This window comes from Methylobacter luteus IMV-B-3098 (assembly GCF_000427625.1).
In the GTDB taxonomy this organism is placed as follows: domain Bacteria; phylum Pseudomonadota; class Gammaproteobacteria; order Methylococcales; family Methylomonadaceae; genus Methylobacter; species Methylobacter luteus.
This window is the reverse complement of record NZ_KE386569.1, coordinates 4,104,983-4,162,653: the sequence shown is the minus strand read 5'-3', so window position 1 is coordinate 4,162,653 and position 57,671 is coordinate 4,104,983. Positions and strand designations below refer to the sequence as shown.

Genomic DNA, 57,671 nt, shown 5'->3' with positions numbered 1-57,671 from the left:
AATCGCTTTATCGAGCTGATGCCAAAACTGTTGGCGCCGCTCACCGCCTTTATGGCCAGTCGCCGAGGCGCTTCGGCAGGTATTGCCTTTATTGATTCAACACCGCTGGGCGTGTGCGAGAATATCCGTATTCCCCGGCACAAAACCTTCACCCAGGAAGCCGGGCGCGGCAAATCGTCGACCGGCTGGNTTTATGGCTTCAAATTGCATCTGATCGTCAATGACCAGGGCGAGATTCTGTCATTTTGCATCACACCGGGCAATGTCGATGATCGCAAACCAGTCCCCGATCTGGTGAAATCATTGACGGGAAAGCTGTTTGGCGACCGGGGCTATATTTCCAGGAAGTTAACTGACTTATTGGCCCATCAGAATGTCACGCTGATTACTACGCTGAAGAAAAACATGAAGCCGCAAGTGATGGATGTGTTTGACAAATGTTTGCTGCGCAAGCGTAGCATCATTGAAACGATCAATGATCAACTCAAGAATATTGGCGATCTTGAACACTCGCGGCATCGTTCTTTGAGCAACTATTTGTCCAATATCATCGCTTGTCTGGTGGCCTATACCTATCAGGAGAAAAAGCCGGCTCTCAATTTGCGCGATGTCGATTGGTTGCCTTTTATTTCGAATGCTTAAACCGAACTGAGGTTAGTTAGATTTTTATGGACACAGGCAGATCCGGATGGGTCATTCTGTTGAATCAACATAGCTTCGCGGGTTAGAACCTGTTTTTCGCTGCCGCCTTATGCGACCTTGGTCAGCAAGGGTTTGAATATGGGGTCTCGCGGTGTGTCGCCAGCGGCTGAACAAACTGCGTTCTTGTGTGGTGGAACCACTACTTGCGATAACGAGATTTTTTAATTTTATGGCTGCGGCTCTCGTTATGTTTTACGGCATGCAGTGATATCGATTGGAAGAGTAGAGCCAGGATAAGCTCATATAAACGACTGGAATGCTGAAAACCTGATTTATTCAACAACGCCCGGTAATCGGATTTCAAAAATTCCGGGAGTTTCTGTTTACTCCCTGGTCAGAAAGATTTTTGAGTATGTCTTTTAACGAAACAAGGTTCAACGTGATTCTGAATAAGACGTCATTGTTTTGTAACAACCCGTAACAATTATAGGTCCGTCGCATGATATTGGTCTGGTTTAAGGTATTGTTCCTTGATTCCGGGCGTTGATCCACCAGAATATGCAGCTTTTCATTATTTCTAATCGAGCTTAAATAGTGCCGATCCACTGAAATCTCATGAGACGTATAAACCATAGGATTGAGTTTAAAGTCATGATTTTCTAATTGCGCTTTTTCCAGCAAGGCACCGGAGCTCAGGCTGCAAGGAAATATCTCCGGGTACTGCGCAATATGCCTTAACTCATCGAAATAATCGGATTGCTCGGCGAACGACCCGGACAGAAAGTTTTTAACCGCCCCGTTGTTCAGATATTTCCGTTTAAGAAAATAATCAGTGCCGGGAACGATGGTGCAATCCGGAACTTCATTAAGATCGGGCAGACTGTCAAGTTTGGTGTCAGCTAAAAATAGCGGCGCCTGGGTTTCTTTTTTAAAGCCCAGCAGCACGGTTTTGTCGTCCGATTTCATAGCAATGCGATTACCGAGCGTCAGGCTGGGGATAGTGTTAATCAGTGTTTTTTTAATATCCAGATAGACTGGTACCCGAGGGCGGACGGCGTTAACAAAAGTGATTTGATAGTTACTGAAACGCAAATTGTTCTCGGCAATCACTTTGTTTTCATGATGCATTTTTCGATAAAGGCCCATTTGATATTCGATGAGGGTATTGAGTTGAAAACCCAACACGATAGGGCCTTTGAACGGGTTATGCACAATTTGTAGCCATTTGTACTTGTCATGAAACAAATTGAAGTCATCAGAAGCGTTACGCGCTACTTCTATATGCAGCTGATTGAAAATAAACGGTTGATTATTCATTATTTTCTCATGCTATCTTGTAAAGTTTTTCGTTTGCTCGTGAAATTGACAGCGCCTTGCGCACTATCCCCTTCGCATCGGGACGACAGGTTTCTCCTTACCAAAGCCTGAATCAAGGTCACGCCACCTTCATGCCGAACACCAGTTGGGCAGTCAGCAGGCATCCCCAATCTTCGTCGGGGGCAGAAATCAGGCCCCCGGTTTTGATGCCGAGGGAGTATGTTTCGATGCGTCATCAGCGGTTCACTCACACTCGTCTTCTTGATTCACACCTGACGGAGTTTGACTCTGTCTTTTCCAACAACGCTCGCCACGGCAGCATTTGACTGCCGCAGCTTGCGGTGGTTGGCCGCCTTGGCTTTGAACTGCAGTGAGTGACTTCTTCTTTTCTTGCTCATGGTTTTTTTCCTCATACGTTGAAATCACCATAGAGCCGTTTTATCACTTACTACCGTCTGATTTTTGGGTCCATTTCTATTCGTGTACTCAGCCTTATCATTAATCTGCATCGCTGGAATAGTCACTGTGCCCGTAGCGGGATCATAAGCAGTGAAAGTCTAGGAAACAGGCGGTTTCTCAGCAGCAAGAACGCTGAATGTTCCATCCGGATTGGCCTTCAATTTAACATTTACAAACTCAACTCTACCCTTAACCAGCACCTCTGGAATAGTCGCCATGCCGGTAACGGGATCATAGGTGGCGCTAGCCGCCGCAACGGGAGCCTGAGGCGCTTCAGAAGAAAGAACACTCAGTGTTCCTCCGGGATTAAACCCCAATTTGACATTGGAAAACTCAACCTTATCACCAACCTGCACTGCCGGAATAATTGCTGTGCCCGTAGCAGGATCATAAGTAGCGGAAACAGAAGGTGCTTCAAATGTTCCGCTGGGATTTAACTTCTGTTTGTGCAGGGCCTGTCCACGGATTTGCATCTTCTCCCGCTTTGCATCCACTTTGTCATTTTTAGGAGATGTTTCTTTAGGAGATGTTTCGCCGGAGGATATCGGTTCCGACAATGCGTCGGCGAAAGGTACTACATCTTGCTGGCAGCTAGCTTCAGGGCTGGCAACTTTGGAGGTGAGCAGATAGCGAGACACAGCCTGGTCCACGCAGGTCGAGAGAAGCAGTGACGTATGTCCCCAACCTTCGAGGGTCAGAAGGGCTGAATTGGGCAGGAGGCTGTGTGTTTGCAGGGCTCCTTCATACGGTGTTAAGGGGTCGAAACGGTTTGCAACAAGGAGTATCGGCTTTGAGGTCTTTTGAGTAAACGGGCCGAGATAGCGATCTGGATCGTTACCCTGCCAAACTGCACAAGGGCTGGATTGCCAGGCCCCGATGCGCCCAAATACCCCAACATTTATATCGGCCGCTTCTCCCGCCAAGGACCAGGCCGCGTGATTATCAGGATTATTGGTATCGGTACACATGGACGCGAATTGCTGTGCGGTGCGTGTCAGATCACCGGGACTAGTTACGCCACCCATGGCGGTAGCTAAAGCGACAAATGCCGTTCCCGCCCTCTCGGCTGCGTCTTCCGAACCGTCAATGATAGCGGCGTGAATTTCATTCAAGACAATAGCAAGCAGTGGCCATCCCGATGAATTCGCCATTACGCTGAAAACCGTTGCAATGAACTGGTCATAGGTAAGGTCAAAAGGACCGATGGTCGGATCGAACAGATGCACAGGAACCGCTCGCAGATGATCGACCATGAAATCAAACTTGCTGGCCGCATCATTGCCGAAGGGACACTGATCTAAACTCGCTTGATCGCAAAGTCGGAAAAATTCATTCAGCGTCGCCTGCGACCCTTCATCTATGTGGAATCTCGTGGTAACTGGTAGCGTAGATCCCTCGTCGCCGACACCGGTCGTGTAGGCTATGGGATCAACAATGCCATCCAGAACCATGGCCCGGATCTTGTTAGGGAATAGGTTCGCATAAGTGACGCCGAGAAAGCTCCCATGGCTGTAGCCCACATAATTTAGTTTGCTATCGCCAACTGCCTGACGGAGGAAATCGAGATCTCGCGCAACATTAGCGGTTGACATATGATTAAGCACACTGCCCCCGTTATATTTGCATGCCATGGCCAGATTTCTATCGAATTTTTCCTTCGAGGCGTCTTCGTCAGGATTACGGGGGAAAAAGAACTGCGGCACGATAATTGGACCCACGTTAACTGGACCATCAAAGCACAGGAGAGGACTGCTGCGAGATGTCCCTCTAGGATCGAAGCCGATGACGTCGAAGTATGTGCGGATTTCTGTCGGAAGAAATTGGCCAATGCCGAGCACGAAGTCGACTCCCGAATTACCAGGCCCTCCGGGGTTGAAGAAAAGCGATCCAATTTTTCTTCCAGGCTTTTTTCTTTCATGTATGGTTGCTGGCAATTTAATCAGGGCGAGGTTTAGTTTTTCCCCGTCAGGCGCATTATAGTCGAGAGGTACATCGGCAGACCCACAAAAAAATGGGAGGCCGGATTCTCGAAAACACGCTTGCCAGTCAATAATTGGCGGCTTCTTGTTTGCGATTTGGTTTGCCATAACCATTCCTGGAACAAGTAACAACACAGTAGACCACCGATGAATATATTTAAGAATCATTATCACACCTCTTTTATTAAGGTTTTTATAGGTTCTGTTGCGTTAATTTTTGATGGGCACAGATGGACTATCGGCTGGCGGAATTAAACCGGATACTGCGTCGGTGAAATCATCAGCTCAATCTCGACTGTAGTCTCAATCAAGCTAACCTAAAATATCCATAGAAGCAATCTGAAAAAACACTCAAATCTGAAAAATTAATTAAGAACACATATAAAGTCTCTTGTTATTTCAGACACTTAAATTAAGATTGCGCAAGTTCAGGCTGTTCTTCATAAAACAGCCTGAACCCGAGGTTTTACAGCGTTCTTCAGTGAATAATGGGGAAATGCTGATGATGCAGTGAAGTTGCCTGGTATTCTCAAAACAAACTAGTTTTTAAACTATGCGGCTAACGAAATTTGTAATTCGCCCTGTTACTAGAGCAATTATCGGTCAAATAAAAACGTGTTATGAACTAACCTCGTGTGAGGCAACATGAGTCAGATCCCACCATGCCCAAGTCTTCTTCAGAAGACTTGGGCAGACGTGTAGCCGAGGTCGTTGAAGCAGGCAACACCGTGCGGGCCGTGGCTTTACAATACAGTGTCAGCCCGGACTTTATCTGCCGTTCGAACCCACCCGCTTGAGCGGGTGGGTGTTAAGTCCTTATACAGCCTGGTCAATTCACCCAGTTCTCCAGTTTTAAGCCCTCAACCCGCTCAAATTCAGAGGTATTATTGGTGAGTAACGTCATATTTAAGGACAAAGCAATGGCTGCAATTTGAATATCATAAGCCCCTATAGAGTTGCCTTGTTTCTGGAGCGTTGCACGAATATACGCGGCTTTTTTCGCCGCCTCTAAACTAAAATCCACGACGGTTAACGGGGAGATGAAATTTTCCAGTGCTTTTAAATTACGTTTATGGGAGTTATTTTTTTCAATGCCATAATACAACTCAAAGACAGTAATGGTAGGAATATGCAATTGCTGGATTTGAATTTCTTGAAAGCGTTTCAAAACTTCCGGTGGATGTTTCTTGATTAAATAGATACAAATATTTGTATCCAGCAAGTAGGCTTTCACTCAAACCCGCTCCAATCGCGTTCCTGAGTTTCGGGCTGTTCGCGTCCGTTCGGCATAAAGTCATCTGAGAATTGGTTGATCGCTGCAAACCATTCGTCCCAAGAGGCTTCTATAGGCTCTAAAATGATTTTATTACCTTGTTTGGAAATTTTGACTTCTTTACCTTTTATTCTAAATTCTTTAGGCAGGCGCACGGCTTGTGAGCGGCCGTTTTGAAATAGTTTTGCAGTATGCATGATGTTGCCTCCTGTTAAATGATATATTCCATAAGTATATATCTTTTGTACTTGTGATGTCACTAAGTTGATCTGAATACACGGCAAACCCCGTCGTTCAGGACGGGGAAGGATAGCGCGGCCACGCTAAGTGGCCGCCCGCAAGATTTAAAACCTGTGAAATAATGGATTCATGAAACGTCTCCAAGCCTAACGGCGACCAACAGCTCGCTATGTGCCGCTTTGCCGGCGCCTACTTTGAAAAGTGACAAATCGCTCAGCCTGCGGTTGGATAAGAGTTAAATAAACAAGGCCATTATGTTCAAATCGAGCTGAAGGTTTTCCTGATCCTAAGAGCTTGTTCAATATCTCCGTAGCAACAGCGCCAGGAAGGCCAGATTAACGAACTGTAAGCTGGTATTGAGCAAGCGCTCAGTGTTCTTCCATAATCTTCGGCACTTCTCCAGCCAGGCAAACGAACGCTCTACTACCCAGCGTTGCGGAATGACAGCGAAGGTATGAAGCTCATGGCGTTTGGCCACCTGCACCGAAGCGCCAAGCAGACTCTGAACAGCTTCGGCGAAGGGTTGGCCACTATAGCCGCCATCGACCAGCAGCGAAGTGACCTCAGTTAAGTCTTTCCAGTTCTGTTCAATGGTTTTTAGCGCCCCTTGGCGATCACTGACGTCCGCCGTGGTGATGGCAATTGCATGGGGTAACCCTTGCGTGTCGACAAAAATATGTCGCTTGATACCTGAAACCTTTTTGCCGGCATCATAACCTTTGCTGCGTGCGCAGTCGGTGTTTTTGACACTCTGTGCATCAACGATGCAGAAACTCGTCCTGGCGTTGCGCCCCTGTCTGGTACGGGCCTCGCCAACCTGATTTTTTTAATGCCTGCTCCAGCAGGCTGGTTCCACCTTCAGGTTTCTCGCTCCATAACGAAAAATAATGATGGACCGTGCGCCATTTCGGAAAGTCGCTCGGCAGCATGCGCCACTGGCAGCCGCTCTTCAGCAAGTACAGAATGGCACAGAACACTTCATACAAGTCCACTGTACGAGGTCGGGTTTTCTTGCGAGCATTTTCTAGCAGAGCTCTGATCGGTTCAAATTGTTCGCGACTGATGTCGCTGGGGTACACTTTTCTCATGCCCTCATTATCTATCATACTCAGCAGATATTGAACAGGCTCTAAGCGGCCGATACCGTTATTTTGGTTCTATCAGAGGTTTAGGATTGATTGGTGGTATTGATTTAATTGGCCAAGTTAAACGAGAGGTCTCGGCTACCATTGGATGAGGATAGGCATAAGGCTTATAGTTCGGTTTGGCAAATAAATAAAAGTCTCGGTCCTTCTGGACGTTGGAACTGTTGCTAACAACCTGCATTGATGCATCATTGCCCCATACGTAGGCGGGATCGAGCGACTGATTCCTGCCTCGGCCAATTTGATAGAGTGCCGGATAGCCTGAGTCTTCCTCGACGAGTTCAATAGTGCCTGCGCCCTGATTTTGAGCACCTGCTTTATGGTTGTTGAAAATGACGCCGCTGCCGGCCCGGATGGACATGTAACTCGACTGATTACCATTTTCTATTACATTGAAAGTGTTTTCATAAATCTCCCACCATCTCGCGCCTACCATGCCTGGAGTGCCATGCTGGTCGACTTGAGCCATATTCAGCGTATTATGTCGAAACACGGTTCTGGCGCTGTAGTAACTTTGGACCGCGGAAGTACCCCAGAAATAAGCCGGATTACCGCTTGCGCCTGTATTGTTGAAGGTATTGTCTTCGATGAAAACCATGTTAGGACCGCCTGGCGTTACATCATCTTTCCATCCGCTGTCATCCCAGGTGCCATAGTTATGGATCATTTCGGATGCTCCGCCGCCAGTAAATACATTGTGATCGATTAATACCGGCGCGTTGCCTTCAACTTCAACCAGGATTGATGAGTCGCCTCCGGATATTTTGGAGTGATCCAGTCGTGCTGTAGCACTTGAAGGTGTGCCATGAAAATAAACGGATTTAGGTGATGTAAAGTTAAAGTTGGTAATCCGTGTCGAGGTTCTGTCATTCTGGGTCACATCCACGGCTCCAGTAATCGTCGATCCTTTACCATCAAGGGTAATGCCTTTTGAGCCTGGAATGGTTACCTTGGAACTCCAAGTAGTCGCCGAACAAGATGGGAGTGAAACCGTATCGCCGGATGCTGCCGAGTCTATGGCAGATTGTACAGCTGACTGGGAACAGTTCGAGGAATTGGTACTTGCAGACGCTGAATAGTTTGCTATCCCAATCTGGGAACAACTCGAGGCATTTATTCCCAATAATAAGAATGCAAGGCGGCGGATTTTAAGATTTAATAGGTTCATAAATTTTTCCTTGCTTTGTAGTGGTCAAGTTTTTTCGGACACAGAAACAGGCCGTTCATCCGCCATTTTACGTTCATGGCATAACTGTTGGGCGACAGGTAGGGCGCATTAGCGATAGCGTAATGCGCCGAATGAAAGCTAACATGCGGCGGAATACGCTATCGCTATTCCGCCCTACGAGCTGGCACAGAGGGGAACAGAACCTTATTTTGCGCTCAGTGTAATAAAGCCGTCCCATTCCTGTGGCGGGTTGTTCCGATAAATCAGTGCCAAGTCCAAATAAAAGCTGGTCGGGCCATCGTGTCCATGAATATTTAGCAGTGCTTGAAAACTGACTACAGCATCTTCCCACAGGCCTTGCCGAAATGCCTTTAATCCCGAGGCGAATTGCTCGTATTTGGCATAATTAGCCATATTGCTCTCTGCCTCCTTGCCAACAATTTCCACAAGCTCTATGGGTTCATTTCGTCCAACCAAACGAAAACTACCTACTGGCCTATAAATTACATTGCTCAAGCCGATTACAACTGCTGCGGAAGCTAAAATATGCGTTCCTAAAAATTTGTTTACACCTTGAATGCGTGAAGCGGTATTTACCGTATCGCCAATAGCACGATAGTGACTACCTTCCCCTGCATCTAACCTTCCAAGTGTCATGTCACCTTCGTGTAAACCGATACGTGTGGGAAGCTGGCATGTACTTGATGTTGCATTAAACTGCTCAACCGCCAGTTCCATCTCCAGCGCAGCCAAGCAGGCTGACAGTCGCTGAGCGACAGGTAAATCGATCCATACCGCTATCATTGAATCACCGGCCACATCCGGGATGATCCCATCATGAGAACTCACCGTATGGCCCAGCACTTGGTAATACGTACTTAATAATTCCCACATTTCATGGGCAGTATGACGCGCGGCAACAGCCGTATAGCCTTCAATGTCTGTGGCAAGACAAACTCCGCTGACATCCCGTTGATATGTTAATTCTTCTGCTCCTTTTTTTGAATGCCATTGCCCCGGTGATGCTGAAACAAAGGGCAGCCATTGTGGAAACACGCGGCGGACAAAAGCTAGAATTCGCTTTCTTTCATTTAACAGATCCCGGCGCGACCATAATGAAGCAACAAACCAAGCCAGGGGCAACTGGAGCAATAACGGAACAGCCACAGGCAACCACATGCCACTTCGACTGAAGCACCATACAGCCATGCCTGCATAGATGCCGCCAGCCAACAAGCTCGCTACCATGCCAGGAAGCCCGGCAAACTCAGTCAGCAACCAACCAATCATTAATCCAAACGCCATCAACGATAACCCTGGCGGCAGCGGCGATGCAATACTACGGCCTTCGAGTAAATTGGCAAATTGCGTAGCCATAATTTCTACTCCCGCCATCTTGCCGCTGCGCGTGTCGCTGAAGGGCGTTTGAAAGTAGTCGATGTGACCGGGTGAAAACTTGCGATTGGCCTTCCCGACAAATACTACCTTGCCTGATAAGTTGGTAACTTTCCCTTCATAAACGTCGCTGTACGATTCCATGCGCAAGGTCTGCGCCGGGCCGTAGAAATCAAGGTAGCGTTTGTCTTCCAGGCAAATCACCTCATCAATAAGGCGCTCCAGACCGGATTTTGCCGGCAAGCTTATCGAAGATTTTTCTACGGCAGACAGGCATTGCCTACGCCGTTCTGTTAGCCAGACAGAAAAAGGAGGCTCGGGATGGATCTTATCTTGCAACGCTCCTGTGCGCTGAAGATAATGCATCCACGTCAGTATCGGTAAAGTCGGTGTTTCAGCAAGCGCATCAAGAAATGTCCAGCCTTCCCGAATGATGGGATCTTCCGCGTCGTTAGCCAGATAGAACGGTGCCCGATCCAATGCAGACTCGGCCAGTACCGGCGTAGGGCCGATCACGCGCATGGCAATCAATTGTTCGGAAAGCGGCTGTTGTTGCACGCCATCCTTTTGTACGAATGGCTTCTTATTACTTTCCGAACACTCCTCCCGCCCGTAAAAATCCTCAACCCCGCGCCGTAATTCTTGTACACATTCCGTCACCAGCACGTTGCCTGCTGCTCGCATGGTCGATGCCAGGTCCAGGTCATGATCGGGATGGGAAGCAATAAACTGGAGATCAAACACGATCAGCGCCGCACCCTGGCGCTGCAATTCGCGTATCAGCCGGGCATGAAAGCTGCGCCAGCGGGTTAAATCCTGACCTACCCCTAAAGCGGCTTCGGAAGTTTCATCCATGGCGACGACGACAATTTCATCAGGCGGCGTGCGCTGGCCCCGGATTCGGAATAAAGCATCCAGGCCCAGTGCTGTTTCCAGGCCGGTCAGATAATCAATGGCGCTTCCGGACAATAAGGTGATTAGGGCAATCGTGATTATCCGCAGGGAATGGCGCATTGTGCATAGGCCTTTTAGTTTAATTCACGGTTAATGCGGATTGAGAGCAATCGATTTGCTGATTAATAAAACATTTAACCCGGTTTTGACGGGTTAAATGCCGATATTATTTAAGTTAAGACCAGTGGTTGGAAATTACCGATTTTCAACCACATGGGGGCAAACCCGGTATGTTAGTAGTGCCAACTCTGGGTACGGATTTACAGCAAGAACCATCAGGTATGGGAACGTTATATACTTTATAAGAACCCATAATAGCATTATCCAATTTCACTGGAGTATTCGGATTCGCGGCAGCACACGCGCTATTTGCCATTCCTTCCCAGATTAGTTTTGTATTATTGTTTGCACAAAAACAGGCAAATCCAAGCTGACTGCCATCTAAAGTAGATGTGCCAAGAATCTGATATATGACATCTGAAGCGGTTGTTATTGTACGGTATTGCACGTTATAACCTGACACCGTACCTGCATTAACCCATCCGTTATATATCAATGCCATTGGCTCATTCTTCGGCTTAATCTGGAGTAATTTATCTTTTGGAACTACTGAATAAGGTGGAACATTGAGTTTTTCAACAGAGCGTATTCTATGTGCATCAGCGATCTCTTGACCAGGGACAACCTTGTCAATAACCGCCGCGCCTGTAAGAAAACCAACACCTATAAGACTTAAAACTATTGTTTTATTTTTTTGGATATAATTGATATTTCCAATATTTTTAGACATTCCCCCCCCTTGTTATCGATTAAAAATTAAGAACTATACGACCAAAAATCGCCCTTTGTGGAATAAACTCACTAGCATTGAAAAATATATTGCTATTTTCGAATCGACTCATGTCCTCAAACCGGTATTTTTTATTTAACAAATTTTTCCCTTCAAGGCTCACAATACCCAGCCGTTTTGGCAATCGATAGCCAATTGCCGCATCAAGCAGAAAAAAGCTACTTGACTCTTTGTTATCACCCTCTAGGTCATCTAAGCACGCTTGGTCTTGGCTTGCACACGTTCCTGTTTCCTGGTTTACATAAGTTCCAGTGAGTTTGCTGAAAAACCCGGAAGGATCGAAATATCTGAATTCTAAGGGCACACTATGAGTAAAAAACTTCCTATCAAAAGGGGCGAGTTTGTCGGGATATTTGTTGTACAGATACCGATAGCGCGTGGAGATTGAAAATCGATCCAACGGAGCCCAGTTCAGATAAATTACTGCTGAATCCTTTTTCGAAGCTAAAGTGCCTACTGATGCATTAAAAGCATCTCTTTGAAAAAGCTCTACTCCCGCAAATACTGTAGGCTGTATAACAAAATCCAGCGCTCCTCCATAAAATGAAAAAGAATAATCTGCAAAATCGTCAAAAAATTGATTAAACCCGGCTATCTGGGTCGGTTCAATGGATTGCACCGCTGCTAATGGTCTTTTCTTGCCCCTGAAGTAGGCCAATCTGAGTTTAGCTTTATCGCTGATGTCCCACATCAGACCGGCTTTCGGATATATCCGCAGCTTATCTTTTTGATTTTTTGCATGGGAAAAATCATTTGATAATCCAAGTGTTCCGGTTATTCGATGAGGCAATTTCAAATTAAGATAGGCATACTCGTTATGTCCATTACGACCGTTATTAGCCCCATCTTCCTCCGAACTTTGAGTCTGTTTTTTTTCTTTTATTGAATAGAAACTAACCCCGGTTATGACGTTATAGAACTGACCATGGCGCAGATACTGCCCTTCAATAAAATCGCTACTATTGCTAATATCCTTCACACGTTGCCCCGAAAGCTCAGGAGAAGCCCCAAATGAATCTTCATGAGTAAAAGAATCTTCATGAACATATGAAGCCAGCAAATGATCATCAGTAAATAATCTTAAATTAAGACCCGCCCGGTAAATATTTTCTCTCAGTCTATCCCGTTCCAGATATGAGTTTCCTTTCGTAATAAGATCCTGCCTAAAATCCCCCTGTTCGGTTTCCCTGTACACATATTCAAACTGGGCATTCAAGCGGTCATTAATGGCTGCCTGAAAAAAAGCATCGTAAATATCATGCCGCTGATCGGTATTATGCCGTTCTTCTTCCGATAAGTGAGGTTCAGGCGCTCTGGTAAACCCATCCGTTTGATAATGGTACTGCCCCAGGCTATAAGAAAACTTGTCAAGCAGCCCGCTCAACGTGACTTCATCGCTATAAGTGTCCATGTTGCCCACCACCCCGGACACAATCAGCTGAGGGCGATTGCGTTCGAAATTGCGGGTAAAGTCCTGGAACGATGAATTGGCCATGTCGGAAGCGCTCAGCAGGCCTCTTTGCGATACCGACAAATGCGGCTGCACCGGATTGATATTGATCGGCTGCAGCAGTTTGGCCTGCAGCAGTTCGCTGAGTTGCGCGGTTTCCCGGCTGGATTGATTGACGTAGGTATCCGACAGGAAACGATGGGCGGAATAATTGGTAGGATCGGTTTGCAGCGAACTGATCGCCTCGACCACGCCCCGTTGCTCGAAGCCAAGATTATCGTAAATACGCGCCAGACTGGCCCCGCGTGCGGCCCGGTCGGAATCCAGCAACTCCCTGGAGCGATACACCGCGCGGTTGTCATTCAAGGCCATCGCCTGCTGCAGATCCTGCAACGCTTCAACCGGCCGGTTCTCGGTCTGCTTTTTCATCGCGTCGTAAAAATATGGCGTGGGATCGTTGGGATCGCGCTCCTTGGCCAGATTAAATTGATCTTCAGCCAGCGCATTGCGTTTTTCTTCGAAATATCCCTTACCCAGATAACTGCGCAGCAAGGCATTGTTGGGATCGAGAATGGCGGCAATTTCCAGATCCTGGCGTCCTGCCGTTAAATCGCTCTGGCGGATTTTCGCCAGACCCAGGCCCAATCGCGCCAGAGGCGAGGTGGAATCCAGTCTGACCGCTTTTTCAAAGGCTTGTAACGCTTTATCCGTGTCCATGCGCCGCAAATAGGCAAATCCGGCTACGGTTTGTGTTCTTTCCAGACCGGCATCCAGCGCTAACGCTTTTTCCGCGCTTCTTTCGCTGTCAGCCAGCCTCCCCAGGGCAAGCTCCAGTTCGGATTGGCGCGCCCAGACCATCGCATCGTGCGGCGCGTATTTCACCGCCAGCTCGGCCGCCTTCAGCGCTTTGTCCAGTTCAAAGCGGCCCTGCTCCGCGTAAGACAGGGCGGAATACGCCGTGGCCGAACGGGGGTCTGAGGCAGTCGCCCGCTCTGCCAGCGCATAGGCTTCATCTTTCCGGTTTTGCGTCAGCGCCAATACGGATTGCAATGCCAACGCTTCCGCATCGTTGGGGTTGCCGGCCAGCAAGGCCTGTATATCCTGCCGGGCCAGCTCAACTCGGCCGACGGTGAGTCTTATAGCGCCGCGTATTTTGTAAAAATAGGCCGTCCGCTGTTCCGGCGGCAGCGCATCCAGCCGGGCCAGCGCCGCATCGGTTCGTCCTTGGCGGAAATCCCGTATCGCGGTGCGAAGACTGGCGTCAATGTCCGTGCCGGCATCGGGGTATGGCAGCAAAGGCGGGTAGTAAAGTGCCCACGCCACGGCATCCTGCGGCCTGATGTCGATCTGCGCCTGCGGCGCCTGTCCCCGGTAGGCCTGCGCGCCCTGCCCCGGCTCGAGACGAATGCTGCCCTGCGCATTGAAAAACCTGACCTTGCCTTCGTAAACCCATAACGAGGATTTGGCCTCATCTGCGCTGATGGCAAATTCGGTGCCTTCGGGTCCGGCATTGGCAATCGGAGTATTGATCTGCAGATGTCTGGGCGTGCGACTGATAAAATTGACAAAGCCTTTAAGCATATTCAGCAAAGTGGGCTTGTCGGGAGCAATGCCATTTAAGCTAAGTACAGTGCCTTCATCGAGACGCAAGACAATATTGTCAGGCAGCAGCAGGGAAGCCCGGCTGAAAGACGCCACCCGCACCCGACTGCCTTCGCAAATTGTTTCATTGAGTTGCGCCGCTTGCCAATGTCCCCTGTTATCAGGATCGAAAAATACATTACCCTGTAAAGAAACCAATTTTGCGGCGGGTTTATTGTTACAGTCTTTATCGGCAACTTCGCCCTCCGACCGACTTTCAGACGCAAATAAAAACAGTAATAGAGCAAGTAGATAATGCATTTTTTTTATTTTTTTAAAGAAGAAATTTCTACGCTTGTTATAAGTATTAATACTTAGCTCTATTTTTAAGTTAAATTCAAGCTAATTCAAGAAATTTAATTTTAAAAAATAATCAAGGCATTATAGATAATTATGTAACTGTCCAGAATTATTGGCTTTGAACCTGACGCCCGAATATTATAATTTCTGGAAAACATTAAACTTATACGGCGTAGCTATGAAGACAGACAAGGCAGAATCTGCCTTTAAAACCGATTATTCGAGTTTTCAATTATTAAGGCCGATAATTATCACCCTACCTTAACAAGCTTCGCGGTAGAACCTGCTACAATGCGCTTAATTGGCTTCATTGTATTATTAAGGATTCACCATGCCACAAGAAATCTTCCCGGCGCTAAAAAAAATCCATTTTCTTGCTAATCTGCCCGATGAAACACTTGAGTCTTTGGCAGCAAAAGCAAAGTCAGTCAAATTTCCAAAACAAGCAATTATTATCACGGAAAGTGACGAAACCGGCTCGCTTTATATCATTCTCTCCGGCAAAGTGCGCGTTTTTTCCAGTGATGAAAAAGGTAAGGAAGTTACGTTACTTATCCAGGAAGCCGGTACTCATTTTGGTGAATTGGCATTACTCAGTGATAAAACCAGATCTGCTTCTGTGATAGCCCTGCAAACAACCGTATGCGGTGTTATTTCTAAAGAAGATTTTATCAATTGGCTTACCCTGCACCCGGGTGCGGCGATCAGTATGTTAGGCGCCTTGTCAGAAAAAATCAGGTATTTGACTGAAAAGGTCAAACACCTGGCTTTGTCAAATGTTTATGAAAGAACCATCAAACAACTCTATGAAATGGCCCATAAAGAAGGCGATATTCTCGTTATCTACGATATGCCCAGCCAGCAAGAATTAGCCAATATGGTCGGTTCATCCAGAGAGATGATTAATAAAGTCATGCAGGAATTAACCAAAGGCGCTTATATTACAATTCAAGACAAAATACTCAGAATTGAACGCACATTGCCGGCATCCTGGTGACGATTCATATAATTTTGTTGCATTAATTTCTTTCAAACCTGGTTCGCGGCCAACCCTCGCAGACTTTCAAGTGGTCGCTGAATAAAACCGGGCTCTGTCGCAAAGTTTGTCAGGCTGGGCCGATAATTGTCCATTTTAGGAATGAAAAATTCGGATGATCAGTTTTAAAGGCATCCATTTTCCAAAGGATGTCACTCTTTACGCTGTATATTTTTATGTTTAGATTTATCTTTAAAGATATTATCAATATACATATGCATTGATCCGAAACAAACTTAATTTTTATTTAAAAATAAGCTTATTAATCTAATTAACTTGATATATAAAGTTAAAATACGTTCTCGATTTTATCCTTCCAGCAGGAATTTTCAGAATCCAATCTGAAAGTTTAAACTCTGCCAAATTTATAACCCTTAAAAATCTCAACCATTGATCGGGTTCTGTTAGTCATTCAGTCTTTGTAAGATAGTTTGAAGAAATAGATCGACGGAATCTGTGAAAAATTACACAAACAATGTGTGATTTTCTTACATAGGGCACTCGCAGAATTCAGATAAAATCCTTCGCTAAAGGCAACTTAGCCTTTATTACATCCTTGAGGAATCAACCATGAGGCCGTCGACTTGTCGTGTTTCGTCGGAAAGTTATATCTTCCTTCATTTAACTCATCGGCTAAGGATTGATGATTCTAAAAGGCTTATACAGACTGGAACAGATAAATACTCATTGAAAAGATAAATATATATTATTTAATAAATATTATATTTTCCCTATTGCATAATACCTTTGGACTCGATTGAAAAATCATAAATTCTATATTTCATGGAAAATTAAATAGAATGACGCACATTGGGATACCAGAAAAATAATCTGTCGATATACAGGCTTTGTATTCGTTTTGATGTATGAAACATAAGCCTCGTTGAGATATAGTATTTTTTATAATAAATATGATAATTTTATTTATCTAAATTTTGTTTTTGTACCAAAATAAAAATACGCATTTATACAATTTATAAAAAATAATAGGTTAAAAATGAAAAAATTTTCTCATAAAAAAATTACTCTAGTTATTGCCGCATTGGCTTTTAGCATTAATACTGTTCAGGCTGATAGTACAAAGGCTGAACCCAAGAAAGGCATATTGCCTGATAACTTCAAATCCATGATGGTTTTCATGGCAAACGGTTCCATCCCTCTGAGCGAGGCTGGACCTGAACCCGAAGAAGTAGCCTGGGATTTTCAATACAACATCATGCACCGCACTGATGCTGAAGTTGAAGAAGTCCGCCAAAAAGCCCTGCAGTTTTTCGAAGAGCAGTTTGGCATCGACGCTGATAACGATCCACGCATTTGGTTTCATCCTTACCGGGTTGAGAGAGCTTCCCATTATCGCGCTTATGTGATTTCCGGTGAGAAAATACCCTCATCAGGCTGGGAAGTGCGTGATGGCGGCTGGGAGGCACGCGTTATTGATCCTAACGGCCTGGTTTTAGGCGGCCATCTGGCGGGTCATTATGTGCCGCCCGGTACATTCTTTGTGGATGGAAACTACAACGTCCTGACTGATCAATGTGAAAAGAATCAAGGCAAGCACTGCGAAAAGAAACGGGAAATCATTCTGTCCTACCGGGCAAAGGAGCCTATGATACCGGCCGGCCCAGCAATTCCAGGAATCATCACATTTCCTATCATGTGTGAACTGGGAAGTGAAACCTTTGGAGTCGGCGTGTCTGGCGGTTTCAGCCAACCCGTCCTGACCGACGATGGCCAGACATTACAGTACAATGTGCGTAATGTTCTGACCTTTTCTGATAAAAACGGAAACTAGATTTAATATTTAATCCAGTTTTAAGCGCCTATAACAAAGTCAATCGATATTGTTTTCCGTTATTGCCAACCAATACGGTATTACAACCTCTGGTTTGTTTCCAAGCGCTTATTCCGCGCCTTAAAATTACGCAATGGGTTTTAAGGCGCATTTCCTCTCATTCGCTGATTTAGGATTAAGTCCAAACCTGCCTTTATTTTCTCGTCACCTTGAGGAATCTATTATGAATACCCCTGATGTGCGTCCCGTACAGAGGAACTCTGCGAGTTATCTTGTAGAGATGTTTGGTTTTATCAATAATCCTTTGGATGGTTTTTTGCATTCCAAAAATAAATGGGGAGACATAGTACCTCTTCCCTTGCCCGGCATACGCGCCATTCAGTTTTTTCATCCGGCTCATGTCAGCGCCATACTCAATTTGCCTCGCAAAGATGCCACGACACGTTCCATATCAGACATTATGGGCGATGGTCTGTTGACCAATAATGGGCCTGAGTGGAAAAAACATCGCCGTCTTATTTCGCCCGCATTTGCACCGCGTGTTATTGAAGGTTTTATTGATACGATGGCAGGGATCACGCATGACTGGATGGATAATACGATTACGCCTTCCGCCGATGACCTTAACATGAGTGCCGCTACATTGACGCTGACGCTGGAAATTCTGATCAGCACGGTATTCGGTTCAAAAATCCCGGTGGACAGAAATATCGTCGCCAAGGCGCTCGATGAGTATATGTACGAATTTTATCTGGACAACAGCAGCTGGCGGCGTCTGTTGCCCAAAGCCATCGTTACGCCTGGCAGGAAACGGCGTCATCTGGCAATGCGTGAACTGGAAGATATTGTTTATCAGGCCATAGCCAGGCGTAAAGAAACAGAGCCTGACAATGACCTGTTGTATCGCCTGATTCAGGCGGTTGATGAAAAAGGCGAACACCTGACCGACAAACAATTGCGCGATCATGTGCTGACAGCCATTCTGGCAGGTCATGAAACCACGGCACTGATGCTGAGTTATTCTTTATGGCTGTTGGCGCATAGACCCGAGTTTCAGAATGAATTGCGGCAGGAACTACAGGAAAAACTCGGCGGCCGTCATGCCAAAATGGATGACATGCCTGCATTGCAACGGCTGGATGCCGTTTTGAATGAAGCCATGCGCCTGTATCCGCCCGCTTATGTGGTTGCCAGAGAGGCTGAAAGCGATATGGAAATAGGCGGTTTTGCAGTCAAGAAAGGCGATCAGTTGCTGGCGCCGGCCTGGGTGATTCACCGCGATCCGCGCTGGTGGCAGGCGCCGGACGAGTTCCGTCCTGAGCGCTGGCTGAACGGCGAGACCGCCAGCCTGCCCGCCAACGCCTTCTTCCCGTTCGGCGGCGGCCCGCGCCTGTGCGTGGGCAGTTATTTTGCCAAATACGAAGGCATGGTCGTGCTGTCACTTATTCTACAACAGTTTGAAATCAGCCCTGTTCCAGGCTACAAACTGGATCTGATTCCAAGCATTACATTACGGGCACGGCAAGGCATCCGGTTGAATCTAAAGCCAATCAATAAGGATTGATAAACTAAACAGCGCAGCAGGTTAAAATTATTCAGGCATGCGTCTGTGGAAACGCAGACGCATGCCATCAACCGGTCTTAAGGTGACGCTTGCCAGCAGATTCAGTTGAGTATCATCTGCTTCACTGACTCTGCTTTGGCGCAAAATCGTCGCCAGAATAATCGCACCTTCCAGTTTGGCAAAATGGCCGCCCACGCACAGGCGCGGCCCGCCTCCGAACGGGAAGAAGGCGTTGGCAGGGAGCTTGTCCGTTTCGCCGTTCAGCCAGCGCTCTGGGCGGAATTCGCCCGGCGCCTGCCACCAGCGCGGGTCGCGGTGCACTACCCACAGCGGAACCAGCAGCTGGTCGCCCCGCTTTATGCGGAAACCCTCCATGTCGAGCTCCCTGTCGGCTTCGCGGCCAATGATGTAAGCGGGCGGATACAGACGTAACGACTCATCCAGAACAGCATTTAACAAGGGCAGTTTGGCAAAAGTATTGGCATTGAGGGGCCAGTCGGTGATATTCGCTTTCAGCTCCTCATGAACCTGCTCCTGAATTGAAGAATGCTTTGCCAGCAGCCATAAGGCATAACCAATCATTAGCGCTACCGTGTCATAACCTGCCAGGATCATGGTCAGCAATTCATCACGCAGCTGCTCATCATTGAAACTGTTGCCCTCTTCATCCTGGGCGGTCATCAGGCGATACAGAAGATCATCGCTTTCAGGCGCGGCCCGGCGCTGCGAAATGGCAGTGCGGATCAAGCCCTGCATGCCGGCAATCGCCCGGCGTCGCTGCCGTCGTCCCGGCGTGACAATGAACGGAGGCAGCCAGCGCCGCCAGCCGGTATTATCGAGGGTAAATTCGCGCATATACTGTTCAAGCAGTGACAATATGCTTTCTTTGTCAATGCTGATATTGGAACCGAAAACCGTGTGTATCAGAATATCGAAAGCCAGCCCCATCAATTCGGGCGTCACATCGATTTCCTTGCCTTCCGGGTTGAGCCTGGTAAACCAGTTTTCGGTCAGGCGGCACATATCGTCAATATACGTAGTGATGGCTTTGGGCCCCAGCGGACGGGCAATGATGCGCCGCCGCCAGTGCCAGTCGTCCTCCTGATTGGTCAGCAGGCCTTTGCCCAGCAGGTCTTTCAGAGACTTGGTCGCCATCTGATCCCGATTGGGTATTTTCAGTACCATGCCGACCTGCTGGGGGTGGGTAATTTGAAAAGCCCGCAAACCGGGAATAGGCAGAGGAACCACATCCCCCCAGCGTTGCTGGTAAACCTCAAAGCCTGACAAGGGATTTTCAAGCAGCAGCCCCAGTTCGGAAAAGTACTGCCGAAGTGTTCTGCGCACTGTTTGCGGTTGAGTATTCATGGTTACTTAAGAAACGGTTGAATTTGGAGTACCGATAAGATACGTGATGCCTATGGGAGAGCCGGGAATTGCCTGCGTATTGATATCCCAGGAAAACGTCTCCTGCGCCGGAATGCGGCCGATTATTTCGCGCAGCTCTTCAGGCGTGTAGGTGCGCAGCATGGAGACGGTCCCGTCCCACAGGCCGACCATCGGCAGGATGGGGACCAGATAGGTAAAAAACAGACGCGGCCAGCGAAAGGGCTTGACGAAGGGCATTAACAGCAGCATGAACAGCGGCATGGTCAGCATAAACAAACTGCCACGCAGGCGGTGGTCGGAACCCTCAATGACCACGATGGCCTGTCTGGTGTTGACGGCATCGGCAAGAATCGCCTGCACCTGTTCAGGGTGAAAGTGATGCAGGGCGCTGATGATGGTGCGCACGCCTTTCAGCGATGAGGGTACGTTCATCGCATCCACCCGTTCCGGATGAAAGCGAATGCGGCCGCCGGACTGTTCCAGCGTGTAGCGAAAGGCTTTTTCATTGGGAAAAAAATCGCTCAGGAGAATTTGCACCTCGCCGGTTTTTGCCAGTTCCGTCTCCAGCGTCAACCAGGGGCCGGCGCCGCCGGCGCACAGATCTATGATCTGGCTGGTGCCCATCTTATTCAGCGTGTCACGCAATTTGGGCGCCATAAGATTGAAGTTTTTGTGGCTGTCTATCATGAATCGCAGCCAGTCCGTAGCCCCGTCACGCAAAACCTGCGGCCACCAGTTCAAGTCGACTGTTTCAAACAGATGAAATCTGCGCATTATTGTTCTTCCTGTTCATTTAAGGCGTCGTGCATTTCTATATCGCACCATCGTAATAATCCGGCAACGCACATGTGGCCGTCATGGCGCCACATCATGCTGGGCTCCGCCATGCGCCCCGGCTGGCAAATGCGGCTCGCGCCCATTAGCGCCGCCCTTCTTGCCAGAACCGACAGTTCAGGCTCATCAACGCCCAAGGCGAGATTTTGCAGAAATTCGCCATAAGGCCGCAGTGCTTTCAGTGCCTGTTCAAGACTGTCCACGGGAATAAGCCCGATATAACGGTTCCCTGACAGGCTGTGTTCAGCCAGATCTTTTTCAATCGCTACAGTCCAGTTCAGCGCGGGATCCTGCCATAAGCCGCTACCGACATCGGTAACGGTTGCTTTCCAGGCTTGCGCCGCGCGCTGCAATTGCAGGGTTTGGGCATCCTTGAGCCTTAATTTGCCCAGCGGATATTGTTTTGCGTAAGCCTGCATGGCACGGCTGAGCTCATCGCCCAGCTGATGAACGGCTGCACTGTCGCCTTCCACGAAATAAACCTGCGGAGCGATGCAGGCATGTTGATTGAATGTGCCCACATCCTCGGCGATACGCTCGGCAATGAGCGGAGCGCCCAGGCGGGCGAGATAATCATGCCCCAAGAGACCCGCAGAAAATTTATGGCCGTGCTCCAGATAAATGCGATTATCGCGGGCCAGTTCGCGCACCGAACGGCAGGCTTCGATGCTGCCATAAGCGATGACGGCATCTGCCTGAGACAGAACGGTTTGCAGCAGTTCGCGCTCATGGCGTTCCCAGTAAGTGACCAGCAACGCATCGCCTATACGCGCGTCCTCTTCGGCGAGGCTTTCGGCGAAACGGGCGGCAAAAGTAGGTTCCCCGCTGGCCACCTTGGCGATGATGGCCGACTTGGCCAGCAAGGCCCTGACCATAGACAGGGCCGGCAGGCCCGGCACATTGCCGGTAAAGATCGCCAGCGTAATTTCAGGGCCTATTGCGTAAGTGCGTCCCGGCAGTCTGGCATCGGCCACAAAACCATCCAGTGCCGCCGCATCGCCCAGCTCGCGATATAACACCCGCCACAGGGAATCAGCCCGATAATTTTTCAATTCGACATCGAAGCTTCTGTCGACCACTTCCGGGGAAAAGCCCGTAGCTTCAACGACGGCTGCGCGTGCCGCCTGTCGCACTGGCCAGTTTCGGTCGCACCACTTGGCCGTGACTTTATCGATAGTCTCAACGATATGGGCAATGGGAATGCTGCGCAATACGGCCGCCGACTCTCTAAGCCCGTCAGCGATGCCGTCCCAGTGCTCGCCCAAAGGCCTGGCGCATCGCCAGGGCTGTCCGCCCTGGTCATTGGTGATATTGGCATTGAAGGTGTCCAGTTGCTTGGCGTCTACCCAGGCAGGTATCCAGGAGATATTACGATTAGTAGGCATAAGTTAGAATTTGATACTTTCCAGAGACAAAGAACAGCCGCGGGCTTGCCCGCGCTCCACACGACCGATAATGGCTATGCCGTCCCCGGATGCCAGCCCCAGGTCGCCGGTCAGTATCCGATGGGGACGGTCGATGATGCACGCGTCCATGATTTCAACAAGTCCCTCGCCCTGGCCGCGGTAGTCCAGCGTATAACTGTCCCTGATCCGCGCTTGCAGAAACGGCAGATTATGTTTGGGACGTTCGTCGAGCGGGCCTATTTCGCGACAATTGGCATCATAGAGCTGACTGGCCAGTTCGGTCATGCCGAAGACATTCAGGGCATGTTCGGCAGGGATGCCGAATGTTTTGGTAATGCCTGATCTCAGCTCGCCAGCCCTGACGGCACGGGAACGTCCCTTAAAGCCCCCGCCGTCCAGCGTCCTTGAGCCTCTGGGCAATTGCCATGACCAGCCGAATTTTTCCAGCGCATCACAGATGTTTACAAACGCGAACGAGCCGCCCAACAGAACCACCGGTTGATCATCGCTGACCGCCTGGTCCAGAATGGCGCGCAAACGCTCGAAATCGACGCCGTTGCCGGTAATTACCGAGGCGCTACGGGCCCTGTCGCCGAAAGTCGTAGCGATCAGTTCCATGCCATAAGCCATGATCATCTCGGGCGCCTGCGCGACAGTCGGCACGAAACGGATGATGACAGGTCTGTCCAGCTCCTGAATAAGATGCCGTCTAGCGTTTTCGATGATGGAAAGGTCCATCAGTTTCAGCCCCAAGGGAGAATAACAGGCGACTCCCCTATCGGCGCCGCTGGTGCCGCTGGTGCGGAAAATCCTGGCCGCAGGCTGGTCCGGGAAATAGTAGACACTGCCGTTTTTAAAGGCGGAATCCGGTATGCCCAAGCGGCAGCCGGCTTTCTGCCAGTAGTCGGCAAGTTGAGGCAGATTGCTTAAGGCAAGCTCCTCCAAGGCCTGTCCGACAGGTTCCCTATTAGTGGTTTCGCCTAAAATAAGGGCTGCTATCTGGTCAGCCAGATTTTGTACAAACGAATCGTTATAGCGGTACATAACAGGTCCTAATGGAATCCAGCCGTTCGAAAAAATTGAACAGGACTATTTTGTTTAAACGGATAAGTCAGCTTCAGCAATAGCATCTTTTAAGCGATTAATATTGATAAGTTTTTGTTTTTCGCAAATTTCAAAGGCAGTGGTTGTGAACCAGTTATGCCCTGTAATCATATGCAAGCTCTGATCCAGAAAACTTTTGCGGTCCATGCCCGTTTCCCTTCTCAATTGTTCAGCTATCGTAAAATAATCCTCATGCCCAAAAAGACTCAAGTCCGCATCCAGAAGATATCTGGATAAGTGATTAAAAGGCACGCGCGATAATCCGTTGCCGTCATGCAGACAGGCCGTTGATAAAATCATGCTCTGTACCGTATCAATATCGGCTTTCGTATAAACGCCGGCCGCCTTCATCGCTTCTGCCGCCATTGCGGCACCGATGGGTTCATTATCCACTCTGGTCTGAATATAGCCGGCATCATGATAAGCGGCGGCAATAGCCAGCAGTTCCAGCTCTCCGGGCTTAAGTCCATCGCATTCGGCAAAGCGCAATGCTGCAGTCAGAACATGAAGCGTGTGTTGCAGCGAGTGATAATACAGGTCAGCAGGCAACTCGGCGGACAAGCGTGCCAGTATGTCAGCAATTATCGGATGCTGTAAAAATTCAGTTACAAGCGCTGTCTCTGTCATCATATCGGCTTTAACCGTCTAGCCAGCAACACCAGATCAAGCCAGGCTTTCTGCATCATGCGTTTCTGTTTCATATTCCTGCAATTCCCCGTTTTCAAACATGGCCTTGGTTTTGCGCCGCTGTACTTTGCCGCTGGAGGTCAGGGCCAGAGCGCCTGATTTTAAGACGACGACATGACTGATACGCAGACCCAGGCCTTTCTCGACGGCCTCGATCAAAGCATGTTTAAAAGCCTCGATATTTTTATAGTTATTGGGTTCGACGCACAGTATCAGGCATTCCTGACCATTGCGCATGACGCTGAAAGCCACCACTTTATTAGGACGAAGTCCTTCAGCCTGTGCAGCTATCCACTCGATGTCCTGCGGATAGTAATTGACGCCGTGAATGATGACCAGGTCCTTGAGCCGTCCGCAGACATAAAGCTCACTCTCGGCGATATAGCCCAGATCGCCGGTGTGCAGCCAGCCGTCCTGATAGCTTTCCAGGGTGGCATCCGGATTTCGATAATAGCCCTGTGTGACGCTTTTGCCGGAAAAACAGATCTCTCCCACCTGGCGTTCAGGCAAAGTCTGACCGGCCGAGTTGACGATTTTAAGGCCGTGCTCTGGGATGACGTGCCCGCAGCTGATCATTTCCGCAACCTGCCCGCTGCCGGCCTGGGCCGGTAAGGCTTCGCCGCTGCGCAAGGCTTTGGCATCGACGAGATCGGTGATGATCGGCGTATCGATCGTGTGAAAAGAAATGCCTACCGTCGCTTCGGCCATGCCATAGCAAGGCATCAAGGCCGTCGCACGCAGCCCTGCCGGCGCGAAACAGGCAGAAAATTGGCGCAGGACCTTCGGGTTTATCGGCTCCGAGCCGCACCCGGCCGCGCGCAGACGGCTTAAATCCATATCGATTAAATGCCGCTCACGGGTCAGCCGGCTGGCGATATCAAAAGCAAAATTAGGCGCAAACGTGATGGACGCGCGGTATTTGGATATCGCCATCATCCAGCACCAAGGCTGTCTGGCAAAGCGCTCGGTGGGCAGCAGCACAGCCGGCAAATCGACCACCAAAGGCCCCAGGCCAAAACACATCAGTCCCATATCGTGGTAGAACGGGACCCAGCCCAGGGTAATATCATCATCGCGCTTTTTCAGGCTGCCTTTGCTGCCAAGAAAGGCTCTGGCATTGGCGATGACATTCTCGTGACTGACCATAGCCCCTTTAGGCATCGAAGTGCTGCCGGAAGTGAATTGCAGAAAGCAAAGATCGCTGCCGTGCATTTTGGGCGGATTGAAAGCGCCGCCTTCCGTTGACAGCAAGGTCTCGATGGTCAGCAGGGCCGGATTCACCGTTTCCCTGCTCGCCTCGCTCAGCCCCTGCCTTAAAAAAGCCTCATCCGCCGCCATGCACAGCAACATACGGGCATCGGCAGCCTGAATGATATGGCTGAGCGTAGTGAAGTAGCTGTGCCTGCTGCGTGTCGTGGCACTAAAATTCGAGGACATGGGCACCGGCACGGCACCGGCCAACAGGGTGCCGAGGAAGCCGAGCATGAAATATTCCTGCTCGGCAATCACCAGGGCGATGCGGTCGCCTTTCTTGACGCCCATAAACTGTAGATTGGCGGCAATCCGTTGTGCCTGTTGCCGCAGCAAATGCCAGGGATAGTAATGCTCTTCATTTTGTGGGGTGATAAAACGCATGCCGCGAGCCTCTTCAGGCGGCAGTGCGAACAAAATATCGGCAATGGTTTCACTCATAAACGTAAACCGGCTTTTTCATAAATGGATGATTGATAATTCGGCATAGGTGACTACTTAGTTTAGCGCCATCAGTCCAGAATGGTAACAGTGCCTGAATGGCCATCGACTCTGATCATCATGCCGGATTTGAGCATTTGGGTCAGTTTCGGTATTTGCACGATCGTGGGCAAACCCACTTCTCTTGCGACAATCGCCGCATGAGTCAGCGGGCTGCCTCGCTCTATCAGCAGAGCATCGGCAAAGGGGAACACGGCCACCCAGCCCGGATCCGTGCGATAAGCGGCCAGGATGCCCCCCGTGAATTCGCCGGGCTCCTGCACGATCTGCACGCGTCCCTCAACAAAACCGGGAGAACAGGGCGTGCCGCGCAGTTCGCGGCTGTCATCATCGGCTGCATGCGATTCATGTTGTTCGCTGTCCGTATTTGACCATTTCTGCAGCCAGCCCAACACGGAGCCGAAGGTGACAAAACGCGGGGGCAAGGCTTTCATTGTGCGATAAATGTCCATATCCGCCTTGCGCTGGAGAATTAAAGGTTTTATTTCGCGCGTTGAAATCGTGCCTTCAAAGCAGCCTTTCAATTCTTCAAGGCGCAGATAAAAAATATCCCGGCGGTCCTCAAACAGTCCGTGACGGGCAAAATCATTGCCTATGGCCCGGTACATGTTTCTGAAGACGCCGAAGGTTCTGGAACGGCAGAAGCGTACGGTTTCCCGTGCCTGAATGGCAGACTGGACTTTGCCCAATACGATATTGAACAGAAGGCGCTGCACGGGATTCAAGCCCTTATCAAGCAGCGCTTTCAGATCTCGCTCATGCGCCGCCGATGCATTCTGCTCTCTGGCGCCGGTGGCCAGCGCTACTTTAAGCATGTCGAACAAGACGCCGGGCTCTTCGCGCAAATCGGGCTCTTCCAGTTTCAGCTCATTGTTGCTGCGATAACCGTAGGCGGCAATGTAAGCATCCACTTTGGCCAGAAACGCATCGGCCCCTGCCTCAGCCAGAGCCTGACTGCATTGCTTTGCCGGCGTTTGACCGATAATCCGCTCCCACTCGGGATTCTGTCTGGCATGACTGGCCAATTCAGCCATCTCTAATGCCGGTCCCATGGATTCCATATCGTGAATGCCGCCGATAACAGCGACTTCCAGCCAGTCAGGCGCATCAGGCAGCCAGCGGCGGATGAGGAGTCTTAACAAGCCATAGGGCAAGCCGATGGATGATTCCAGCGAAATCATGATGCCCCAGCGGGCGATGATCGCCTGCTCGAACTGCTTGCTATAGGCATAGATCCGGTCGGCAGGCAGTTCCCTGTAGTCAATGGCATTGAACGTTTCATACAGCCGGTAAAACGCCGCGCGAAACTTGCGCACCTGCCTTTTGAGCGTGAAAAAGTACCAGAAAAACATCAGACCGCTCAAAGCGCGAATCCACAGGTATTCCAGGCGGGAATCGGTCTGGTAGGGCTTGATTTTTTCCTGGCAGGCGGCCAGATCCAGGGATTCGTCCAATCCCATCTGGACTTCCAGCATCTTGTGGCCGAGGTTATAAAACGGGCTGGTGCCGACCAACTTGTACCAGTGCAGCAAGTTGTAATAGGCCCGCCCGTTCATGTAGCCCAGCACCGAGCCGAGGAAACCGTCCATTTCCTTGAGCTGTTTTTCGGGAATGCGCAATAAGCGGCAATACTCCCGAAACACTTTCGAATACAGGTTTTGCGTGAACGTAAAGGTCAGAGGGCTGACGATACCGGGATAGTTTTCGATGATGTTGGAATTATCCCAAATCTGAAAATCGCCTTTCGGCTCCTCTTTAAAAGCCGTGACCGGTCTGGCCTGTAGTATCCACAGACGGCCTTCCTGCAGACACCATTCAATGTCTTGCGGCGCTTTGAAATTTTGTTCGATTTGTTTGGCTGATACACATATAGCCTGTATGTTTTCGCTGCTAAGGGACAATTGTTGCTGGGCTTCGGCCGGAACATCGCTGATGTTGCCGTTCGGTCCTACCTGTTGGGCTTTTTCCCCGATCACCTGGCTGATCAGGGCGCCATTGCGTTTGTCGACAACGACCGTGTCCGCGTCCACCAGCCCCGAAACCAGCCCCTCTCCCAAACCGTAAACCGCGCTGATGACCAACTCGTCGGCGCTGCCGCTGGCGGGATTGACGGTGAACACCACGCCGCTGAGATCAGCCGTGATCAGCCGCTGCAGAATGACGGCAATATCAACATTGGCAAAGCCCAGATTATGGCGATGACGGTACAGCAACGAGCGTTCCGAATACACCGACGCCCAGCATTTCTGCACATGCAGCAGGATGTCATCCAAACCTTCGATGCCCAGATAAGTATCAAACTGACCGGCAAAGGAAAAGTCGTTGCCGTCCTCCTCTTTTCCAGAAGAGCGAATGGCGACAGGCCCCTCCCCTAACGAGGTCAGGGCATTCTTAACCAGAGTACCGACCGTTTCGGGCAGTGGCGTAGACAGTACGGTATTTTGAATTTGAGCGGCAATGTCAGCGGCATTGTCCGCATTGAAATTCTGCAAAAGCCCCGCGATCACCTTATCGATACCTGCCGTTTCCCGGTAGCATTTAAAGACATCTGTGCCCAGAATGATCCAGGGCGGCACAGAGACCCCGTTGTTCCCCAGCAAGTAAAGGGATTTCCCCTTGTTGCCGGCCAATCGCTCAATATCTTCGAAACCGCTTTCTGAGGTCAGCGGTTTAATTGCGCCATATTCCATAAAATGTCCCGTTTTAACCTATATTTGAAGCCAGTAGATCCCGGGCCTCTTCGGCGGAACCTCGTCCGCCCACCGCACTGGCTGGAAAACGTGCGTTCAAGTGGGCTGCCAGATTAATCCAGTCATAGCCATACATAACCGTTTCACCCCAGCCCGAAGCGGTATCAAAACTTGCCGGAAACTGCTCATCGCCGCCCAGTTGCCGCAGTTCTCTGACAATCCGTTCGGCAAGTTCGAACAGTTCCTGCCCTTGTTCCCTGGAATGAATGGACTCGGTTTCAATGCGCTCAATAGCGTCAACCAGAGACGGGTTTAACGGCAGCAAACGCAAGGTTTCGAGAATCGCTTCTTCCAGCGGGGGTTGCGGCGTGATGCCATGCCCCGCCAAAGCCACCATGCAGGCCGTTTGCACCATGCGCTGCAAAGTATATTGCAGTACCCGCAGCTGGCCGCTGCGCAATGCCCCCTCCGAGTCCTCGCGGGAGTTTTCCACACCTATATTGGCCCAGGTCAATTCAACGCCGGCTTCTGCCAGACGGCGGGCAGGAATCGGCAATAGCTGAATATCGGTCGAGCCATTGGCAGACAGACGCGCCCCATCAACCGATATCAAAGCCGCTTTATCCGCCAGCAACGGACATGAAGTTCCTAATTGCCGTGCCCGAATTTCGCCCTCGCCTTCCCAGCACAGGGCGATCAGGCCGGAGCGGCTGAAATCGGCCAGATAATTGTTAGCTTCTGTCGTTGCCAGAGCACCTCGCTTGTCACTGGCTATCTGTATGCAGGGCGTATTCCAGATAATCCTGCGCCATATCCGGGCAGGTGCGTCGCCTATCCGAAATATGTCTTCATCACGCAGAATATGCAGATGTTTGCCTATTTGCCAGGTACTCACACCGGCACAGCTGTCAGCAAGCACTTTTTCAAAATTCAGATCAACGCCGGGGACAGCAAATTCCTCAAGCAGGGCAATACCTTTATGCAAATATTCTGTAGCATTGCCGCCCTTCGATTTTTCGGTATAAAAATCCCAAAGGCGTTGCACCAGTCTTTTGTCGATCCGCGCGCGATCCAGCTGCAACGACAACCATTTGGAGCCCAGATAGCGCTCGCCGCGCTTGGCAACAAAACTTTTGGCCGCGTGAAAGACCGAAGTTTTTATCCATGCCCGGGCATAATCGCCCTGTTCCAGCGCCAGCATGGCCACTGCGTAGCGCCCGGTCTGTCGGGAAAAATCCTCGAACCACAGCGCGACCGCCTGGCCCAATGCCTCCTTGCCCAAAAGGTCCTGCAGCGATTTGATATAGGCTTCGTTTTCAATAGGCAGGCAGCCGATAAACCGCTGGCAACGTTCCAGCTGGTTCCAGGATATCTGCGCCACGGCCTCGATACCTGTATCTACGGCTTCTTTTAACTGCAGCAGTTCACGCTGCAGGCGCTCCCTGCTTAACAGTCGCACCTCAACTCGGCGATTTTCGATAAACAGGATATAAGGCATGGTTGCCATTTCCGTGCCGTCATCAATAATGGCGACAAAATCGATATCTGAACGCTCATTGCCAAATCCTTCGGCAATGGAGCCTTCAAGAAAGACCGCCGATGGCTGCCGCTGGCCAAGCTGAGCGTATAAATGCTGGCGGGATTGTTCCCAAAGCTGCAGCAGAAACGAATGATCAAGCGACATCAGCATTCTCCTTGACGGTTAGATTTCATTGTTTGTTCTCCTGAAATAGCCGACTTTGACGGCATAGCTGAAAACTTTATGCAGCAATTCCTTGCCTTGTGCGGGCGGCGCCTTGGCAAAAATGTCCCTGGTTGAATCACGCACAAAAATCGTCTGCCGGCGAAAATAAGATTCGTACAGGCTGATCACCTCACCGTAGTAGCGCTTTTCCAGGCCTTTCATTTCGTAGCTGTGAAACACATGACCGGGCACAAACCGGGGCACGTTGAAAGAAGGAAACAGCGCGCAGACATCATTGATTTCACGCAATGCCAGAGGCTCGTCGGAACACAGATGCAGAGTCCTGCCCTCGGCTTGATGGAAGTTTTCCAGCGCGGCGACCACGCCATCCGCCACCCAGTCTATCGGCACGATATCCAGCGTCGCGCCGTAATCGCCGGGAATAGTCCTCACCAGTCCTGCCGTGGTAATGCGGTAAACCGAATAGATGGTATCGAACTTGCGCATGATGCCGCTGGCGGAATCGCCGACGATAATGGCAGGGCGCACGATGACCGTGGGCAATCCGTTGTCCCGGGCTTTTCTGATCAGCGATTCGGCCCTGAATTTGCTGGCCTCGTAAGGACTGCCGAAGCTCTGTCCCCGGTCAAACGCTGTTTCCGAAAAAATGCCGGGGCGTTCGCCGCAGACATACATCGTGCTGATATAAATGAAAGGAATGCAGGCGCCCGGCTTTTTCATGGCGAAGTCAATCATCCGCCGTGTTCCGGCGACATTGATGGCTTCATAGCGTTCCTCGGGGCGTCCGAAGCTGGTCAGGGCTCCCGAATGCAGCACCCTGTCCACGGAGGATTGAAGCTGCTTATAGAGCTCAGCACTCAATCCCAAACCGTCCTGCTGAAGGTCTCCCTTAACAGTCAGCAGTTCGCCCGGATTGCCCCGCCCGCCCAGATAAGGCTTGCTCGGCAAAAGGGCGCCGTCGTTGGTGACAATATCACCGACAGAATGAACGAGCGCCACAATGGTGTGTCCGGCTTTCAGAAGCCTGGCGATGGCTTCCGCGCCCACTAAACCGCTCGCGCCTGTTACGAGTATTTGCATAATTTATAACCGTACCCATTCAAAAATAAATTCAATGCTCAGCATGATTTCAAAAATAACCAGAAAGCTCATGCCGTTCCAAGCTGGTGCTGTGATCGTTTCGCGGTCCTCAATCCCTGAAAGATTAGGCCATGTTCCGTTCATCCAGATGAAAAAAACCAAAGGAAATAAACCGGCGCCATAACGTCCGAATGTGGAAAAATCAGCCATATTGACCAAAGCCATCATCAATGCCGCCGCCAGAATCAGCAATAAACTCAGCACCAGCCTGACGCCTGCTTTCGGCAAGAAATACGGCTGCATGGCATTAACATGCACTTTGCGGGAAAACTTCCAGATCTCGTAAGCCAGCCAGAACATACCGGCTATCGGGGCTATCTGCGTGATTGAAAGCGGCTCTGGTGAGGAATGACTCAACCAGGCAAAATAGATATAAACAAAAAAGGATGCCGGAGCCCCTTCAAAAAAGAGCCAGCCCAGAATCAGGCTGGCCGGATGAGGAGGAAGAAAGCGTTTGATAAGAAATGGGCCGGCGTATGAAATCAAGGTTGCAAAAATAACCGCCAACAGGGTCCTGAAGGAAGCCATATTCAGCGCTACTAACGTGTTGGCCGTGATAATCAGCAGCATGGATAAATGCTGTGTCAGCTCATTTTGCTGATGCTGATTGCTGTGATCATCCTGTACGTCATCCAGATCATCGATCAGGCGCAACTGTATAAAAAGCAGAATGAAACTGAGCCATTCAGCGATAGATACGAGACCGAGATCAATCAACTGACCACTAAGTCTATGATATAAAATACAGGATAAAGGGAAGCTCAGCGCCAGCGGTAAAATAAGGCTGCCAAAAGGCAACCTGACGCGGGCATAAGAGCGAAACCAAAGCAGAGTCGGCAACACTCTGGCTAATTTTTTGCGCATTTGTTCGTTCTGGCTGTTGGAAATCATTTTTTATACTTTGCCAGGCAATAATCCAGGCTGGGCTTCAGCATGGCGAAAGTAGACTCAAGCGGCGCATCTGTTGTAATCATGAGCAGTCCATTGTCGCGCGCTACATTGAGATAGGCAGCCGCCTGGATTTTCATAAACTCAAGATCAAGCGGTTTGTCCCGTTCATGTTCGCGCTGCCGTATGCGGGCTCTGGCCGTGTCCGGATCGATATGAATGCCAATGGCCAGATCGGGACGTATAACATGCCGGGCGATATAGGCCAGCACGGTTTTGGGTATTTCATCGGCCGCCCGGCTGTGGACTTCGGCCTGGCTGGTATAGATATAGCGGTCGCAGATCACGACATGTCCCTGCTCAAGATGAGGAATGATGGTGTCGCTGATGTGCTGAATCAAATCCCCTAGAATGGTCAGACACAGGCCGAGTATGTCTATCTGGCTGCGTGCCTTGTTGTCAGCGGCATCAACCAGCGTGCGAAACAGACTGTTGGTCCTGACTCGCTCGGTGGGCGTGTAGGTGCAGAATACCGGCACGCCCTGGCTGCCGATATAATCAGCGACAGCGTTTATAGTGGACGTTTTTCCGGCGCCGTCAATGCCGCACAGTGTTATTAACGTGCCGGGCAATCCATGTGGCCTCATGGAAAGCGCATTGGGAGAGCGAGTGTCGATTGCCTCAAACGGCAGTGTTGTTGATCCCTGTTCCATGATAGTCTTCATTCCCCTAATGTGACGCATTGGCGCTAAGAATCAGATCAACGAATGAGGCAATCGTATAACGCTCTTCGTCTTTCTCAGATTCTTCGTTGAGCCACTGGTTTAACGGAAGCTCTGTGATCTGAAGAGCTTCCTCAACAGCGCAGCAAAGCTCGACCACGGTTATCGAGTCAAAGCCCAGATCGGTCATGATGGAGTCCGACCAATGGATTTCCTCGGGTATCGTCTCGTAGCTGTCGGCAAGCTTCTTCAACTGCTCCTGTAGAACGGTAAAGATATGATCCCTGCTCAACTTATGATCAACCTGCTGTGTCATTTTAAACTTGCTCTCTGATGGACTTGATGATTGAAGTTCGGTATGAGGCGCTAATCCAGATAAACGCTCATTTTTGAGCCGGCCTGACCCACGGCGAAATTACTGAAATAATCGCCAAACTGATCCTGCAAAACGGATTGCAGCCTCAGAGCGCTATGTTCTGAATCAGCAAATGCAAAAAAGCCTGGGCCGGCGCTGCTCATGCCCGCGTATAAGGCTCCCGCCTTGCGCATCGCTTTGATGAGATTGTGCAAAATGGCCGGTTCATAAATGCCTTCCAGCACTTTTATATTGCCGACTTCGCTCATGTCCCAGCACGTCGCTAAAAGGCCGCGCAAATCGTTTCTCAGCAGATCGGCCCGCATTCTGTGCAGCACGGTATGAAGTGCAGCGCCATACTTGCGTTGATATTCATTGCATTTGCCGGTAACGACTTCGCTTTCGGTTTTGCCGGACATATCCGCATTCTCGCCAAATGCCTTGAGCACATCGCCGGATAATTTCCCGATATCGCCTACCGCTGTCACGATCCACAGTCCATCGGTCGCCAGATTGCCGATATATCGCCCGTCGCCCATGCTGTCTCCTTCGGCGATCCATACCAGCCCACCGTATAACAGGCAGGCCTCGCCGACGCCGGTATCCAGGCCCCGATAAATGGACTGGCCATCCGTGGCGTTCTCGACATAGTTACGGGTAATGATGTCCCACATGTTTTCTACCGAAAAAGGACTTCCGAACAACGCATTCAGACCCGCAATCACGGCAGTATTCAAACTGACATTGGAACCAAGGCCCGCATGGGAAAACTTAATCTTTTCCTGAATATCGACAAAAATATCGTCATCGGCGTAATTAACCAGTTCCTTGAAAAGCTGTACCAGATGTTGCGTGGTTGCGGTCATTTCCTGCCCGGAATTCCGTTTTCTGGAAATAAGGACTTTATTTACCGCGGTTGACGTGGAGACGCCAAGCCCCCCTCCTCCCAGGCCCGGCCCCATTTTGGAAAAATCAAATACGCAAAAATGCACTCTGCCCGGCGCATAAACCAGGGCTTGTGTGTACTGTGGCTGTGCTGTTCTTCGCCATTCCGGACGGATAGTGAAATCCTGTCCTGGAAGAAATAATTTGTTGGTGGAAGATTTATCGGTCATGGCATGACATCGCAAGTTTGATTGACTAATCGAGTTCAGTTGAACATCGAACCTTGCAACGTAGTTTGAAGAAATCGATCGACGGAATCTGTGAAAAATTACACAGGTGATGTGTGATCTATTTACACAGGCAGTTCCACCAGTTCTGTCACGCTAGATGGCGGAGTGAGGCGCCCCGGTTGTTGAATGGACTTCAAGATTTGCCAGCATTAAGCAAGATCCGGCTGGAGCAAAGGCAGACCATTTACGTAAAACCAAACTTTATAGTCGGCAGCACATTGCCAATCAGTTATTGATGACTTTTACGAGGACGCAGAATCAGTGACGCTATAAATTGCTGCACCCGACTTTGAATGCAGACACGGAAGGTATGCCCATATGCCTGACCTGCTGAAACGATACTGAAAATGGCGATCAAAATCGAAAGATCACAAAATTTCTCGATGAATTGAGGTGTAAAAGTCTGGCCTTAATCTGACAACTTACAAAATTAGTTTCTTCTGCACCAGACATTGACTGTTTCAGTTCGGCCCAAACTCGACGGTCGAGCCGAAACAGCGAACGACAGTTACTGCACTCATAGCGGCCTTCTAAGTCAGGTATTCAGGAAAGGCAAACCAAGGGTGTCGATGCCCGTTTCTGAGGGTGACAGGGCTGACTCCCTTCGCTGTCGTTCTCTGAAAGACAGCTTAAAGAGACCGCTTTTAGGAAAGAAACCGACAAAGCTCAGTAGAAATTTTTTTCTCTAGATGTGGTCCTATATCTATAAACATCATTGATAAGGCTAAACCTGTCGTAAGATAGGGGCAGAAAGTTACGGGTCCTGACTCAGGAAAGCCGAACTGCCGAATGCGACCCGCGTTAGGGTTGCGGTAGGGAGTTCGGCTTTTTTATTTTGCACGAAAACGAGTTCGTGTCTTAGAAGCCAAGGCTGATTATTACCACGATTGGGAGGTGTGTAATGTGTATTGGTAAACAACGATCAAAAAACATACCGTCTAAGGCTCTACCCCAACAAGGTATAACGAATAATAGGAGGATGCAAGCAACAAAGGCTTTCTTTGCGCTCATTTTCACCTCTCTCCTGCTTTTGGCAAATCCGCGCGTTTCCGCGGCACAATCGCCAACCTTACCCACCCCAACTTGTGCGTGGCAGTTCGAATGGACACCTTTCGGCCTGGGTAATTGGCTCTGGCCGGACACCGCGAACCGCTGGTGGTACATGCCCATCGATAAGCAATGGCAACAGCTGACCATTACCGGCGCTTACCCCAAGGCGCGGTTCTTCTCCTTTGCTGTCTATGACAATGCGCCAGTCTCTACCGGCTTGGCCGATCACCTGTTTGACGCGCAAATCGTGCCTGATCAGGGCAGCAGCAATCCGTTTGCAACGCCTGATGCGGTTAGCCACAATCCGTCTGCGAAGCCTGATCCGACGTACACCGTCACGGTGACGCGCAGCAACGACAGCGCCGACAACGTGGTCCAGTTGCATGCCGATACGGGATGGTTGCTATACCGCCTGTACCTGCCGAACGCGGGCGAAGGCTCCATGGGCGGGGTGTCTTTGCCGGAGATCAAAGTCACCGACATGAGTGGCCAAACAACCACGCTGACGACCTGTCCGGTCGTCAATCGGCAGTCGGAACTCGCGCAGTTGCAGCCGCAGTTTGTCCCGGCGGAGTTAGAGGACCCACTCGCGTCCCTATCAATTCCGCCGGTACCAGACCGCATCTGGTTCGGCGCGATAAAGGAGCCGCCGCCGTCTCTGCTGCCGAATCCCGACCAAAAATACCTGATCTCGTTCTTCATGCCTGAGTACAAACCGGATCGGGTCATTGTGATTCGTGGCAAGATGCCGGCCTTCCCCGATACCTATCATGGCAACCCCGTGTCGCAGCCTGCGCCCGGGTTCAAGACCGTCCAATTGCGCTATTGGGGGCTCTGCCAAGCAGAGCTGGTCTCGCCAATGCCCGTTATCGGATGCGCGCCCGATGCGAGCACGCCGCTCGATAAAGACGGCTTCTACACCATCGTAGTTTCCAATGACGTGCTTCGGCCCGAGTGGCTGCCGAAGAGGGTCGTATGGCTTCCTTGGGGCGACGAACAGATGGTGCCCAAGCTCATGTTCCTGCGCAACTTGCTGGCATCTGCCGACTTTAACCAGTCCGTGCAGAGCGCCGTTGACCAAGGCTGCGGGTTCAATTTAACCTTCCCGACCCCGCCCACGCAGGACGTAATTGAGACATCCGGCCGGTGCGCGCAGGAAGTGATGGGGGACTACTATCCGGAAGCCGTCTGGTGCGATCGGCAGATGTTCATTTCCGGCGGTTGGCGAGCCTGTTTCCGTGCGGCTGATGTGCCAGCGAAGCCGGAATCACAGTCAAAACGATCCGATAATTGAGCCAGATAGCGTGGGCAACTTCTCTTCGTTGCCCACCGTAACTGCTAACTGTTTCTTTCATAGGGTGCAATAGAGGCGCTTGGGTTGGCGACATAGATCACATTAACCGATAGCCAGAATTTGCGGTACGACCTTGCCTATGAGGAGATAAGCAATATCTGGCTAAATGCAGCATGGCTCACATAATCAGCCTCTGAAAAACTTTGGGGCGATTCAGATTTAAGTAAGGAGGTTACGACAATGAAATTATTCCACATTGGCGTTTTCGCCAGCCTCATTGCTCTGGCGTTGTTAAGTAATCCCACTGCCGCTCGCGCCCAGAATGTCCGAAACTGTGCGTGGCCGATCGAGATCTCGCCCGAGGGCTATGGAAACGCGACGGGGCCAGAATCTTTGGCTCGGTATTTCATCATCCCTTTTGACACGCAACACGAAACAATGACGATCAAGGGCACCTATCCAAATGCCCGGTATTTTTCATTCGCCGTTTACCAAGATGAGACGCCAACTGCTATCGTAGGCGATCTTTACGATGCCCAAATCGCCCCTGATGCGGGCAGCGTGAACCCGTTTGTCCGCCCCGAGACTTCCCAAACCCGGACCGCTCGCCAACCGAATGGGACCTATACTGTCGTCATCTCGCGCATAGCGTCGTCTTCCGGGAATATCATTGGGGTTTCCCGAGACCATTTCCTTTGGGTCCTGCTGCGGATATACATACCGAGCGCCGATCCCTCCTTAAGCGGCCAAAGTCTGACAGGCGGGGTGCCCCTGCCCACCATAACGCTGACGAAGAACGGAGTGAGCCAGGAGTTATCCCAGTGCTCGCCAATCAATGACTTGCGAGACGTAACCGCTTTACTCCAAGACCTCTTCAAGGGGATTCCGGCTTTGCAGGGAGGGGAAGGTACCCCGTCCTCCGATCGGCTGTGGTTTGGGCCGATAATAATTCCACCGATGAGACTATTCCCCAACCCGCACAATAAATATATCGCCATGTTGCCGGGGGATAAGTACCAGCCGGGCCGCATTATCGTGATCCATGGCAAGGCTCCCGGTACCCCCTACACCTATGACGGCTCACCGGTTTGGGAGCCGGCTCGGGGTTTTCAGACCGTCGACATGCGCTATTGGGCGCTGTGTAACCTCAATTTAGCGTTGCCGGTAACAAATGTTGATTGCACGGCTGATCTGACAACGAACCTTCAAGGCGGCGACTATACGATTGTCATCTCGGATGACCTGTTGCGTCCGGACTGGTTAAGGCCCAATATCAATTGGGTGCGGTGGGGAGATGAGCACTATCCCAAACTCATATTCTTCCGTAATATGCTGCCGGATCCGAACTTCCCCTTCTCGGTCCAAAAGGCGATTGAGGCAGGTTGCACCTTTGACTTTGACTTGCCGGATATCCCGAACAGCGATGCCACCATAACAGCGGGCCAATGTGCCTCGCAAGTGATGGAGGATTACTACCCGGTTGCCGCCTGGTGCGATAAACCGACCTTTGTGAACGGTGGCTGGCAAGCCTGCATCCAGGAGCAATGACCGGAGGGCCGTAGGATGCGGTGAGGAATGAACCGCATCCTACAAGGTCGCTATTCAGGGCTGGCTTAACACAGCGGTCAAAGGGATGCACCGCCCGATGGCGGTTTTGAAGGTGGGTTTTTAAATCAAGTTCGGCGGCTTCGCTTGATGTCCTTCAGCGCCGCGCCTCTTGCCTTTGCGTTGTACGAACAATTTGTGACTTATAGCTGCCATTCGAAAATACTTATCGACAGGCTGGACATGGCACAACCGAAACCGTCAGTGTCAGGTTCGATCCAATCGAACGTTTTGAAACAGTCAGATCAAATTCATAGTTTTACAATTGAGGAGCGACAAGAACAGCCTGTTAATCGGGTCAATTTTGCAAAGCATCGGGTTCTTCAGCGGCCTGCCGATGGCAATTGCTCGAAAATCGTTTCCCACCGGGCTTCATGCCGCCATATCACGTGATCCGGCACGTACAGAAAACCGGCAGTGTCATCCATGTTGCGCGGAAAACCCGGCCTGTCAAAAATAGCCGAAGCCGCCGCTTTCCTGTTGGCAGGCAAAACCCCCAGCCTGTTGCACCATTCAGCTTGTACGCTCGCGGATAGCGCTATATCGATGTATTGCCTTGCCCAGTAAGTACGTTCTTCAGGCACATGCTGAGGAATCCATAGCGCATCGGTTGTATCCGAAGTGCCTTCCACGGGCACAGTCCAGCCGACATCCAGGCCCGCCTCAATAAAGCCCACCGCATTCGGCAGCGCCCGAAAACACAGATTAATCCTTCCCGTCCTGAACAGGGACTCCATCCCTATGCTGTAATCCAGAACGGCTATTCTGGGCCTGAATTCAGCCAGATAGTCCCAGCACGGCTGCATGTTTTCAGGGATGCCCTCCATATTGCCGCCGCCCAGCACCTGGGCAATCGGATAAAAGCCTTTGCCGTTAGGATAAATGGCGATCTTGCCGGCATGCTTTTTATCCATGAGCACGTTCCAGCTTTTGAGCGCGCCAGCTTCAACGGCCGATTTCAGATAGACCAGCACATAATGCACGCTGTAGGGAAAAACCAGCCGATCAGCAAAGCCTGCCGGCCGGGCGCGCTGATAAAGCTCGGCCAATGATGGCATGTCATCTTCATCGAATAATTGGCAACAGCCCGATTCCGCCATGGCGACCGCCGGTACTGCATTGGACCAGACCACGTCATAAGGAGGGCGCTGCCGGGTGCGAAGCGCATCATGAAGCGGCTCCGGCAGGCGTAGGCCTATGTTCGTATGATGCCTTACAGGCACGCCTGTCAATTCAGTAAAGCGGGCCGACACCGTTTTTTCGAGGCTGTCCCCCCATTTTCCGGCCCAGGTCATGACATCGAGGCATTCAGGCTTGTTGAAGCGTTCAGTCTGTTTCATGCGTCTTTGGCCGAATCCGGCAGCAAATTTAATAAGCCGCCTGCTGACCAGATTTTTCTGACAAAAGAGCCCGCTGGCGTTAAAGGTATGGTCAGTCCGGTTTCGCTCGTCAACGTCCAGTCATTGAAAGAAATCGACACGGTTTCGCCTTCAGCGAGCTTCTGCCTGTCTTCGGCATTGGCAAACTGCAGACAAGGCAGGCCGTTATTGGTAGCATTTCTGAAAAAAATGCGCGCAAAATCTACCGCAACAATAGCGCCTATGTCATTTAACAGCAGACTGCGAATCGAAGTCTCCCGGCTTGAGCCGCATCCGAAATTTTTACCGCCCACCAAAATATCGCCCGACTTCAGGCGGGCTTGCAGCGTGGGGTCGAATTTTGAGAACAAACCCTGCCTGACTACAACCGGGTCCAGGCTATAGCAATTGGGCGGATGGATCACGTCGGTATTGAGATTATCGCCAAATAGCCAGGCTCTGCCTTGGATAATATTCATGAATACAAGTCTCCGCTGATACAGCCTTTCAGTGCAGCCCGGGCAACCGTTCTGGCGCTGGCGAGATAGGTTTGGCTATCCCAATGCCCCATACGGCCGCGAAAGTTGCGGTTGGAGGTGGAAATACACACATCCGTGGAACCCAATACGCCTTTGTCTATGCCGCCGCAAGGTCCGCAACTGCTTTGATTGAAAATAGCCCCGGCTTCGGTCAGGGTTTTGACATAGCCCTTGTCCAACGCCTGCTTGAATATGTTGATCGAGGCGGGAATGATGATCAGCCGTACATCAGGGTGGATGGTTTTGCCATCCAGTTCTTCTGCGGCTTCCTGAATATCCTCGATTCTGCCGCTGGAACAGGAGCCCAAAAACGCCGTGCTGATCGGTATGCTGTCAAGCTCACTGACAGCTACCACATTGGCCGGCGACCAGGGCTTGGCTATTCTTGGGCCAAGCTCCGATAGATCAAGCTCCAGCGTATATTCATAATCAGCATCGGCATCCGGCAATACCAGATCGCCCGGCGTTTGCTGGTCGCGCTCAGAACAATAAGCCAGCGTAATCTCATCGGGGACAAAAACGCCAAACTTGGCACCGATTTCAACGGCCATATTGGCGATCGCAAAACGGTTATCCTGAGACAATTTAGGCTGAGAAAAGTCATGAAACTCAAGGCAGCGGTATTGGGCGCCATCCTCGCCCAGCAGGCGCAGCAGCTCCAATATAATATCCCGTCCGCTGCAATTTCCGGGCAGACTGCCATGAAAAATGACGCGTATCGTTTTCGGTTTGCGCAGCCAGGTCGTACCTGTCGCCAGAGCGAACAGGATATCGGTAGATCCCATGCCGGTGGCGCAGGCCCCTAACCCTCCGCCCATGATGGTATGGCTGTCGGCGCCGACAATCAGACTGCCCGGTTGACAGAGACGGTTTTCAATCAGCAACTGATGGCAGATGCCTTTGTCCACCAGCAGATTATCTATCTTCTGATTTCTGGAAAAACGCAGAAAATTCGCGGAAATGTCCGCACGTTCAATCGTTGCGGCCGGTGAAAAATGGTCATTAGTAAAAATGACTTTGCTTTTGTCCCAGATAGACAACCGGCGTTGCTCAAACTGATTGATAAGTAAAGCAATTGTTGCATCATGGCCTAATAGGGCATCTATTCTGGCATGCACATAGTCTTCCTGGCCGGTGCCATTCAGGGCATGACTACGAATAACTTTGTCGCTTAATGTTTCCCGCACACTCATATCTCCGGATCAATCGCTGGCATGTTGGGTAAAAAGTCGGAAATTCTTACACCGGATAAGGCATTGGTACGAAAACGCAAACCGTTATCGTAAGCCTGGTCATGGTATCCCTTATCCCGCTGTTCAACGGCTTTCTTTACACTGCTGAGTATCAGGTGAACAGTTTCTTCCGCTACATCGATATTTGCCAGCTTTAAGAGGTGGCGCACCAAAGCTGCACCACTGTGCTTGCCCAGCACATATTCGGTTTTCCCGCCAATCCATGAAGACGGCAAATACTCATAACTCTTTGCATTTTTGAGCATGCCATCGACATGTACGCCGGATTCGTGACGATACACATTAAAGCCGGTAACAGGCTTAGTGGGGCTGGTGTGAATACCGCTGATTCTTTCAACTTCCCTGGCCAGAATCGGCAGGTAATCGGGACGAATTGGATGGCCCACGAACAAAAGATGCTCCAAGGCGGCGACTGTCTCCGCCAGATCAGCATTTCCAGCGCGCTCTCCAATGCCGTTGACTGTACAGGTCACACTGGAAGCCCCGGCCGTAACGCTGGCCAGCGTATTGGCGACAGCCAATCCAAAATCGTTATGGCAGTGGGCGCATAATCTGATGCCCTTGGGAATTGCCTCATACATGCGCGCTATCAGTCGTTCCATGGCATAAGGAAAAGTACAGCCGACGGTATCGCAGACAATAATTCTCTTTATGGGTACACTGGCCAGGAGTGTATTCATAAAAATCATCAGCGATGAAAAATTCGCCCGTGTTGCATCCTCGAAAACCAGATTGACTCCCATTGCCCTGCCAGCCGTCTCCTCAGCCGCGGACTTAAGCATGCCAAGTGCCTCGAACCTGTCTACGCCAAGAGTCTGATGAATACGAAAATCACTGGTTGGAATAAACAGGAATACTTCATCGGCATGCGCTCTTTCGGCAGCGATGATATCGTTACGCACGGCACGGGCGGTTGCACCTATGCTAGAGCGCAGCCCCATTCTTTTCATTTCCTGCATAGCCTCGGTATCGGCATCGGTGCTGGCAGGAAAACCCGCATCCAAAACATCAACCCCTGCTTCTGATAATAATTTTGCCAGCTTGAGCTTTTCTTCCAGCGTAAACCAGACACCTGGGGCCTGCTCGCCATCGCGCAAGGTGCAATCAATGATCTCGATTTTTGAAGGGATATTGGAATAGATATCCTTAATTTCTTTTGGCTCCATTTGTGTCCTCATGATAATTAGTAAATGGATTGCTAAAATTTCCTCGCCAAGGAAAATCTACTCTAAAGTGTTTGGCCTCTGCGGTATGGCCGCGCAGTTCAAGTCGTACACTGAATAACTTGAATGCGCTGGCTACCGCTTTTCGATCACTGTCTGACAGGCGTTCGAGCAAAGGAACCACATGTTTCAATGTGTATGCGCCTTCCAGCCAGAGATCCTGTCCGGCCTGATTCAGCGCTAACTCAATTAGCCGGGATGGAATTTTCTCCTGGTTTCCAAGCAGCTGTTCGATAGTCAGCGAGCGTCTGATAAGCATCTCCGCGTCTTTAAATTGTTCTTGCTGACGCTGTAAACAGCCTAACCGATACAATAGATCCGAGGTTTCCGCTTGTGTAAGCGCCTGATTGTCCGTAATCAGCGCCTGGCTGCAGGCCTGAACAGCAGCGTCTAGCAGTCCGTTGCTTTCGGCAGTTGAACAGACTTTCAAATGTCTGTCATATTCGCCCCTGGCATCGCTGTAGTTGCAATTGCTAAGTTGCAGCAGCAGCGATATTGCGAACAGCGCCCTGCCCCTGATCAATTTCATAAGAACCAGTGTATTCATTGCTCGATTAGCCCTTCAATACCTGTGGCCGAACCGGAAAATACGATTTGGCGACTGGCCGGTTCATTCATTCGGTCGCTATAGCTAATTTACTTTTTTTGAGACACGATCTGCAGTGTCTTCAAAAATGCCACAAGCGCTCTTTGATCCTCTACCGGTTTAGCAGCAAATGCATCGCGCGAAGCACGGGCTTCTCCGCCATGATAGAGAATCGCCTCTGTGATGGTGCTGATATCGCCGCGGTGACCATAAGGCGCTGTATTGCCGACATCCCACAGTTTGCGGGTTAAAAAGAATTCGGCGCCAGGCTTGCCGTCCTGATCTGGCCGCCCTTGTGCAAGTTGCTCGTTGCAGAACCAGCGAATAGGGTCTGGGCTATTTTCGTCGTCACACAAATTGTGGCGTTTAAGATCAGTATAGGCGCGGATGATAGCCGTATCTTTTGGCCCTTTTTCAAGTCTGGGCTTATCGCCGGTTTTAGTCATGTCGAAAGAATAACTCGGACAGCCGTCTTGAGCAGACTTGCAGTTGCCGGCAGGGTTGTATGGGTTAGGCTCGACAAAATGACGGCTGTTTAACGCCATGGATGGTACATGACAGGAAGTACAGCCAACATCGTCAAACACCTTCTCGCCTTGTTTAACAAGCTCGCGATCTTCTTGTTTTTTCGGCATGACTTGCACTGGAGTCGATAATTGAGCCTGCCAGATGCTAATGGCTGTCTGGTCGCCGATGGTCAATTCGCGCTCGACGCCGTCTCCATCAAAATCCATGCCTTTAGCCGGGTTCAAGTCAAAACGCTCCTCGGCTTGCATGCCATGATGATGGTTCATGGCATTATTAGAGAATTCACGCAGTGAAACGACCTTGCCGGTTTGATGAAAAGGCTTGACGATCAGATCGTGATCTATGCCTTCTGATTCTACGACCTGCCCGTTTACAATTTTAATCTTGAAATTAACGCCCTTAGTTGTCAGCGTGTGCGTACCATCTCCCAGACCCGCGCGCTGTGACTGAAGATCCGCTGTCATTTCACGAGCCAGCATTTCGACAGGCCCTGAACCATGCATTCCCAATGTATTGCGGCTGTTGCTTCTTGTAGGGCTTACAGAGAGCGTGACAGGATCCAGCGTTTGAGCCAGAACAAATACGTTAGCAACAAAATCACCTGCCCCCCCGCTTTCAGGTTGAGCGTGGCAGCCGGAGCAGGCATCGGAATCCGGCGCCGATGTGCGCAGTTTGTCAACTTGTCCGGCAGAAATGGGTTCTCCCTCTTCTGAAATGCTTGGCATATTGCGTTTGTCGCCACCGCCGGTCGTCTCAGGGCGGCCCGAGCCATCACAGCGATTGAATCTTGCATCAAACAGTGATTTACCGTGGTTACTGATCTGCTGGAAGCTGAGAGCGCCGCCGTTAATGTCCGCCTGTTCTATCGAAAGAGGAACGGTTGGGGCATCTGCTTCGAGTCCTGGAGGACACATTTTGGGAACGGCTGCCGCAACTCCGGCATGGGATGCGAAAAGCCCGAATAAGATTCGGGTAGTTATTAATTTATATTGTTGTTGCACGAAATTATCCCCGTAACTTTAGTTCTAGACGATTAGTTCTACTTTTTTATACATCCGCTTAGCACCACTGGGTATTCAGGTAGCGAGACTCTCTGGTTCTCCAACGAAGCTAGTGGTACTGTTAGTGATCACAGAGAGAGCATCGGAAATCAATTGCTGACGAGCTAGTGCATGATAAAGGCAGCGTCCAGGTCGTTGAGTGACGGCATAAATCATTCGTTTCAGTCTACCCCTCCAACTAACATCGCCGGGATTATCCATATGATCAAGTTCTGTTAACCATTCAGTCCTTGTAAGATAGTTTGAAGAAATAGATCGACGGAATCTGTGAAAAATTACACAAACAATGTGTGATTTTCTTACATAGGGGGTACTGGCAGAATGCGGATAAAATCGCTCGCTAAGAGCAACCTAGCCTTTATTACATCCCTGAGGAATCAACCATAAGGCTGTTAGCTTGTGGTGTTTCGCGTAGTCGGCGGTTGTGTTGCGTTAGTTGGCATGTCGGGTCAGGGCGTTGTTGAATAAATCAGGTTTTCAGCATTCCAGTCGTTTACATGACCTCATCACCTCATCCTGGCTCCACGACTCCAATCGATTTCACCGCATCCCGTATGAACATAACGAGAGCCGCCGCCAATCCACGCTGTGCCTGCTCGCCATACCTGGCGTAGACTGCATCTTGCGCTCGATGAAAACACCGGCAAATAGTGAATGCCGTTTGATGTCCAGGCAATGCTATTCTCTGAGAGAATCCTTAACCTCAATTCCACGCCTTGAGTTGCTTCCGGGCCGTCCCGAAATTGCCGATTTGATAAACGGACACCCCTGCTGGCGAAAACGTGAACACATCAAATGATTCGGCGAGCATTTTCTTCAGGTAGTCCTTGGATGCGATGCCGATAGTGACGTGTGGATCGAAATTCTTGCCTGTCTGTTCCGGAACAAATGCCTCAACGTAATCGATGGTTGATTGATTAATATTGGGTTCTTCCGGTGTTGTAACGAATGCCGCGGCGGTTCCAGTTTGCACCGTAAAAGGAGCCATCACATCGATCAGCTTTTGTTGCAGCTTGAGGAGATCGTCTGTTGGCTCAATTACAATGCTCGCAAGGCCCAGAGTCTCCCAGGGCGCGTAGTAGTACTTAATCGCTTTCAGCCGCCATTGGTCCACCCTCTCGCTGGCTAGGACTTTGCCGGCTGCTGCGTAGATGTTATTGAGGTCTGCCGTGTGAACGTACCGCTGCAAGATCGTGATGTGTGGCTTATGGGATGCGTCGAAAGCGAATCCCTTTGGGTAGTCCTTACGCAGACGGGCATTGGCAGCCTTAGCGTGTTGGATCATCGTTGCATCCGGCTCCAGCGCGATGTCAATGGCAGTGATCGGGTTCTGTTTTTCGCCAGCCATCGCTACATGGCCGGGCATTGTTCCCAAACAAGTGCTTAGTACAGCCAAAACCTTCATATATCCAAGCATAGGCTTTCCTGTTGAAGATTAATACTAGTGATAGTGGCTACAGGTAGATGTCTACTGACAGTCTTTTGACAAGGAATTGATCTTTCTTGCCTAATCTATTTTTAGTTATTTTTTAAACAGGGTGATCAATTTGGATTGATCATCAATGACTAGTTTATATTGTCCTAATACGCTCATCCCTAACAAGCTGTTGCTCCCTAGAAGAGAGTCGTCAATAAAAGCGGCCTCTACATTTTCCAGAGTTTCTCCCGCCAGCCTGACTTCCTGCAACGTACCGACTTTGGCGTTCACTTTGCCATTTGCCGTCTGCATCTCCCGATGGGTTAATTTGTCATCCGTCATGCCCAGACCATTAATCATGGATTCCGGCAGTACGATTAAGTCGGCACCGGTGTCGATCATCATGTCCAGCGTTTGCCATAAAGAACCATTGCCAGAGAGGGATACGGAAACCAGAAAATGCCCGTCTTGATAACGTGTCGGTAAAACAATACGGTCATCGGTTTTTTGCTTTTTATTGATAATAACGACTTGCTCAATCTGGCCTTTGGCATTTCGACTGATAATGTGATTGTAGGTCGCCAAAGCCTGCTGGAGTTGCTGTTCCAAACTGCCGCTAGCCCTGACTTTTGGTTCATTGCCCACTTTTTCCAATCCGGTTATCTGAATATGCATCCGGTCTTGCAGGGCCTGGATTTGACTGAATAAATCATCAATATCTTCGGCAGCCTTCGCTTGTCCGCAGCAGGCGCTCATGATCAGAAAACAGCGGATTATGAAGCGCAGAGGCATGCCGGCAGCAAGACGGTAACGAATGATTCAGGGGGGATCATCATGGGCATTTCAGTGTCAAGGCGTTTTAGGGTGTCGCTGAACCCAGGCAGCAACCTACGGAAAAATGGGAGAAGAAAATCCCTTTGTTCTCCCAGGATATCATGATGCCAGCAGATCCAACGAACTGTAGCAATAAGCATCCGGATATTCAAACCGACCTTAAAACCACTGCGATGATATCGCCAGAGCTCCTCAACTCTGACGCCTCCTGCATGCGTTTTGTATCGACGGTTAAAGCAAGGCTTTGTTCTTGTTTCTTATTTATCCGGATGGCAGGGAGAATAAGCGTCAACGTAGCGATTGTGAATACGTGTAAATACTTATTGAACCCTTGGCGCTTCGAGGTTTGGATTTCAATTTCAGCGGCTGCCGTAAAATTGACACAAATATAGAAGTAAGGCCGTTTAATTGATTTGATTTTATCGAATGGCGGTTCATGTCGCTTCAGTCAACGACCATGTCCAAACTCCTCGATCTCGCAAAATCTGAACATATTACGTTCCAGGGACTTTCCGAACATCCTTAGCCGGATTTTCGACGTCATGCTTTGGATGTGCTGGTATTGACAAAAGGGGCTATTCACCTTCGCTGGCGACTCAAATGCTAGAGTCACACAGCAGACCGTCTATAACTTAGGTCGAGGCACAGCGGACGCTCGACTTGATGGATATAAAAGGTCATCAGGGGGTGCCCTGTCCAGTTGACGTCTGATACGTTTATCTTAATATGTCTATGATATAATAGGCAAAATAATTGAATTTATGGGTGCGATTTATCAAGAAATTGAGGAAAACAACTCTTGAATGTTATCGCTGGCATTTATATCTGATGCTGGACGGAGCGCATGCCCTATCACGGCGATATTTTGAAAATGGAGAACGGTGCTTTATCGATTCGAACAGTAAAAACAAGCCATTCAGCATGAAAAATTTCCAATGCAATGTGGATAGTGTAAATTTTCGATGCTGATTGACAGCAGTAACCGCTACTGAACCTGGAAAAAACAGCATGCGGCATACTCTATTTTCGGATAATGGGCACCTCTGTAGCTGTTCCTTGGAATTTCAATCTCAAGGAACAAATTGTCGTTCAGTTTGACAAATTCTGTGAAAGAGCCTTTTATATTTCTTAAGCAGTTCATCGGTCCCTTTAAACATTGATGAGCCTGGTAATTGATTATTGAAGAAGTCTGCTACATTAATAGGCCGGCCGGCTTTCTGAACTAGTTGGGATATATCTAATTCATTTGATTCGGAGAAAATTATGCGTTCATACTCAGATGGCTTTAATCACAGATTCTTCAATTCTGTGATTCTGGTACTTTCACTTATCAGTGCCGGCTGTTCTTTTTCTGGCAGTTCGGAGAGCTTTTCCGACAGTTCGGAAAGCATTTCCGATTCTGTAAGTTCCATCAGCGAGTCGTCTGATTCCGATAAAGAAAAACAATACGAAAATGAAGTATCCGATTATACGATGGCTTATGTGAAATCCTCCCAGGCAGATGCCGATTACAACAGTTTTCAGAAAGGCCTGAGCGATATTGCCGCAAAAATGGGTATCGTTAACTGGAACCAGGATCCCAAAACCTATACAGCCATCGGAAAAGGCCTGAAGAAAGCTGGAATCGAGGGTATTTCCTACGAAACCTATAAAAAGAATATAGCCAACGCCGATCAGGAGAACATGGGGAATATTCAGAAAGGCTACGAGTCGGAAGAATAGCTCCCCGACAGACGCCTTATAATTTGTCTTCCAGGCCGATCATCAGGATCACGATGCGCTTGAAATTGCACAGATTCTGCATTCATGTTGCGGTGGCGGGCTTGGTTTTTTTATCGTCCCCCGCCTCGGCGGCGGCCTTTAATTATCTGTATATAGAAGCCAGCGAAGGCAATTCGAGCGGGGGACATGCCGCGATTCGATTCGATGATGCGATCTATCACTATCAACGCCTTGATTCCGGCCTGATTCGATTGTTCAGGCAAGAAACATCCGAGTTTCATTTTTTGTACCGGTATTTGCAGAATCGCCCGATTCATGAAAGCCGCGTTGCTGTGTCCGGAGAAACCTTTGATCTGCTTGAAGACCAATTCAAATGGCAGTTTTTGACCCAGGAAAGACAGTTCAAACTACTTGATGATATACGTAAAGATCGGGCTTTTATCCGGCATTTGTTGCATAGATTGACAGCCGATAATATCTGGTTTGATGCCGATGCTTCCACAATGTTGCAATTAAAAGGTGTCGGTTTTTTTTATCCGGAACCGGGCCGTCAGCCTCAACTAATAGACAGCAAATTAGCCCGGCAACAATCGCTAAGCATTCGCAACTTGCGCCAAAAAATCGAGCAACGCCATGGACCTGATTTCTTGCAGCGCCGGCGCGAGCAGATCGAATCGCAAATCAAAGCTTTAGCGCCTGTCCATTGGCCTGCTTTGGACCGGAAAAAATTTCCCGCTTCAGTCTATTCCTTCGCAGACGGCTATCTGGACTCTCTCACCGCCTTGTACGCGATCAAAGTTCTGGTTGAAGAGCCGTCTTTGCAATCCGATGCATTCTTTTTGGCGAATCAAAAGGCTTTCAATGTTTCCGAGGCCGAAAGACGGGTGTTGCTGGACTTGCGCCAGCAACTGGAAACCAGTCTCGCTAAATCGCTCGATTCAAACCGGCCGGACTGGGGCTATGCCGCTTTAGTCAATACGGCCCGGTATATCGCCGTTGACGCCTCGTTGCATTCCGGCTATTGGGTTTTTATCGATGATTTTGCCGAACACAGCGAACGGCTCAGACCGGATCAATATCTTGATCACAGGGGCCAGATACGGATTCTGCTTGGCGAAGTCCGGGCCATTCTGGATCGCAACCTGCAATTGGCAGCAAAACGCCAGTATCTGACTGAAGCCGAATACAGCCTAATCGAGAGGAAGGCTAACCGTTATTTCGAATTGTTGAAGACCGAAAAGTCTCGTGACATCCGATATAACGGCGAAAAAGCCCTGCCCGATAAAAGCATCGGCCTTTCGGAGGGTCTGCTTCCTGATCTTGCACAGAAACAATTAACACAGGCTCTGTCCGCGTTGGATGACAGCGAGAACAAACTGCTTCAAGAACTGACGCAGGATTATCGTTACGATCTGATTACCCACAATTGTGTCACCGAGCTGTTCAGAACTATCAACCAAGCTTTGTCAAAAGCCTACCGCTCCAACGATAAACTTGAGAGTTTAGAAGCTTTCACAATCAAGGAGTCCGAAAAACGTTTGGGCGGATATGTTGCGGTACCCTATAACTTCATTCCGTTTGTGTCCTATCAATCGGTACTGAGTCGTTACCATGTGACGCAGAGCCGTGATCTGGCTTCCTACCGAAGCCTCGAACTGGCAAAACTTAAGGCTCATCAAAACAACGTGATCGTTTCGTTGAGGGAATCGAATACAGTGAGTAGCCGCCTCTATACCTATAATCCGGATGACGCATTATTCGTTTTTTTTACCGACGACAATTGGCTGTTGAGACCTGTGTTTGGTCTTTTTAACACCGCTACCGGCATCGGCCAAAGCGTTTACGGTTTTTTCAGCTGGCCATTGGATTCGGGAAAAAATTTGAAATCGGGCGCGACCGGCATTTTAATGAGCCTGCCCGAACTGGTGTTTTTCAATATGCGTAAAGGCAGTTACAAATATTTGTCCTTCCAGCAATTATCGAAGGCAGAGTTATCCGGCGATTGATCTTTTACTGTTGTGAATCAGCGTCTGATATTTTCTGTTTTAAGTCGTCAATTTTTAAGCATAAGTCGATAAGCGGATGGATAGTATATTCGATGTTACAGATTCACTGCTGATCTTGGATGAATCAAGTTTTGGCAAAACGAATGCACTGCTTGAACTAGTTTCCCATATTCTCATGTGTGTCGAAAATAATGCCAAGGAGTATATTCCGGTCATTTTATAGCTTTCAAACTGGAGGAAAGTCAATTACTGTCAAGCGGTTATGGTTATTACCTGTTCATGCGATAGATCCGATAATGGTTAAATAGTGGTTAAAAGAAAGGTTAGCGTCAGAAAAAATAGATAGGTTTTAAAATAAAAACAATGAGATGAAAAAAAGTAGTGTAGGTCAAACGACACGAAAACGCAGGTCAAATGACACAAGAATGCAGGTCATACGACACTATTGGGCATGGGAATTCCTGGATTTTGCTTGAAAATGCAGGTCATACGACACGCAATGCAGGTCAAACGACACGGTTTAAGGCGATTCTGGCATGGGTTCGAGGATAAGTTAGCTCGATTGGGCAGTGGCCGCCGCTTTTTATAGGCAAAAGACGTTTAAAGTGTGTCGTTTGACCTGCGTTTTCCAAAAACAGCGCAGGTCAAACGACACGCCCCGTAGGTCAAACGACACGCATTTAGGCGTTTTCAGGCTGAGCCTGTGGATAAGTTTGCCCGATTGGCCAATGACTGAGATTTTTACGGGAAAAAGTGTTCAAGGCGTGTCGTTTGACCTGCGTTTTTCACAACAGTGTAGGTCAAACGACACGAATCAAGTTTCTTCAGAGTGATCCTGTGGTTTGGTCTGTCTGACTGGGCAATTGTTGAGACTTTCACGGACAAAAGGCCTCAAAGCGTGTCGTTTGACCTGCATTTTTCAAAACAGTGCAGGTCAAACGACACGGATTAGGCACTTTCAGATTAAGCCTGCGGATGAATTTAACCGGCCGAGCGGCTGCCAAGATTTCACGGGTAAAAGGTATTCAAAGCGTGTCGTTTGACCTGCGTTTTTCACAACAGTGCAGGTCAAGCAACATACTCCGCAGGTCAAACGACACGGATTAAGTCTGCGGATGAATTTGATTGGCCAAGCGACTGCGGGGACTTTCACGGGTAAAAGATATTCAAAGCGTGTCGTTTGACCTATGGTTTTAATAGCGTAGGTCATACGACACGAATTAAGGTGTTTTCAGGTTGAATCCGTGGATAAGCTTGCATGACTGGCGATCGCCGAGATCCTCACGAGCAAAAGGTTTTCAAAGCATGTCGGATGATTTGTGATTATTGGTTACCGATACACAACAAATCTTGTCGTCTTTAGAGAGAAAAGCCGTTTCTGCTATTTTGGCCTCTTGTACCTCCGCACAAGCTCTCTTAACAGTCTGCCGCCAGCTTCTTGTGTTGGAATCGTTTGAGCCGCACATCTGCTGGAACTTCTCAAGCGACAGCGGAAACGGGTGCTTGTGGCTTTCGACATAGTCCGCCAAGCGGCGGGCGACTGGCGATAATTTGCGATAATTTTCCCAATTATGGTTGGTGAACGTGTTACCGGCAAACAACAGGATCAGGTTCGGATCAATCCAGACGCGGTATTGCGAGGGTTTTCCTTCGGAGTCGTTGACGGAGGTGTAATTCTGGATCAGCGAGATTGCCCCGCTCTTTCCATAGGCTTTGGTATTTAGCGCCAAGACTTCATTAGCCTTGAGCCGTGATATGCACTCACGTACCCGGTCGTAGTTACGGCCACTTTTTGACCAATCCACATCGCGGACCAAATCCTTGACAGAAAACTCAAACGGATCTCCCAAAGGTACTGATTTGCCGTATTTGAGTATTTGCAGCCACACAATTTCATCATCCTCCGCCCGCAGCTCAATGCCTGTGTAGAGAATGGAAATATGCTCATTGTAATGAAACAGTTTTTCGTGCATCAATGATCGGCGCGGTTGCCGCTTATTTCGTGCCGTGAAAAGCGAACTGCGCGCGTAATCGTTCGGTATGTGCCTTAAATCATCCCGCTCGGCCACGCACTCAAACAAGTCAAGCTGAAACCGTGAATTAGGCTTAAGGCCTTTGCTGCTCAGATAGGCGTTTCTTTGCAATTTATCGACTTGGCCGGTGCCCTCGTCGTTAACCAGGTTTTCGCCCAGATTTTTAGCATGTTTCATCAGTTTTGTGCGAGAAACACCGCCTTCAGGCCGGTGAGGGATAGCGCGTTGGCATTAGCCAACCCTGCTCTCGCCTTCTCCATAAGCTTGCTATCCAGGGTTGAAATTGATCGACTACAGCTTGATACATTTGATTGTCAACGACTTGAATTTCGATCACCAAGCGATAATCGGCATTTTCCATATCGTACAGCTTGCGCTAGGACGGAGGCAACAGGTAGATGACAAATATCCCATCGAACGTCAAAAGCGGCTTGCCATTTCCGTCATAGAGCTGAAATTACAAGCGCATGGTTTTCCGCATGTCATGGCGTTATCCATAGCGGCTATGCGCGGGCAACTATTTATCGATGCCGGCCCGTCAGGAAACAGGAAGCCCACCGTTAAGGCAATCGCTGCAAAAACGACGTCTATCAGATGGCTGAGTGTTGCAAAACCCGGTGATTTGTCAGCTTTATGACATTGTTCAGGACTAGGTTTTTGCAGTCAATCGCCTGCAAGAAATTGCCGCAGCGGTATCGGCGCCTGGCTTAACACAGGCGATAGCGCATCGAAACGGGTTCGTTTCCAGGTTGGCCTCATTATTGAATGTCTTTTGATGAATGCCATCCGATAACCGAACCAGGGACACAGCCACAACTTCCTAGCCATGAATAACCTTGTCACGCTTCATTTTCCCGCTCGCTCCAGAACGATGCCCGACCAGGCCGCAATCCATCCGGGTTGCCGCTATGACATGATCTGGCCGGATTCGGCTTTGACGGAATATTTGAATCACGTTAACGATGTCAATCACTATCAGCAAACCGGCGTCGTCGGCGCTTACCGGCTGAGCGTCGATTCGGCAGCAATAGAACCCGTTGATTTAAGCGCTCAGCCGCCGCAATGCTTCGTTTGGGATACGGATTTGCTCAGCCCGGTCATACGTCGTTGTCTGCACATCGATCCGGAAGGACAGCGAACAACGCATGACAACCGGTTAACGCTAATCGATGCAGGACTGGAAGCGCCGGAGGTGCGCTTATTGGATAACCGGCCGGTCCTGACTATTTCTCCCTGGTTCGAGCTGGAATGGACGACCGAAGCTTTCGCCAGTCAACTCGGCCTGGTGCAGTTGGTGGATTCGTCGCGTACTGTACAGTTTGCGGACGGTGAATCCCTGGTTTTGCTCGACACCGAAACAGCAGGCCGCGATCCCGTTTTATACCTGAACGATTCAGACGATAACTCAGCAGTCAAGCCGATGTGCCCCTTTCAGGCGCAAGGTGGCAAGCAACGGTTCGGCTTTAGCACTGTCGTGAGTCAGGCGATTTTGGCCGAAGTCAGAAATAACCCCGTCGTTTCCGTCAGTGTTCTGGAGAAATACACCTGGTATTTCATGCAAAACGCCCACCCCGACGATCCTGATCGGCATATCTGGGTGCCGGTGCATTTACCGATAGTCTGGGGCTGGAGCATTCGCGTTCAGCAGCGTTTTGACGGAGTCTGGGATATTTTCCGCAAAAAACTGATCATGCCGACATCGTTAACCGAAGCACCGGCATTGCCGCGCTGGCAAAGCAATTCGCTGCGCTGCCGGATGGCCCGGGAACTTTAAAGCGTATGCTGGACATCGCGATTATCGGCGCCGGGCTCTCAGGTCTATCCCTGGCTGATCGCCTGCTTGAAGACAACCGTCATATCGCCGTGTTCGAGGCGCGCAACCGTTACGGCGGCAGAATCCTGTCCCGTTCGGTTATCTCCGGGTCCACGGCTTCAGCTTTTGCGGTCGATCTGGGGCCAACCTGGGTATGGCCCGATCACCAACCGCGCATCACGGCGTTGGCGGAACGGTTGGGATTGGGATTTTTTCGTCAGTGGGATAGCGGCCATAGCCTGTATCAGATTGACGCCCGCTCGGCGCCGACACGGTATATCGATACCCGGACACACGATAGCGCGCGGCGCATCAAAGGCGGCTGCCATCAGTTGATAGCCGGCTTATTGCAGCGGCTGCCGGATTCGATCCTGCATCCGCAACATCGCCTGCTGCAGCTGGCCGACCGGGATAGCTACATCGATCTGGCCTTTGATACCGGCAATGGCCAGGTGTCCTTGCGGGCGAAACAGGTTGTACTGGCCCTGCCGCCCCGGTTAGTAGCGGAAAACATCATATTCGAACCGGCACTGGCGCCGAAACTGATCCGAGCCATGCAGGACATACCCACCTGGATGGCGGGACATGCCAAAGCTATGCTGGTGTATCCTGAAGCGTTCTGGCGTCGCCAAGGCTATTCGGGCAATGCCTTGCAGCCCTACCCGGGAGCGGTATTGGCTGAAATTTACGATGCCTGTTCGGAACGGGGCGATTCCGCTGCCTTGTTCGGTTTTTTCGGCTTGCCGGCCTTTACCAGAGAACGCTACCGCGACAATCTTGAAGCCTTGATTGTGCAGCAAATGGCGCGACTGTTCGGTGCGGCAGCGGCAGATCCGCTTCAGGTCCTCGTTCAGGATTGGAGTGCGGAACCGTTTACCGCCGCCGAACAGGATCGCACGCCGCCGACAGATCATCCGCGCTACGGACACCCCTGGCTGCAATTGGATCACTGGCAGGATAAGCTTTATTTTTGCGGGACGGAAACCGCCGAAGCGGAAGGCGGCTATCTGGAAGGCGCGCTGGAAGCAAGCGACCGGGTTTTTACCGCACTGACACTTTATTAAGCCGAGGACATCCATGATGACTAACACACAGAAAAACGCCGACTGTCTCGCCCGGTTCAGGCAATATGTCGCCGAACAAAAAAACGCGCTGAAAAAACGATACGAGCAATCGCTCGCCCAGGATCTTTCCCGGCAACAGTGGGACGGCTGTTTTCAGCGCAACGTGCTGGCCGTTTTGGAGCAGGCTTACGATGACGCCCTGGCGCAATTGCAGACGCTGCCGTTCGATAGCAGCGAGACGCCGGTCCATCAAGGATTATCGGATTTAACCCGGCAAGCGCTGGCGGCTTTTGACGGCTTCGTCGACGATTTTTTACTGGTTGTCGTCGATAAACATCGCACCTCCTGCGCCTTATCCAATTTCCCCGACGAACACAAGCCGGACAAAATTTACGTTAACGAGGTGAAGCGGGACATCGCCGGGCTTTGGCAAGACTTTGCCCTGAGTGCCAATGCTTATTTTCTGGAAGGCCGGTAGCCCATGCGAATACCCCCTCTGGGGCACAAGTAAATTCGCACCTGCTACAAAATTAGGCAAGCGTAGGCTGGTGTGTTGTTAAACCCGGCATTTCGGAGCCGTCCAAGCCGGGTTTCCGCTGAAGCTCCAGCCGGCCTGCCTATTAAACCTATTCCCCGCGCCCATGTCGCAAAGCCCACAGTTGATGCCGTAATTGTCGCGGTGTCTGCATCCGGCTGGAACCGGGCCTCTGTACGGGCAAGCTATCTTACTAATATTCAATATAAAAATAGACTGCCTAAAGCTGGAGCGAAATTTGCTTGTTCTGCATTAACGGCAATGCCGTCTTGTCCCGCAATCTTTAATACAGGTAATTTATGAGCAAAATCGGCATTTTTTTCGGAACCGATACCGGCAGCACCCGCTTGGTGGCTAAAAAGATTTTTAGCCTATTGGGCGAGGAACTGGCCGACAAGCCCAAAAACATCAACCGTACCAGTCTGGCCGAATTGTTGCAGTACGACGCGTTGATACTCGGCACGCCGAGTTACGGCGTCGGTGATTTGCCGGGACTGGCGGTCGGTTGCCAGGAACCCAATTGGCAAGAGTTCGTGCCTTGTCTGGATGATGTCGATCTGTCCGGTAAACGGGTGGCCCTGTTCGGGCTGGGCAATCAGGAACGTTACGCCTCGCGCTTCGCCAGTTCACTGATCCAGCTTTATCGGGTGTTTTACGGTTACGGCGCCGACATCATCGGTCCCTGGAGCACCGAGGGTTAT

The 57,671-nt window shown here is 50.0% G+C and carries 45 protein-coding genes and 1 riboswitch (2 of these 46 running past the window's edge); of the genes, 13 read left to right on the top strand and 32 right to left on the bottom strand.

Annotation, left to right across the window (positions count from 1 at the left end; all coding sequences use genetic code 11):
* Positions 1-642 carry the 3' portion of an IS982 family transposase gene (locus METLU_RS0121745; protein WP_027160048.1) on the top strand. 243 nt of this gene lie to the left of the window's left edge, so the window shows 642 of its 885 coding nt (coding positions 244-885); its start codon lies off the left edge, out of view; it ends in the stop codon at positions 640-642.
* A 360-nt stretch (positions 643-1,002) separates the two neighbouring features.
* Here the strand turns inward: METLU_RS0121745 and METLU_RS0121740 are convergent, their stop codons facing one another.
* From METLU_RS0121740 to METLU_RS26165, 10 genes are all read right to left on the bottom strand, one after another.
* Positions 1,003-1,959 (bottom strand): hypothetical protein, encoded by a 957-nt coding sequence (locus METLU_RS0121740; protein ID WP_036243385.1) that lies wholly within the window; start codon positions 1,957-1,959, stop codon positions 1,003-1,005.
* Between the two features lie 266 nt (positions 1,960-2,225).
* Complete coding sequence (locus METLU_RS29040) at positions 2,226-2,357, bottom strand: hypothetical protein (protein ID WP_269209326.1); 132 nt, start codon at positions 2,355-2,357, stop codon at positions 2,226-2,228.
* Positions 2,358-2,516: 159 nt separating this feature from the next.
* Positions 2,517-4,505 carry an alpha/beta hydrolase gene (locus METLU_RS26170; RefSeq protein WP_051300124.1) on the bottom strand — a complete coding sequence of 663 codons (1,989 nt, stop codon included), beginning with the start codon at positions 4,503-4,505 and terminating at the stop codon, positions 2,517-2,519.
* Between the two features lie 721 nt (positions 4,506-5,226).
* Positions 5,227-5,631: a type II toxin-antitoxin system tRNA(fMet)-specific endonuclease VapC gene (gene vapC, locus METLU_RS0121725; RefSeq protein WP_027160046.1), complete on the bottom strand. Its 405-nt coding sequence runs from the start codon at positions 5,629-5,631 to the stop codon at positions 5,227-5,229.
* Positions 5,628-5,867 (bottom strand): type II toxin-antitoxin system antitoxin VapB, encoded by a 240-nt coding sequence (vapB, locus tag METLU_RS0121720; RefSeq protein WP_027160045.1) that lies wholly within the window; start codon positions 5,865-5,867, stop codon positions 5,628-5,630. Before vapB ends, vapC begins: the two co-directional genes overlap by 4 nt.
* A 341-nt stretch (positions 5,868-6,208) precedes the next feature.
* Positions 6,209-6,998, bottom strand: a protein-coding gene (locus METLU_RS27560) for an IS5 family transposase (protein ID WP_155920432.1) whose coding sequence is annotated in 2 segments (ribosomal slippage) — positions 6,209-6,737 and positions 6,736-6,998 — 792 coding nt in all. Because the reading frame shifts where the segments join, the coding sequence is not laid out codon by codon here.
* Between the two features lie 58 nt (positions 6,999-7,056).
* On the bottom strand, positions 7,057-8,223 hold the full coding sequence (locus tag METLU_RS0121705) for a right-handed parallel beta-helix repeat-containing protein (RefSeq protein ID WP_155920667.1): 1,167 nt from the start codon (positions 8,221-8,223) through the stop codon (positions 7,057-7,059).
* A gap of 204 nt (positions 8,224-8,427) precedes the next feature.
* Positions 8,428-10,632, bottom strand: a complete 2,205-nt coding sequence (locus METLU_RS0121695; RefSeq protein WP_051300122.1) for a CHASE2 domain-containing protein — start codon at positions 10,630-10,632, stop codon at positions 8,428-8,430.
* Between the two features lie 145 nt (positions 10,633-10,777).
* Positions 10,778-11,362 (bottom strand): hypothetical protein, encoded by a 585-nt coding sequence (locus METLU_RS0121690; protein ID WP_027160042.1) that lies wholly within the window; start codon positions 11,360-11,362, stop codon positions 10,778-10,780.
* A 19-nt stretch (positions 11,363-11,381) separates the two neighbouring features.
* Positions 11,382-14,774, bottom strand: coding sequence for a tetratricopeptide repeat protein (locus METLU_RS26165; RefSeq protein ID WP_051300120.1), 3,393 nt, complete (start codon positions 14,772-14,774; stop codon positions 11,382-11,384).
* 370 nt (positions 14,775-15,144) lie between these two features.
* Here METLU_RS26165 and METLU_RS0121680 point away from each other — a divergent pair, with 370 nt between their 5' ends.
* The 3 genes from METLU_RS0121680 (at position 15,145) to METLU_RS0121670 (ending at position 19,205) form a co-directional block, all read left to right on the top strand.
* Entirely contained in the window at positions 15,145-15,810 is a 666-nt protein-coding gene (locus METLU_RS0121680) for a Crp/Fnr family transcriptional regulator (protein ID WP_027160041.1), read from the top strand.
* Positions 15,811-16,846: 1,036 nt separating this feature from the next.
* On the top strand, positions 16,847-17,641 hold the full coding sequence (locus METLU_RS0121675) for a hypothetical protein (protein WP_027160040.1): 795 nt from the start codon (positions 16,847-16,849) through the stop codon (positions 17,639-17,641).
* Between the two features lie 223 nt (positions 17,642-17,864).
* Complete coding sequence (locus METLU_RS0121670) at positions 17,865-19,205, top strand: cytochrome P450 (RefSeq protein ID WP_196806582.1); 1,341 nt, start codon at positions 17,865-17,867, stop codon at positions 19,203-19,205.
* 27 nt (positions 19,206-19,232) lie between these two features.
* Here METLU_RS0121670 and METLU_RS0121665 read toward each other — a convergent pair whose 3' ends face one another.
* The 13 genes from METLU_RS0121665 to METLU_RS0121605 all read right to left on the bottom strand — a co-directional run bounded on the left by METLU_RS0121665 (position 19,233) and on the right by METLU_RS0121605 (position 34,989).
* Complete coding sequence (locus tag METLU_RS0121665) at positions 19,233-20,570, bottom strand: cytochrome P450 (protein ID WP_036243382.1); 1,338 nt, start codon at positions 20,568-20,570, stop codon at positions 19,233-19,235.
* A gap of 6 nt (positions 20,571-20,576) precedes the next feature.
* Positions 20,577-21,365 (bottom strand): class I SAM-dependent methyltransferase, encoded by a 789-nt coding sequence (locus tag METLU_RS0121660; RefSeq protein ID WP_027160037.1) that lies wholly within the window; start codon positions 21,363-21,365, stop codon positions 20,577-20,579.
* A complete protein-coding gene (locus tag METLU_RS26160; protein ID WP_051300118.1) occupies positions 21,365-22,810 on the bottom strand; it encodes an acyl-CoA reductase in 1,446 nt (481 codons plus the stop codon). The genes METLU_RS0121660 and METLU_RS26160 overlap by 1 nt, the downstream gene beginning before the upstream one ends.
* 3 nt (positions 22,811-22,813) lie before the next feature.
* Positions 22,814-23,875 carry a LuxE/PaaK family acyltransferase gene (locus METLU_RS0121650; protein ID WP_036243379.1) on the bottom strand — a complete coding sequence of 354 codons (1,062 nt, stop codon included), beginning with the start codon at positions 23,873-23,875 and terminating at the stop codon, positions 22,814-22,816.
* Positions 23,876-23,929: 54 nt separating this feature from the next.
* Positions 23,930-24,565 carry an HD domain-containing protein gene (locus METLU_RS0121645; RefSeq protein ID WP_081679168.1) on the bottom strand — a complete coding sequence of 212 codons (636 nt, stop codon included), beginning with the start codon at positions 24,563-24,565 and terminating at the stop codon, positions 23,930-23,932.
* A gap of 33 nt (positions 24,566-24,598) precedes the next feature.
* Entirely contained in the window at positions 24,599-26,314 is a 1,716-nt protein-coding gene (locus METLU_RS26155) for a fatty acyl-AMP ligase (protein ID WP_051300116.1), read from the bottom strand.
* Positions 26,315-26,385: 71 nt separating this feature from the next.
* The gene (locus tag METLU_RS0121635; protein WP_051300114.1) at positions 26,386-29,064 is read right to left on the bottom strand and encodes a phosphoenolpyruvate synthase; all 2,679 of its coding nucleotides are present in this window, start codon (positions 29,062-29,064) and stop codon (positions 26,386-26,388) included.
* Between the two features lie 13 nt (positions 29,065-29,077).
* Positions 29,078-30,748, bottom strand: coding sequence for a nucleotidyltransferase domain-containing protein (locus METLU_RS0121630; protein WP_027160033.1), 1,671 nt, complete (start codon positions 30,746-30,748; stop codon positions 29,078-29,080).
* 18 nt (positions 30,749-30,766) lie between these two features.
* On the bottom strand, positions 30,767-31,849 hold the full coding sequence (locus METLU_RS0121625) for an SDR family oxidoreductase (RefSeq protein WP_027160032.1): 1,083 nt from the start codon (positions 31,847-31,849) through the stop codon (positions 30,767-30,769).
* A gap of 3 nt (positions 31,850-31,852) precedes the next feature.
* The gene (locus METLU_RS26150; protein ID WP_155920666.1) at positions 31,853-32,773 is read right to left on the bottom strand and encodes a hypothetical protein; all 921 of its coding nucleotides are present in this window, start codon (positions 32,771-32,773) and stop codon (positions 31,853-31,855) included.
* Positions 32,774-32,796: 23 nt separating this feature from the next.
* The gene (locus tag METLU_RS0121615; RefSeq protein ID WP_196806581.1) at positions 32,797-33,510 is read right to left on the bottom strand and encodes a dTMP kinase; all 714 of its coding nucleotides are present in this window, start codon (positions 33,508-33,510) and stop codon (positions 32,797-32,799) included.
* Positions 33,511-33,526: 16 nt separating this feature from the next.
* Positions 33,527-33,835, bottom strand: coding sequence for an acyl carrier protein (locus METLU_RS0121610; RefSeq protein WP_027160030.1), 309 nt, complete (start codon positions 33,833-33,835; stop codon positions 33,527-33,529).
* Positions 33,836-33,885: 50 nt separating this feature from the next.
* On the bottom strand, positions 33,886-34,989 hold the full coding sequence (locus METLU_RS0121605; protein WP_027160029.1) for a hypothetical protein: 1,104 nt from the start codon (positions 34,987-34,989) through the stop codon (positions 33,886-33,888).
* Positions 34,990-35,762: 773 nt separating this feature from the next.
* A riboswitch (cyclic di-GMP riboswitch) is annotated at positions 35,763-35,839 on the top strand.
* Between the two features lie 189 nt (positions 35,840-36,028).
* On the opposite strand from METLU_RS0121605, the gene METLU_RS0121600 reads away from it, so the two are divergent.
* Together METLU_RS0121600 and METLU_RS0121595 are read left to right on the top strand one after the other, a co-directional pair.
* Positions 36,029-37,393, top strand: coding sequence for a hypothetical protein (locus tag METLU_RS0121600; protein WP_027160028.1), 1,365 nt, complete (start codon positions 36,029-36,031; stop codon positions 37,391-37,393).
* Positions 37,394-37,633: 240 nt separating this feature from the next.
* Entirely contained in the window at positions 37,634-38,941 is a 1,308-nt protein-coding gene (locus METLU_RS0121595) for a hypothetical protein (protein WP_027160027.1), read from the top strand.
* A 380-nt stretch (positions 38,942-39,321) separates the two neighbouring features.
* On the opposite strand, the gene METLU_RS0121590 is transcribed toward METLU_RS0121595, so the two are convergent.
* The 8 genes from METLU_RS0121590 to METLU_RS0121555 all read right to left on the bottom strand — a co-directional run bounded on the left by METLU_RS0121590 (position 39,322) and on the right by METLU_RS0121555 (position 47,719).
* The gene (locus METLU_RS0121590; RefSeq protein ID WP_027160026.1) at positions 39,322-40,338 is read right to left on the bottom strand and encodes an extracellular solute-binding protein; all 1,017 of its coding nucleotides are present in this window, start codon (positions 40,336-40,338) and stop codon (positions 39,322-39,324) included.
* Positions 40,335-40,835, bottom strand: a complete 501-nt coding sequence (locus tag METLU_RS0121585) for a LeuD/DmdB family oxidoreductase small subunit (protein ID WP_027160025.1) — start codon at positions 40,833-40,835, stop codon at positions 40,335-40,337. The genes METLU_RS0121590 and METLU_RS0121585 overlap by 4 nt, the downstream gene beginning before the upstream one ends.
* Positions 40,832-42,088, bottom strand: a complete 1,257-nt coding sequence (locus METLU_RS0121580) for a 3-isopropylmalate dehydratase large subunit (RefSeq protein ID WP_036243373.1) — start codon at positions 42,086-42,088, stop codon at positions 40,832-40,834. Before METLU_RS0121580 ends, METLU_RS0121585 begins: the two co-directional genes overlap by 4 nt.
* Complete coding sequence (locus METLU_RS26145; protein WP_051300109.1) at positions 42,085-43,314, bottom strand: LeuA family protein; 1,230 nt, start codon at positions 43,312-43,314, stop codon at positions 42,085-42,087. Before METLU_RS26145 ends, METLU_RS0121580 begins: the two co-directional genes overlap by 4 nt.
* Positions 43,295-43,900 carry a hypothetical protein gene (locus METLU_RS0121570; RefSeq protein ID WP_027160023.1) on the bottom strand — a complete coding sequence of 202 codons (606 nt, stop codon included), beginning with the start codon at positions 43,898-43,900 and terminating at the stop codon, positions 43,295-43,297. The genes METLU_RS26145 and METLU_RS0121570 overlap by 20 nt, the downstream gene beginning before the upstream one ends.
* 107 nt (positions 43,901-44,007) lie before the next feature.
* Positions 44,008-45,486 carry a di-heme oxidoredictase family protein gene (locus tag METLU_RS26140; RefSeq protein WP_155920664.1) on the bottom strand — a complete coding sequence of 493 codons (1,479 nt, stop codon included), beginning with the start codon at positions 45,484-45,486 and terminating at the stop codon, positions 44,008-44,010.
* 763 nt (positions 45,487-46,249) lie between these two features.
* A complete protein-coding gene (locus METLU_RS26135; RefSeq protein ID WP_051300105.1) occupies positions 46,250-46,963 on the bottom strand; it encodes a 2'-5' RNA ligase family protein in 714 nt (237 codons plus the stop codon).
* A 105-nt stretch (positions 46,964-47,068) separates the two neighbouring features.
* A complete protein-coding gene (locus METLU_RS0121555; RefSeq protein ID WP_231383673.1) occupies positions 47,069-47,719 on the bottom strand; it encodes a retropepsin-like aspartic protease family protein in 651 nt (216 codons plus the stop codon).
* A gap of 1,341 nt (positions 47,720-49,060) precedes the next feature.
* On the opposite strand from METLU_RS0121555, the gene METLU_RS0121550 reads away from it, so the two are divergent.
* Positions 49,061-49,519: a putative lipoprotein gene (locus tag METLU_RS0121550; RefSeq protein ID WP_027160021.1), complete on the top strand. Its 459-nt coding sequence runs from the start codon at positions 49,061-49,063 to the stop codon at positions 49,517-49,519.
* Between the two features lie 59 nt (positions 49,520-49,578).
* A complete protein-coding gene (locus METLU_RS0121545) occupies positions 49,579-51,525 on the top strand; it encodes a hypothetical protein (protein WP_155920663.1) in 1,947 nt (648 codons plus the stop codon).
* Positions 51,526-52,823: 1,298 nt separating this feature from the next.
* On the opposite strand, the gene trfA is transcribed toward METLU_RS0121545, so the two are convergent.
* Complete coding sequence (gene trfA / locus METLU_RS0121535) at positions 52,824-53,735, bottom strand: plasmid replication initiator TrfA (RefSeq protein ID WP_027160019.1); 912 nt, start codon at positions 53,733-53,735, stop codon at positions 52,824-52,826.
* 106 nt (positions 53,736-53,841) lie between these two features.
* On the opposite strand from trfA, the gene METLU_RS0121525 reads away from it, so the two are divergent.
* From METLU_RS0121525 to METLU_RS0121505, 5 genes are all read left to right on the top strand, one after another.
* The gene (locus tag METLU_RS0121525) at positions 53,842-54,195 is read left to right on the top strand and encodes a hypothetical protein (protein WP_155920661.1); all 354 of its coding nucleotides are present in this window, start codon (positions 53,842-53,844) and stop codon (positions 54,193-54,195) included.
* 189 nt (positions 54,196-54,384) lie between these two features.
* Positions 54,385-55,332: a hypothetical protein gene (locus METLU_RS0121520; protein WP_027160017.1), complete on the top strand. Its 948-nt coding sequence runs from the start codon at positions 54,385-54,387 to the stop codon at positions 55,330-55,332.
* A gap of 5 nt (positions 55,333-55,337) precedes the next feature.
* Positions 55,338-56,435 carry a flavin monoamine oxidase family protein gene (locus tag METLU_RS0121515; protein WP_027160016.1) on the top strand — a complete coding sequence of 366 codons (1,098 nt, stop codon included), beginning with the start codon at positions 55,338-55,340 and terminating at the stop codon, positions 56,433-56,435.
* Positions 56,436-56,448: 13 nt separating this feature from the next.
* On the top strand, positions 56,449-56,913 hold the full coding sequence (locus METLU_RS27555) for an amine oxidase (protein ID WP_231383672.1): 465 nt from the start codon (positions 56,449-56,451) through the stop codon (positions 56,911-56,913).
* A gap of 356 nt (positions 56,914-57,269) precedes the next feature.
* Positions 57,270-57,671: the 5' portion of a flavodoxin gene (locus METLU_RS0121505; protein ID WP_027160014.1), read on the top strand. Its footprint extends 153 nt past the window's final position; 402 of the gene's 555 nt are visible here — the first part of the coding sequence; its start codon is at positions 57,270-57,272; its stop codon lies beyond the right edge, outside the window.

What these genes read in the sequence shown, in the direction of transcription:
- METLU_RS0121740 (WP_036243385.1), bottom strand. Translation starts at nt 1,959, where the DNA reads ATGAATAATCAACCGTTTATTTTCAATCAGCTGCATATAGAAGTAGCG.
- METLU_RS29040 (WP_269209326.1), bottom strand. Translation starts at nt 2,357, where the DNA reads ATGAGCAAGAAAAGAAGAAGTCACTCACTGCAGTTCAAAGCCAAGGCG.
- METLU_RS26170 (WP_051300124.1), bottom strand. Translation starts at nt 4,505, where the DNA reads ATGGCAAACCAAATCGCAAACAAGAAGCCGCCAATTATTGACTGGCAA.
- vapB (WP_027160045.1), bottom strand. Translation starts at nt 5,867, where the DNA reads ATGCATACTGCAAAACTATTTCAAAACGGCCGCTCACAAGCCGTGCGC.
- METLU_RS0121705 (WP_155920667.1), bottom strand. Translation starts at nt 8,223, where the DNA reads ATGAACCTATTAAATCTTAAAATCCGCCGCCTTGCATTCTTATTATTG.
- METLU_RS0121695 (WP_051300122.1), bottom strand. Translation starts at nt 10,632, where the DNA reads ATGCGCCATTCCCTGCGGATAATCACGATTGCCCTAATCACCTTATTG.
- METLU_RS0121690 (WP_027160042.1), bottom strand. Translation starts at nt 11,362, where the DNA reads ATGTCTAAAAATATTGGAAATATCAATTATATCCAAAAAAATAAAACA.
- METLU_RS26165 (WP_051300120.1), bottom strand. Translation starts at nt 14,774, where the DNA reads ATGCATTATCTACTTGCTCTATTACTGTTTTTATTTGCGTCTGAAAGT.
- METLU_RS0121680 (WP_027160041.1), top strand. Translation starts at nt 15,145, where the DNA reads ATGCCACAAGAAATCTTCCCGGCGCTAAAAAAAATCCATTTTCTTGCT.
- METLU_RS0121675 (WP_027160040.1), top strand. Translation starts at nt 16,847, where the DNA reads ATGAAAAAATTTTCTCATAAAAAAATTACTCTAGTTATTGCCGCATTG.
- METLU_RS0121670 (WP_196806582.1), top strand. Translation starts at nt 17,865, where the DNA reads ATGAATACCCCTGATGTGCGTCCCGTACAGAGGAACTCTGCGAGTTAT.
- METLU_RS0121665 (WP_036243382.1), bottom strand. Translation starts at nt 20,570, where the DNA reads ATGAATACTCAACCGCAAACAGTGCGCAGAACACTTCGGCAGTACTTT.
- METLU_RS0121660 (WP_027160037.1), bottom strand. Translation starts at nt 21,365, where the DNA reads ATGCGCAGATTTCATCTGTTTGAAACAGTCGACTTGAACTGGTGGCCG.
- METLU_RS26160 (WP_051300118.1), bottom strand. Translation starts at nt 22,810, where the DNA reads ATGCCTACTAATCGTAATATCTCCTGGATACCTGCCTGGGTAGACGCC.
- METLU_RS0121650 (WP_036243379.1), bottom strand. Translation starts at nt 23,875, where the DNA reads ATGTACCGCTATAACGATTCGTTTGTACAAAATCTGGCTGACCAGATA.
- METLU_RS0121645 (WP_081679168.1), bottom strand. Translation starts at nt 24,565, where the DNA reads ATGATGACAGAGACAGCGCTTGTAACTGAATTTTTACAGCATCCGATA.
- METLU_RS26155 (WP_051300116.1), bottom strand. Translation starts at nt 26,314, where the DNA reads ATGAGTGAAACCATTGCCGATATTTTGTTCGCACTGCCGCCTGAAGAG.
- METLU_RS0121635 (WP_051300114.1), bottom strand. Translation starts at nt 29,064, where the DNA reads ATGGAATATGGCGCAATTAAACCGCTGACCTCAGAAAGCGGTTTCGAA.
- METLU_RS0121630 (WP_027160033.1), bottom strand. Translation starts at nt 30,748, where the DNA reads ATGTCGCTTGATCATTCGTTTCTGCTGCAGCTTTGGGAACAATCCCGC.
- METLU_RS0121625 (WP_027160032.1), bottom strand. Translation starts at nt 31,849, where the DNA reads ATGCAAATACTCGTAACAGGCGCGAGCGGTTTAGTGGGCGCGGAAGCC.
- METLU_RS26150 (WP_155920666.1), bottom strand. Translation starts at nt 32,773, where the DNA reads ATGCGCAAAAAATTAGCCAGAGTGTTGCCGACTCTGCTTTGGTTTCGC.
- METLU_RS0121615 (WP_196806581.1), bottom strand. Translation starts at nt 33,510, where the DNA reads ATGGAACAGGGATCAACAACACTGCCGTTTGAGGCAATCGACACTCGC.
- METLU_RS0121610 (WP_027160030.1), bottom strand. Translation starts at nt 33,835, where the DNA reads ATGACACAGCAGGTTGATCATAAGTTGAGCAGGGATCATATCTTTACC.
- METLU_RS0121605 (WP_027160029.1), bottom strand. Translation starts at nt 34,989, where the DNA reads ATGACCGATAAATCTTCCACCAACAAATTATTTCTTCCAGGACAGGAT.
- METLU_RS0121600 (WP_027160028.1), top strand. Translation starts at nt 36,029, where the DNA reads ATGCAAGCAACAAAGGCTTTCTTTGCGCTCATTTTCACCTCTCTCCTG.
- METLU_RS0121595 (WP_027160027.1), top strand. Translation starts at nt 37,634, where the DNA reads ATGAAATTATTCCACATTGGCGTTTTCGCCAGCCTCATTGCTCTGGCG.
- METLU_RS0121590 (WP_027160026.1), bottom strand. Translation starts at nt 40,338, where the DNA reads ATGAAACAGACTGAACGCTTCAACAAGCCTGAATGCCTCGATGTCATG.
- METLU_RS0121585 (WP_027160025.1), bottom strand. Translation starts at nt 40,835, where the DNA reads ATGAATATTATCCAAGGCAGAGCCTGGCTATTTGGCGATAATCTCAAT.
- METLU_RS0121580 (WP_036243373.1), bottom strand. Translation starts at nt 42,088, where the DNA reads ATGAGTGTGCGGGAAACATTAAGCGACAAAGTTATTCGTAGTCATGCC.
- METLU_RS26145 (WP_051300109.1), bottom strand. Translation starts at nt 43,314, where the DNA reads ATGGAGCCAAAAGAAATTAAGGATATCTATTCCAATATCCCTTCAAAA.
- METLU_RS0121570 (WP_027160023.1), bottom strand. Translation starts at nt 43,900, where the DNA reads ATGAAATTGATCAGGGGCAGGGCGCTGTTCGCAATATCGCTGCTGCTG.
- METLU_RS26135 (WP_051300105.1), bottom strand. Translation starts at nt 46,963, where the DNA reads ATGCTTGGATATATGAAGGTTTTGGCTGTACTAAGCACTTGTTTGGGA.
- METLU_RS0121555 (WP_231383673.1), bottom strand. Translation starts at nt 47,719, where the DNA reads ATGAGCGCCTGCTGCGGACAAGCGAAGGCTGCCGAAGATATTGATGAT.
- METLU_RS0121550 (WP_027160021.1), top strand. Translation starts at nt 49,061, where the DNA reads ATGCGTTCATACTCAGATGGCTTTAATCACAGATTCTTCAATTCTGTG.
- trfA (WP_027160019.1), bottom strand. Translation starts at nt 53,735, where the DNA reads ATGAAACATGCTAAAAATCTGGGCGAAAACCTGGTTAACGACGAGGGC.
- METLU_RS0121520 (WP_027160017.1), top strand. Translation starts at nt 54,385, where the DNA reads ATGAATAACCTTGTCACGCTTCATTTTCCCGCTCGCTCCAGAACGATG.
- METLU_RS0121515 (WP_027160016.1), top strand. Translation starts at nt 55,338, where the DNA reads ATGCTGGACATCGCGATTATCGGCGCCGGGCTCTCAGGTCTATCCCTG.
- METLU_RS27555 (WP_231383672.1), top strand. Translation starts at nt 56,449, where the DNA reads ATGATGACTAACACACAGAAAAACGCCGACTGTCTCGCCCGGTTCAGG.